The organism is Streptomyces sp. NPDC104307 (assembly GCF_055584045.1).
This window is the reverse complement of record NZ_JBVJMU010000006.1, coordinates 1-57671: the sequence shown is the minus strand read 5'-3', so window position 1 is coordinate 57671 and position 57671 is coordinate 1. Positions and strand designations below refer to the sequence as shown.

Here is a 57671-nt window from a genome sequence, read left to right as displayed (position 1 = left end):
AGGTGCAGAAGGTGATCGCCAGGGAGGCGAAGAAGCGTCGCGAGGCGGCCGAGGCCTTCTCGCAGGGCGGCCGGACCGAGCAGGCCGAGCGGGAGAAGAGGGAGGGCGAGCTGCTCGACGCCTACCTCCCGCAGCAGCTGAGCGACGACGAGCTGGCCGCGATCGTGGCGTCCGCAGTCGATGAGGCGAAGGCGGGCGGCGCCGAGGGGCCGCGTGCGATGGGCGCCGTCATGAAGATCGTGAACCCGAAGGTCGCGGGGCGTGCGGAGGGCGGCCGGGTGGCCGCTCAGGTCAAGAAGCTCCTCGCGGGCTGAGCCCACGGCCAGCAGGTGTCGTCGGCAGGCATTGCCGGCAGGTGTCGTCCGCAGGTGTCGTCGGCAGGTAATGGCCTGCAGGCGGATGTGAAGGAGGGGCGCTCCCGGCCGGGGGCGCCCCTCCTTCACATCTACGGCAGCGGCAGCTCAGGGACCGTTCGACCCGCCGTCCTGCTGACCACGGCCGTGGCCGTTGCCGTCGTTGCCGCCGATCAGGTCCGGCGGAATGCTGATGCCGGGGAAGGGGCTGCCGCCGCCGGGCTTGTTGTCGCCGTTGCCCGGCTTCTTCTTGTCCTTGTCCTTCTTGCCCTTGTCTTCCTTCGGCTTCGCCCGCGGTACGTCGACCGCGTTGAAGGCCGGCGTCTCGGAGGCGTTCAGGGAGCCGGTCATCGCGGTCTTCCAGATCGGACCGGGCAGACAGCCACCGCAGACGTCGTCGTAGTACTGGCCGCCGATGGTGATGTTGCTCATCGGGATCTGCTTGGCACCGTCACTGCCGACCCACACCGCCGTGGACAGGTTCGGCGTGTAGCCGACGAACCAGGCGTTCTTGCGCTCGTCGGTGGTACCGGTCTTGCCCGCGTTGTCACGGTCGCTGAGACCGGCCTGCTGTCCGGTGCCGTCCGCCACGACGCCCTTGAGCATCTGGTTGATGGTGTCCGCGGTGTGCTCGCTCATGGCCTGCGTGCACTTCGACTTCGGAACGTCGAGCTGCTTGCCGTTCGGGCTGGTCACCGAGAGGATCGCGATCGGGGAGCAGTACTTGCCGCGGTTGGCGAAGGTGGCGTACACCGAGGCCATCGCCAGCGGCGTCGACTCCTGGCCGCCGAGGGTGGTGGAGGCGACCGGCTGCAGCGGCTTGTTGTTGCCGCGGATGTAGCCGACCTTGTCCGCCATCGAGAGGGTCTCGCAGAGACCGGCCTTCTGCTCCAGCTTCGCGAAGTAGGTGTTGATCGACTTGCCCAGCGCGCTGGTCATGTCGAAGGTGCCCTTCTCCGTCTCCAGCTCGTTCGACACCTCCCAGGGGCGGTTGTCCGCAGGCCGGTTCTCGCAGGTACGGAAGCTCTCGCCGGGCAGTGAGATCTGGTGGTCGGAGGTGAAGTCCTGCGCCGGACTGATCCCCTTCTCCAGGGCCGCCGCCGCGGTGATCGGCTTGAACGTCGAACCGACCTGGAAGCCGGCGTAGCTGCCGCCCATCTTGTGGTCGACGTTGAGGTTCAGCACGGTCTGGTGCTTGGACTGGTCCAGTCCGTACGGACGGGACTGGGCCATCGCCGTGATCTGGCCCGTACCCGGCTTCACCTGCACGACCGCGTCGGCGATCTTGTCGTCCTTGTTGACCCGGGAGGTCGCGGCCTCGTTGGAGGCGGCCTGCGAGCGCGGGTCGAGCGTCGTTTTGATCGTGAGACCGCCGGTCGCCCAGAGCTTGGCACGGTCCTTCGCGGTCTTCCCGAAGGCGGGGTCGCCCGTGACGATCTGCCGTACGTAGTCGCAGAAGAAGCCGGAGCCGCTGACCGCGGTGATGCAGCCGTTCTGCGGCCGCTTGACCTTCAGCTTGATCGGCGCCGCCTGGGCCTTGGCGGCCTCGGCCTTCGAGATGTCCCCGACGTCCGCCATCCGCTGGAGCACGGTGTTGCGACGCTTGGTCGCCTCCTCCGTGTCGTTCACGGGGTCGTAGCGGCTCGGCGACTGCACGATGCCGGCCAGCAGCGCCGCCTCCTCGACCTTCAGGTCCTTCGCGGACTTCGAGAAGTAGCGCTGCGAGGCCGCCTCGACCCCGTACGCCTGCTGCCCGAAGAAGGTGATGTTGAGGTAGTTCTCCAGGATCTTCTTCTTGCCGAGCTCTTCCTCGACCTGGATCGCGTACTTCAGCTCCTGGACCTTGCGGCCGAGCGTCTGCTGGGTGGCCTCCGCGACCTTGGCCGGGTCGTCGCCCGCCTCCTCGACGAAGACGTTCTTCACGTACTGCTGGGTGAGGGTCGACGCGCCCTGCGCGGTCCCGCCCGACTGAACGTTTCGGTTCATCGCGCGCAGGATGCCCTTGAGGTCGACCGCGCCGTGTTCGTAGAAGCGGGCGTCCTCGATCGCGATGATCGCCTTCTGCATGTACGGCGAGATGTCCTTCAGCGGCACAACGGTGCGGTCGCGGGAGTAGACCGTGGCGATCTGGCCGCCCTGGTTGTCCAGGATCGTGGTTCGCTGCATCAGCGGCGGAGTCTTCAGATTGGCCGGGATCTCGTCGAATCCGTCGACCGTCCCCTTGGCGGCGAGACCCAGTGCTCCGGCGGCCGGCAGCGCGATGCCCGCCAGGACCACTCCGGAGAGTGCGGCGACACCGAGGAACTTGGCGGCCTGCTGGGTCGTCGTGAGACCCCCGCCCGAGCGCTTCTTTGGCATGGGGGCAGCCTACGTTCTCATTCGCCGGACACACGTATATGCCTTGGCCTAAGCTGCTCTCAACTGTCACAGCAGTCCGGTTTCGTATCAACCCCCCTGCATGACCCTGTGGATGGCCCGACCGCGATTCAGGCGCTCCCGAAAACGCCTCGTGTGTCATCGAACGTCCGTTGTGTCTCAGATGGTCTGTCCCGATTCTCTCGGGATAGTCGCGGATGTCCTCACCTCACTCCCCTGGGTGATCTGCCGCATACGCATAGTCCGTTCGGGCCATTCAAGATTGGGCCCGAAGGGGGTGTTGTGCTGTCGCCACCTTCCGTAACGTCCTCAACTGGCAGCGGTGAATATGCCGCTGTCGCCGTGGGGGAGCCTCGATTCGGGAGAGGACGGCGCCGGGATGGGCTGGGTAACCGACTGGAGTGCGCAGGCAGCCTGCCGCACTACCGATCCGGATGAACTGTTCGTACAAGGGGCAGCGCAGAACAGGGCCAAGGCGGTGTGCACCGGATGTCCGGTGCGGACCGAGTGCCTGGCCGATGCGCTGGACAATCGCGTCGAGTTCGGCGTGTGGGGCGGGATGACCGAGCGGGAGCGCCGCGCACTGCTGCGCAGGCGTCCGACCGTCACGTCCTGGCGCCGGCTGCTGGAGACCGCACGCAGCGAGTACGAGCGGTCCACGGGCATCCTGCCCGTGGCGATCGGGCTGGAGGACGACGAGCTGCACGAGACGCTCGCCGCCGTGGGGTAAACCCCGGGACGGTGGGTGAGCGGTCCGGCCCCGTGGTGCGGACCACGTGGTGCGGGCGGGTTCCTGACGCGCACGAGGGTTCCTTACGCGCGCGACGGATCCTGACGCGCACGACGGATTACGGCACGACGGACTACGGGGTGGCTAGGCAGCCCCGGCCGGAGCGGAACCGGTCGCGAGCCGGTCCCCGATGGCTCGCAGCCCTGCGAGGTCATGGACATCTCCGGGCAGCGCGGCCACCGCCGTCACGGCCACCTCGGGATGCTGCGCGGTGAAACGGTCGCGTGTGTGCTGTTCGCGCGCGACCACCTGCATCCTTTCGGCGTGCAGATGCAGCAGACCGGCTGTCAGCTGCTCGACGGAGACAGCCGGGGCAGCGGAGATATCCGCGTCTGTGTCTGTGTCTGTCTCCGCGTCTGCGTCGGCTTCTGGTGTGGCCTCTGGTACGTCGGTGGGCTCGTGCTCATGGTTGTGCTCGTGCTCGTGCTCGGACAGGTCGGGGGTGACGGCTCCAGCGGTGTCCGTGGTCTGTGCGGTCCCGGCCGCGGGGGAGTCGGCGGGCTCACGAAGTCCAGCCTTCCCGGCCCCCTGATCCACAATGCCGGCCGCATCAAGATTTTCTGCGGCGGCCAGCGCCTGCCCGGCCGAGAGCCGCGCGGCCTCGCTGTCGTGCACCCGGTTGAGGACCAGCCCCGCCAGCGGCATGTCTTCCGCGGCCAGCCGCTCCACGAAGTACGCCGCCTCGCGGAGCGCGTCCCGCTCCGGCGTCGCGACGACGAGGAACGCCGTGCCGGGTGCCTGGAGCAGCTTGAACGTGGCGTCGGCTCGGGTGCGGAACCCGCCGAACATGGTGTCCATCGCGGCGACGAAGGTCTGTACGTCCCTCAGGAACTGGCCACCGAGCAGCTTCCCCAGCGTCCCGGTCATCATCGACATGCCCACATTGAGGAACTTCATCCCGGCCCGGCCGCCCATTTTGGCCGGGGCCATCAGCAGCTTGATGAACTTCCCGTCCAGGAACGAGCCGAGCCGCTTCGGCGCGTCCAGGAAATCAAGCGCGGAACGCGACGGCGGGGTGTCGACGACGATCAGGTCCCACTCCTCGCGCGCCCTGAGCTGACCGAGCTTCTCCATCGCCATGTACTCCTGCGTGCCCGCGAAGCCGGCCGACAGGGACTGGTAGAAGGGGTTCTCCAGAATCGCGCGGGCCCGCTCGCCGTCCGCGTGCGCCTCGACGATCTCGTCGAAGGTCCGCTTCATGTCGAGCATCATGGCGTGCAGTTCACCGGAGCCCCGTGTCTCGATGCCCTTTACCTGGCGGGGGACGTTGTCCAGCGAGTCGATGCCCATGGACTGGGCGAGCCTGCGGGCCGGGTCGATGGTGAGGACGACGACCTTGCGGCCGCGCTCGGCCGCGCGTACGCCGAGCGCCGCGGCGGTCGTGGTCTTGCCGACTCCGCCCGAGCCGCAGCACACGATGATCCGGATGTCCGGATCGTCGAGGAGGGCGTCGGTGTCCAGGGCGGGGGCCGGCGCGGGCGCGGACGCGGGCGCCGCTGAGGGACCGTCGTGGTTGCCGCTCCCGTCGTGGTTGTCGCCCCCGTCGTGGTTCCTGTCCGATGTCATGAACCCACTCCTTGTCCCGCCGCCCCTGCGCCCACGCCTTGCTTACGGAGCTCCGTCGCAAGTTCGTACAGTCCGGCCGGGTCCACACCCTCGCCGATCAGCGGGAGTTCGTAACCCGGAAGTCCGAGGCCTGCCAGAACCGCGCGCTGTTCACGCTCCAGCCCGACCCGCTGGGCATGCTCGGCGGCCTGCGCGAGCAGCGGGCGCACGAGGGCCGCGGAGCCGGTCACGCCGGCCCGGGTGAGCGTTTTGGCGATCTCCTTGCGGCGGCCGCCCGCGGCGGTGCGCAGCGCGTCCTCGTCCAGCAGATGCGGGCGCACCATGTTCACGATGACCCGGCCCACCGGCAGCTCGGCCGCCTGGAGCTCGGCGATGCCGTCGGCGGTCTCCTGGACCGGCATCTCCTCCAGGAGGGTCACCAGATGGACCGCGGTCTCCGGGGACTTCAGCACCCTCATCACGGCCTGGGCCTGATTGTGTATCGGGCCTATCCGGGCCAGCCCCGCCACCTCGTCGTTCACGTTGAGGAAGCGGGTGATGCGGCCGGTCGGCGGGGCGTCCATGATCACGTAGTCGTAGACGAACCGGTTCTGCTTGTCCTTGCGGCGGACCGCCTCGCAGGCCTTGCCGGTCAGCAGGACGTCCCGGACGCCGGGCGCGATCGTGGTGGCGAAGTCGATCGCGCCGAGTTTCTTGAGCGCCCGGCCCGCGCTGCCGAGCTTGTAGAACATCTGGAGGTAGTCGAGGAGGGCGCGCTCGGCGTCGATCGCGAGGGCGTGCACCTCCCCGCCGCCCGGTGCGACGGCGATCTTGCGCTCCTCGTAGGGGAGGGAGTCCGCCTCGAAGAGCTGGGCGATGCCCTGTCTGCCCTCGACCTCGACGAGGAGGGTGCGCTTGCCCTCGGTCGCGAGGGCAAGCGCGAGGGCGGCGGCGACCGTGGTCTTACCGGTACCGCCCTTGCCGCTGACGACCTGGAACCTGCTCACGTATTCGAGCCTAACCAGTCGTACCGCAGGCTACGCACGAGGCTGCGCGTCTCGTGGATTGCACAGGCATTACAGTCGGGCCATGACCAAGTGGGAATACGCGACCGTGCCCCTTCTCGTGCACGCGACCAAGCAGATTCTGGACACCTGGGGCGAGGACGGCTGGGAGCTGGTCCAGGTCGTTCCCGGCCCGAACAACCCCGAGCAGCTCGTGGCCTACATGAAGCGGGAGAAGCAGTAGTGGCGGGCGTCGTCGAGGCGAAGCTCGCCGAGCTCGGACTGCCCCTGCCGGCCGTCGTGCCGCCGCTGGCCTCGTACCAGCCGGCCGTGCAGTCCGGGGTGTACGTGTACACCTCGGGCCAGCTGCCGATGGTGGACGGCAAGCTCGCCGTCACCGGCAAGGTCGGCGCGGAGGTCACGCCCGACGAGGCCAAGGAGCTGGCGAAGACCTGCGCCCTCAACGCGCTCGCCGCGGTGAAGTCGGTCGCGGGCGACCTGGACCGGATCGCGCGTGTCGTGAAGGTCGTCGGCTTCGTCGCCTCTGCCACCGACTTCACCGGGCAGCCCGCCGTGATCAACGGCGCGAGCGAACTGCTCGGTGCCGTCCTCGGAGACAAGGGCGTGCACGCGCGCAGCGCCGTGGGCGTCGCGGTGCTGCCGCTGGACGCACCGGTCGAGGTCGAGATCCAGGTCGAACTGACCGGGGTCTGAGCCGGCCGGTCTCCAGCCACGGCACTCGCCGACTTCCTCCGATCCCGCCCGGTCACGACGACCGGGCGGGATCTTCTGCGTGCGGGAGCGGATCGTCGGTGCGCCGGGGGAACTTCTGCGTGCGGGAACCGATCAGCTGTGTGCCGGTGGCGATCATCTGTGCTGTGTACGGGGCATGTACGGATCTCGGCCCCCCTCGAACATCCTCGCGGTTCCGGATAGCCTCCGGCCATGTCCAATGGTCAGTGGTACCCACCGGAATGGCCCGACCGGATCCGGGCCCTCGCCACCGGCGAACTGACGGCCGCCACCCCCCGGCGGGCCGCCACCGTGATGCTGCTCCGGGACGCCGTCGCCGGTACCGGGGGCGGGCCCACTGTCCACATGCTGCGCCGGCGCACGTCGATGGCCTTTGCCGGAGGGGCGTACGCCTATCCGGGTGGCGGGGTCGACCCGCGCGACGACGACCGGCTCGTCGGCTGGGCCGGGCCCGCGCCGGAGAGCTGGGCGCGGCGGCTCGGGGTCGGCACCCCCGCCGAGGCGCAGGCGATCCTCTGCGCGGCGGTCCGGGAGACGTACGAGGAGGCGGGCGTCCTGCTCGCGGGCCCGACCGCGGACACCGTCGTCTCGGACACCACCGGCGAGGACTGGGAGGCCGATCGCGAGGCGCTGGTCGCACGGGAGCTGTCGTTCGCGGAGTTCCTGGAGCGCCGCGGACTGGTCCTGCGCTCGGATCTGCTCGGCGCGTGGGCGCGCTGGATCACTCCGGAGTTCGAACCGCGCCGCTACGACACCTGGTTCTTCGTGGCCGCGCTCCCGGCCGGCCAGCTCACCCGCAACGCCTCCACGGAGGCCGACCGCACGGTGTGGATCGGTCCGGGGGAGGCGGCCGACGGCTACGACCGCGGCGAACTGCTGATGATGCCGCCGACGGTCTCGACGCTGCGCGGGCTCAGGGCCCACGCCACCGCCGCTCAGGCGCTGGAGGCGTCCTCGGCCCAGGACCTCGCTCCCGTACTCGCACAGGCGCGCCTGGAGGGCGACGAGCTGGTGCTGAGCTGGCCGGGGCACGCGGAGTTCACCAAACACATCCCGGCGGCCGGCAGGGGCAGCGCGGGCGAGGCCGACGTCACGGGCGGTGGGGCGGCATGAGCGACGCGGCAGCGCTGCCCGGACAGCCGCGCGGCGGGGTGCTCTCCGGCCCCGCCACCACCCGTGCGGTCAACGTCCTCGCGCCCAACGCGTCTCCGATGACGCTGGACGGCACCAACACCTGGATCGTCGCCGAGCCCGACTCGGACCTCGCGGTGGCCATCGATCCGGGCCCGCTGGACGACGTCCACCTGCGGGCCGTCATCGACACCGCAGAGCGCTCGGGCCGCCGGATCGGGCTCACACTCCTCACCCACGGCCACCCCGACCACGCGGAGGGCGCGGCGCGGTTCGCGGAGCTGACCCGTACGAAGGTGCGCGCGCTCGACCCCGGGCTGCGGCTCGGGGACGAGGGCCTGGGCACGGGTGACGTGATCACGACCGGCGGGCTGGAGATGTACGTGGTGCCGACCCCTGGCCACACCGCGGACTCGCTCTCGTTCCATCTGCCCGCCGACCGCGCGGTGCTGACGGGGGACACGATCCTCGGCCGCGGGACGACGCTGGTGGCGCACCCCGACGGGCGTCTCGGGGACTACCTCGACTCGCTGCGGCGGCTGCGTTCGCTGACGGTCGACGACGGGGTGCACACGGTGCTGCCGGGGCACGGGCCGGTGCTGGACGACGCGCAGGGCGCGGTCGAGTTCTACCTGGCGCACCGCGCGAACCGGCTGGCCCAGGTGGAGACGGCGGTGGAGGCCGGGTACCGGACATCGTCGGAGGTGGTGGCGCACGTGTACGCGGACGTGGACCCGTCGCTGTGGCCTGCGGCGGAGCTCTCGGTGCGGGCGCAGCTGGAGTATCTGCGGGAGCACGGGCTGATCTGACGGGCCCTGGAAACCGCCGGCGTACGGAGGGGCCCCGCCAGTTCTGACGGGCCCTGCCCTGTGACGTACGCGAGGGGCCCTGCCGGTGTCGGCGGGGCCCCTCGGGCGTTGCGTACGACGACGGGTCAGCGGGACCGCTTGGCCAGCCGCTCCACGTCGAGCAGGATCACCGCGCGGGCCTCCAGCCGCAGCCAGCCGCGGCCGGCGAAGTCGGCCAGGGCCTTGTTGACCGTCTCGCGGGAGGCACCGACCAGCTGGGCCAGCTCCTCCTGCGTCAGGTCGTGCACGACGTGGATGCCTTCCTCGGACTGGACGCCGAAGCGGCGCGACAGGTCGAGGAGCGCACGGGCGACACGGCCGGGCACGTCGGAGAAGACCAGGTCGGACATCTGGTCGTTGGTCTTGCGCAGGCGCCGTGCGACAGCGCGCAGCAGGGCCGTGGCCACCTCGGGGCGCACGTTCAGCCAGGGCTGGAGGTCGCCGTGGCCGAGGCCGAGGAGCTTCACCTCGGTCAGCGCGGTCGCGGTGGCGGTGCGCGGGCCCGGGTCGAAGAGCGACAGCTCACCGATCAGCTCGCCGGGGCCGAGGACAGCGAGCATGTTCTCGCGGCCGTCGGGCGAGGTGCGGTGGAGCTTCACCTTGCCGTCGGTGACCACATAGAGGCGGTCACCCGGGTCACCCTCATGGAACAGCGCGTCGCCGCGCGCGAGGGTCACCTCACTCATCGAGGCGCGGAGCTCCGCGGCCTGCTCGTCATCGAGCGCCGCGAAAAGCGGGGCGCGCCGCAGAACGTCGTCCACGAGTTCTCTCCTTGTCGGCCTGTTCAGGGAACCGTGGTCCCCATCATGCCGGACGGTAAAACAGTGCGATCAATCACAAACCAGTTTGACGCACGCGCGTGCCGAGACGTACGGCAGGGGGCCGATTGGGGGTGGATCATCGGTGACCGGGGCGGATGTCAGTGCCTGGCTCTAGGCTGGCCGGGTGTCCGGAAAGCCGGTGAGAGCGCAGGCCAAGGGGGCTGATGGGGTGTCGGAGGGCCACGATTCCGCTGTGGGCGAACAGGCCGCGAGTGGAGCGAAAAATGCGACAAAAAGCCCGGCTGGACGGATGAAGCAGGTGGGAACGGCGGAACCGGTGAGGACGGCGAAACGGGTGGGATCAAAGAGTGGGACGGGCTCGATGCCGGGGCGGGGGCGGGGGCGGGGGCGGGAGCTGGAGTCGAAGCCCGGTTCGGAGCCGGAGTCGAAGGCCACCCCGAAGTCGAAGCCAACCGCCAAGCCGAAGCCAACCGCCAAGCCGAAGGCGAACGCCAAGCCGAAGCCAACCGCCAAGCCGAAGGCGAACGCCAAGCCCAATCCCAAGCCCAAGCCGAACGCCAAGCCGGAATCGCACCTGGCCATGGTGCGCAGGGCCCGCCGGATCAACCGTGAGCTGGCCGAGCTCTATCCGTACGCCCACCCGGAGCTGGACTTCCGGAACGCCTTCGAGCTCCTCGTCGCCACGGTCCTCTCCGCTCAGACGACCGATCTGAGGGTCAACCAGACCACCCCCGCGCTCTTCGCCGCCTACCCCACCCCCGAGGACATGGCCGCGGCGGTCCCGGAGGAAATGGAAGAGCTCATTCGGCCGACCGGCTTCTTCCGCGCCAAGACCAAGTCGCTGATGGGCCTCTCCACCGCCCTCCGGGACAACTTCGACGGCGAGGTGCCCGGCCGTCTGGAGGACCTCGTCACGTTGCCGGGCGTCGGCCGCAAGACCGCCAACGTCGTACTGGGGAACGCCTTCGGAGTGCCTGGGATCACTGTCGACACCCACTTCGGACGGCTGGTGCGCCGCTGGAAGTGGACCGACCAGGAGGATCCGGTGAAGGTCGAGGCCGATGTGGCGGCGATCTTCCCCAAGAGCGAGTGGACGATGCTCTCGCACCGCGTCGTCTTCCACGGGCGCCGCATCTGCCACGCCCGCAAGCCCGCCTGCGGTGCCTGCCCGATCGCCCCGCTCTGTCCTTCGTACGGAGAGGGCGAGACGGATCCCGAGAAGGCCCGGAAGCTTCTGAAGTACGAGATGGGGGGCCGCCCCGGGCAACGGCTGAGCCCGCCGCCCGACTACCCGGGCGCACCCGCCCCCGCCCTGGGCGCCGAATGATCCGAGGCGCCGCTGCGGAACGAAATGCGTGACGACAGGCGTTGTGAGACGAGGGGTGCCCATGAGGACGCATGAACACAGCACGGACGCGTCGGCCGACGCGGTGGCAGCCGCCGCGTCGCCCGCGCCTGGGTCCGGTGGAGAGGCCTCGATCACCGTCACCACCGAGGGCCTGCCCCGCTGGCTGGACCCCGTCGCCCGTGCCGCGCGCACCGTCGAACCGAGGCAGCTCAGCCGGTTCCTGCCGCCCGAGAGCGGGGCGGGTCGGCAGTCGGCCGTCCTCGTCCTGTTCGGCGAGGGTGCGCGGGGGCCCGAACTGCTCCTGATGGAGCGCGCGGGAAGCCTGCGCTCGCACCCCGGGCAGCCCTCCTTCCCCGGCGGCTCCCTGGACCCGGAGGACGGCGACCAGTCGACGACGGGGCCGCTCAGGGCTGCGCTGCGGGAGGCCCAGGAGGAGACGGGCCTCGATCCGCACGGCGTGCAGCTGTTCGGCGTGCTGCCCCGGCTCTACATTCCGGTGAGCAGCTTCGTCGTGACGCCGGTCCTCGGCTGGTGGCGTGCGCCCAGCCCGGTGGGGGTCGTCGACCCGGGGGAGACCGCGCGGGTCTTCACCGTCCCCGTGGCAGATCTCACGGACCCGGCCAACCGGGCCACGGCCGTCCACCCGAGCGGTCACCAAGGCCCGGCGTTTCTGGTCGAATCCGCACTCGTATGGGGGTTCACGGCCGGTGTGATCGATCGGATTCTGCACTTCGCGGGCTGGGAGCGCCCCTGGGACAGAGCCAAGCAGGTGCCGCTCGACTGGCGCGCATGACAGGCTGACTCCCCGTGCTCCACTGCTCCGGGCCGCCCGCCCGGACCCGGAGAGACGTACGGGCCCGGTGACGAATCTGTGAGGCTATAGACGGTGAACGTGCTGGACATCCTGCTGCTGGCCGGCGCCGTGTGGTTCGCGGTCATCGGATACCGCCAGGGGTTCGTCGTCGGCATCCTGTCGGTGATCGGGTTCCTGGGCGGCGGTCTCGTCGCCGTCTATCTGCTGCCGGTCCTGTGGGATCAGCTGACGGACGGCTCCGAGGTCTCGTCCACGGCCGCCGTGGTCGCGGTCGTCATCGTGATCGTGTGCGCCTCGGTGGGGCAGGCCTTCACCACCCACCTGGGGAACAAGCTCCGCCGGTACATCACGTGGTCGCCCGCGCGCGCCGTCGACGCGACGGGCGGCGCACTGGTCAACGTCGTGGCGATGCTCCTGGTGTCGTGGCTGATCGGCTCCGCCCTGGCCGGCACCTCGCTGCCGACCCTGGGCAAGGAGGTACGCAGCTCCTCCGTGCTGCTCGGCATCTCCCGGGTGATGCCGCCCCAGGCCTCCACCTGGTTCACGGACTTCTCCTCGGTCCTCGCGCAGAACGGCTTCCCGCAGGTCTTCAGCCCGTTCGCCAATGAGCCGATCACCGAAGTCAGGGCCCCCGACCCGGCGCTCGCGGGCAGCCCGGTCGCCGCCCGCGCCAAGAAATCCATCGTCAAGGTCGTCGGTACCGCCCCGAGCTGCGGCAAGGTCCTCGAAGGGACCGGTTTCGTCTTCTCCGACCGCCGGGTGATGACCAACGCCCATGTCGTCGGCGGCGTCGACGAGCCGACCGTCCAGATCGGCGGCCAGGGACGGCTGTACGACGCGAAGGTCGTCCTGTACGACTGGCGGCGCGACATCGCCGTACTCGACGTCCCGGACCTGGACGCGAAGCCGCTCGGCTTCACCGACACCGACCACGACGCCTCGACCGGCAACAGCGCGATCGTCGCGGGCTTCCCGGAGAACGGCGCGTACGACGTACGGTCCGCGCGCGTCCGCGCCCGCATCGACGCCAACGGCCCGGACATCTACCACCGGGGCACCGTCCGCCGTGACGTGTACTCGCTCTTCACGACGGTCCGCCAGGGGAACTCCGGCGGACCGCTGCTGACCCCGGAAGGCAAGGTGTACGGAGTCGTCTTCGCCAAGTCGCTCGACGACCCGAACACCGGTTACGCGCTGACGGCCGACGAGATCCGCGACGACATCGAGCAGGGACGAACCGCCAACCAGCAGGTCGACAGCCAGGCGTGCGCCCTCTAGACCGTGCCCTCTGGACCGTGCCCTCTGGGCCGTGCCCCCTCTGGGCCGTGTCCGCTAGACCGTGTCCGCGAGAGGGAACGTCTCCCGGAAGCCGGGTACGGGAAGCCCCGTCAGGTCCCGCCGCCGGGCGATGCGCTCAGAGCCCGCCGGTGGGGGACCGGCAGGTCGTCCGCGGCGGCCGCGAGGCCGTCCGGGGAGGCGGGGAGGTCATCCGCGCGGGTGGCGCAGCCGTGCCGAGACCCAGCGGGCCCTGCGGCGGAGGATGCGCGGAATGCCGAGCCGGGGATCATGCAGAACATGCATAGCGTGCACTCGGCCCTGGTGGCCGCCCCCCTCATGAATGCCCGGAGCCGCCGTGGCGGTCGAGCGGCGATTGCGTGCTGCGTCACTGAAGTCGTGCGTCCAGCCCATACCTCGACGTCTGCCCGTGGGACATGGTCGGTAACCGCCCATCCGTCAGCCAATTGGCGTATGCGCCAGGCACGTGGCTGTTCGTCGTACGGGCGTGCCCGTGGGCTAGCGGTCGGGCTCGGAATCCTTGAGCCAGCTGATGAGTTCGGCCGAGAATCCGTCCGGATCCTCCTCGTGGGGGAAGTGCCCCAGACCGTCGAAAAGTCGCCAACGGTACGGTGCCTCGACGTACTCGCCGGACCCCGCCGAACTCCGGGTGCGCACCGCCGGATCGAGTGAACCGTGCAGGTGCAGCGTGGGCACCCGCACCGGCCGTTTCATGCGCCGGTAGAACTGGATGCCGTCGGGGCGGGCCAGCGAGCGCACCATCCAACGGTAGGGCTCGACCGAGCAGTGAGCCGTCGACGGGATGGACATCGCGCGCCGGTACACGTCCACCGTCGCGTCGTCGGGGAACTCCGCGGTCCGCGGCCCCGCCCAGTCGTGGATCAGCCGCCCCACCAACGCGGCGTCGTCCGCCACGAGCTGACGCTCAGGCACCCACGGCCGCTGGAAGCCCCAGATGTACGAGCCCGCGCGTGACTGCGCGAAGTCGGAGAGCATCGAGGAGCGCCACCGGCGCGGATGCGGCATCGAGGAGACGACCAGCCGGCGCACCAGCTTCGGCCGCATCACCGCCGCCGTCCAGGCGAGGTAGCCGCCCATGTCGTGGCCGACCAGCGCCGCATCGGGCTCGCCGAGCGAGCGGATCACGCCGGTGATGTCCAGCGCCAGGTTGGCCGGGTCGTAGCCCCGCGGCGTACGGTCGCTGCCGCCCACTCCGCGCAGGTCCATCGCCACCGCCCGGAACCCCGCCTCCGCGAGTGCGGGCAGCTGGTGGCGCCAGGTCCACCAGAACTGCGGGAAGCCGTGCAGGAGCAGGACCAGCGGCCCTTCACCCATTTCAGCGATGTGGAAGCGGGCGCCGTTCGCCGCGACATCCCGGTGCGTCCAGGGGCCGTCCAGGCGGACAGGCCCGCCGGACCCGGCCGCCGGACCCAGCGGGCCGGTGAACGGCACCGAGGCCCGGGGGGACGGTGTGGCGGAAGGGATTGCCGGTGGGCCGTCCGGCCCTGCGTGGCCCGCCCGGTCGTCCGGGCCTACTGGGCCGAATGCGCTGGAATCGGGGACCGTCATGTAGATGAGCGTGCCACAGCCGGTGCCTTGTCCTGGACAGGACTGTTCTCGATGGCCTTGTCCGCAAGTGTGCTGCCGCCCACCGGAAGGATCGCGTCCGCCGCGATGCCCGGACGGGGGTGCGGCTTGACGCCCTGGAGGACGGCGGCGGTCTGCTTCGCCGACGCGATGGACTTCTCCGGCGGCTTGACCTTCTTGAACTTGGCGTAGCCGAAGAGCGCGAGCAGGATCCCGAGCAGGATGAACGCGCCACCCACGATCAGGAACGACCAGGCGAGCCCCAGCCCCAGGTTGTGGATCCCGTACGCGGCCGCGAAGCTCAGCACCGGGATCGCGAAGAGGATCAGCACACCCGTGACGATGAACGCCACGCTGCCGATGACGCCACGCTTGACGTCCTGTCGCACCTCGGCCTTGGCCAGGGCAATCTCGTCGTGTACCAGCGCCGACAGTTCGGCCGTCGCCGAGGCGACCAGCTGGCCGAGACTGCGGTCGGCGCTGCCCGCGTAATTGCCGGGGTCGCTCATGCCTGACTCCCTCTCCTGTTCAACACGTCCGATGTCAGATCATGCCGGACTGTCCGGCTTGTTGCTCGCTGCCCCCGCCAGTTGGGCAAGGCGGCGGTGCTCCGCCGCCTTCTTCTCGTGGATCGCGGCCATCCGCAGGTGGTACTCCGGATCACCCTGTTCATAGACGTCCGGTACCCCGGATTCGTCCTCATCGAGCTCCTCCGCGTCCGTGAGCGCCCGGTATCTGCGTACCCGGAGTTTGAGCAGTACACCGGAGAGTACGGCGGCGATCAGGGAGCCGAGCAGGACCGACGCCTTGATCTCGTTGACCATGTCGGCGTCGGTGAAGGCCAGCTCGCCGATCAGCAGCGAGACGGTGAAGCCGATTCCGGCGAGCGAGGCGACCGCGAAGACATCGGCCCAGGCCAGTTCTTTGTTCAGCTCCGCCCTGGTGAACCGGGTGGCGAGCCACGTACCGCCGAAGATACCGACCGTCTTGCCGACGACGAGCCCCAGCACGACACCCAGCGTCTCGGGCCGGGTGAACACGCCGGCCACCGCGCCGCCCGAGAGCGAGACCCCGGCCGAGAAGAGCGCGAACAGCGGTACGGCGAAACCCGCCGACAGCGGGCGGATCAGATGCTCGATCCGCTCACCGGGGGAACGCTCCTCGCCGTCGCGCCTGGTGCAGCGCAGCATCAGGCCCATAGCGACCCCGGCGATGGTGGCGTGGATGCCGCTGTTGTACATCAGCCCCCAGATGACCAGGGCGAGCGGCACGTAGACGTACCAGCCGCGGACGTTCAGCCGCAGCAGCAGGTAGAAGACGGCCAGCCCGGCGAAGGCACCGATGAGGGCGACGAAGTTGATGTTCTCGGTGAAGAACACCGCGATGATCAGGATCGCGAACAGGTCGTCGACGACGGCGAGCGTCAGCAGGAACGCACGGAGCGCGGACGGCAGCGAGGTGCCGATGACCGCGAGGACGGCGAGCGCGAAGGCGATGTCAGTGGCTGTGGGGACGGCCCAGCCGCTGGTGGAGCCGGAGCCGAGCACCGTCACCAGCGTGTAGACGATCGCGGGCACGGCCATGCCGCAGAGCGCGGCGACGACCGGGAGGGCGGCTGCCTTCGGGTCGCGCAGTTCACCCGCGACGAGTTCGCGCTTGAGCTCGACCCCCGCGACGAAGAAGAAGATCGCGAGCAGTCCGTCGGCCGCCCAGTGCGCCACGGACAGGTGCAGACCGAGCGCGCCGGGCCCGAAGTGGAAGTGGCTGACGGTCGTGTAGCTCGATCCGAAGGTGTTCGCCCAGATCAGCGCGGCCACTGCGGCGAGCAGCAGGATGACTCCGCCGACGGTTTCGGTACGCAGCGCGTCGGCGAGGTAGTTCCGCTCCGGGAGCGACTGGCGTCCCAGGAAGGTGCGGCGGGGGGAGGGGGGTGCGGGGGTGGGCGCGGCCACGAGAGAGGACCTCCGGGTCGGTACGGCAGCGACGGCATGGCTGATGCACTTGCCGACCAGACTTCCCGGCACACCCTTTGGAGATTGTTCCTGTCATGTTGTTGACCAGCTGCCACTGTACCCGGGGCGTGCGGGGCTGTGAGCGGTGATCTTCACCCTAAATGTCCGAAGGGCATCCGGCGCGCTGCCGGATGCCCTTCGGTGAGCTCAGTTCCTGGAGGAGTTCTAGTCCTCGGAGGAGGACGAGGGGAGCTGGGTCTGGATGAGGTCCATGACCGATGAGTCGGTCAGGGTGGTGACGTCTCCGAGCTCCCTGTTCTCCGCGACGTCGCGGAGAAGGCGGCGCATGATCTTGCCGGAGCGGGTCTTCGGCAGCTCGGCGACCGGCAGGACCCGCTTGGGCTTGGCGATCGGGCCGAGCGTGGTGCCGACGTGGTTACGCAGCTCCGCCACCAGTTCTTCGGAGGCGGTCGCGGTGCCGCGCAGGATCACGAACGCGACGATGGACTGGCCGGTCGTCTCGTCGGCGGCACCGACCACGGCGGCCTCGGCGACCGCCGGATGCGACACGAGGGCGGATTCGACCTCGGTGGTGGAGATGTTGTGCCCGGACACCAGCATGACGTCGTCGACGCGGCCGAGGAGCCAGATGTCGCCGTCCTCGTCCTTCTTGGCACCGTCGCCCGCGAAGTACCTGCCCTCGAAGCGCGACCAGTAGGTGTCGAGGAACCGCTGGTCGTCGCCCCAGATGGTGCGGAGCATCGACGGCCACGGCTCGGTCAGGACGAGATAGCCGCCCCCACCGTCCGGCACCTCACGGGCCTCGTCGTCCACGACGGTCGCGGAGATGCCCGGCAGTGCGCGCTGGGCGCTGCCCGGCTTGGTCGCGGTGACCCCGGGAAGCGGCGAGATCATCATCGCGCCGGTCTCGGTCTGCCACCAGGTGTCCACGATCGGGCAGGTGTCGGCACCGATGTGCTTGCGGTACCACATCCACGCCTCGGGGTTGATCGGCTCACCGACCGAACCCAGGACCCGGAGACTGCTCAGGTCGAACTTGGCGGGGATGTCGTCACCCCACTTCATGAACGTCCGGATCGCGGTCGGCGCCGTGTAGAGGATGCTCACGCCGTACTTCTGGACGATCTCCCAGAAGCGCCCCTGGTGCGGGGTGTCGGGCGTGCCCTCGTACATGACCTGCGTCGCACCGTTGGCCAGCGGGCCGTAGACGATGTAGGAGTGTCCGGTCACCCAGCCGATGTCGGCGGTGCACCAGTAGACATCGGTCTCCGGCTTGAGGTCGAAGACCGCGTGGTGGGTGTACGCCGCCTGCGTGAGGTAGCCACCGGAGGTGTGCAGGATGCCCTTCGGCTTCCCCGTCGTGCCCGAGGTGTAGAGGATGAACAGCGGCTGCTCGGCCTCGAACGCCTCGGGGGTGTGCTCGGCGGACTGCCGTGCGGTGATCTCGTGCCACCACACGTCGCGGCCCTCGGTCCACGCGGTGTCCTGGCCGGTGCGCCGGACGACGAGGACGTGCTCGACGCTCTCGATCCGGGACACGGCCTCGTCGACCGCCGGCTTGAGGGCGGACGGCTTGCCACGCCGGTAGCCGCCGTCGGAGGTGATGACGACCTTCGCGTCCGCGTCCTGGATACGGGTCGCGATCGCGTCGGCGGAGAAACCACCGAACACCACCGAGTGCGCTGCGCCGATGCGGGCGCAGGCCAGCATCGCGACGGCGGCCTCGGGGATCATCGGCAGGTAGACGGCGACGCGGTCGCCCTTGCCGACGCCGAGCTCGGTCAGCGCGTTGGCGGCGCGGGAGACCTCGTCCTTCAGCTCCGCGTAGGTGATGGCACGGCTGTCGCCGGGTTCGCCCTCGAAGTGGATGGCGACGCGGTCGCCGTTGCCCGCCTCGACGTGGCGGTCGACGCAGTTGTACGCGACGTTGAGCTTGCCGTCCGCGAACCACTTCGCGAAGGGCGGGTTGCTCCAGTCGAGCGTCTCGGTCGGCTCCGTGGCCCAGGTCAGGCGGCGGGCCTGCTCGGCCCAGAAGCCCAGCCGGTCCGCATCGGCCTGTTCGTACGCCTCGGCTGTGACGTTGGCGTTCGCGGCCAGCTCGGCAGGCGGAGCGAACTTCCGCTCTTCCCGCAGCAGGTTGGCCAGGCTCTCGTTGCTCACGACTTCTCCCAGTCCCAGGGTGTCCGTTGTGTCCCGGGGCATAGCTCATCAGGCCAAAGGCCGGGTGACAAGTGTCTGCCAGGAATTGGTTTAGACCTGTGTTTCGTGTATGGAGGCACGGTCCCGCCCCCGCGGCGGGGTGGAGCAGAATGCCGTGGTGCCGTGCGGTGGCGCAGGGTGCACGGCGCTGCGGAGGCGGGACCCACACGGTCTCACGGACCCGAGGTGTACCCGGTTCAGGCGCCGGTACGTGCCAACTCGGCCGGTTCATACGGATCGTACGGGGCGGAGGGCCCGACCCGGTCGAAGACCTCGTCGAGCCCGTGGCCCGCGCCGATTCCCTCGGTCAGCAGATACGACTGGGCCTCAGCCACGTGGAAGTACATGCCGTGCAGCTGGAGCGTGCCTTCCGCGAGACGCCGGGCCACCGATCCATGGGCCCGCAGATGGTCCAGTTGCTGGACGACATTGGTGAGGCAGAGCTGTTCCATCTCATCGGCGGGCAGCCGGCCGGAGATCCGGGCCCAGGCGTGCCGTTTGGAGGCCATCCGCTTCAGGCTGGGCACGCCGTGCCGCAGCCAGCGCCACAGAGGCGTGTTCGGGGTGTCGGGCCCGGCACCGAGCAGCGCGTTCATCGCGCCGCAGCCGGAGTGCCCGCAGATGGTGATGGAATCCACGCCCAGCACATCCACCGCGTACTCGATCGCCGCACCCACCGAGTCGTCACCTTCCTCGGAATGCGGCGGCGGCACCAGATTTCCGATGTTCCTCACGGTGAACAGGTCACCCGGACCACTTGCCGTGATCATGCTCGTCACCAGGCGGGAGTCCGCACAGGTGATGAACAGCTGCGAGGGGCGCTGGCCCTCTCTGGCCAGCCTTGCCAGCTCCTCACGAACCAGGGGTGCGGTATTGCGCTGGAACGAGCTGAGGCCGCTGACCAGCCTTTGCCCGCCGGTCCGGCGCGCTGGAGCAGCGTCGTGATCGGGTGTGTAGTCGGCCGGAAGAGCGGGTGGCGGCGGCCGGGTGCCTGTGTGCTGGGTGCCTGCGGGGGGCAGCCCGCCGGGGGCGGTGCCGATGGTGTCCGTGCCGCCCGTGCTGTCGGCGTCGCCCGTGCTGTTCTTGCTGCCCTTGCTGCCCTTGCTGCCCTTGCTGCCCTTGCTGCCCTTGCTGTCCGACGGGGGTGGGGTGGGACTGGGGCCGGGGTGGACCGGTGCCGAGTGGAGCGGTGCCTGGCCGTCCGTCGCGCTTGGGGCGGAGGCGGGGGCGGTGATCGTTCCGGTCGGTTCGGCTGGTCCGGCTGGTCCGGCGGGCGAGGTGAGCCCGGCGAGATCGTGCCGGTCGTGGCAGTGGTGGTTGCGCCACGGTGTCCAGGGGCGGCAGCAGGAGTGCGCCGCGGAGGGGGGCTCGGCGATCCGGCCGCCGGACCTGCCGGAGAAGACGACCCGGCCGCCGTGGGCGGCGTGGGCATTGCTCCAGTCCTGGATCATCTCGTACGCCGCGTGATCGATGAAGAAGCCGTCCAGTTCGACGAGCACATCCGCGTCCTGGGGCAGCTGACCCAGGGTCCGGTTGAGCCGCGGCACCGCGAGGAACGTCAACTGCCCGCGTACGACGACCAGATGCCGGCCGTCCTGCTCGGTCACGGTGATCCTGGTACGCGCCAGTCGGTGCAGGGCGACCGCCACCGCCACCGCGATCCCGATGGCCACGCCCTTGAGGACGCCGAAGAGCAGCACCCCGCTGATCGTCGCCCCGTACACCAGGAATTCGCGGTGCCTGTGGACGTTACGGATGTGCGCGAAGTTCACCATCTGGACGCCGACCACCATCACGAGCGCGCCGAGGGCGGCCAGCGGGATCCACTCCAGCGCGGTGACCAGCAGACCGGTGGCGAGCAGCACCCAGACACCGTGCAGCACGGTGGAGGCACGGCTGGTTGCCCCGGCCCGCACGTTCGCCGAACTGCGCACCGCGCCGCCGGAGACCGCCAGGCCGCCCAGTAGCCCCGACACCGCGTTGGCGATGCCTTGTGCGCGTAGTTCCCGGTCGAGGTCGGAGCGCTTCAAAGGGGGCGGGGCCGTCGGGCCCGAGCCGGACTCGGGAAGATCGGCCGGCCGCTCGCTGTTTCGGTCCGCGGCCAGTTTGTCCACGGCGACGGCGGCGAGCATGGATTCCAGGCTCGCCACCAGCATCATGGTGAACACGGCTGTGGCCAGGCCGAGTACAGGACCCTGTGGCATTTCGGGCAGGACGTGCGAACGCCAGGACGGCAGATCGACCCGCGCGATGGACGGTGCCGCGAAGGCCGCCACAGCGGTGGCGACGGCCACGGACACCAGAGCTGCCGGGACCCGTCGCATGATGCGGCCGGGCCGCCCCGGCATCCGGGGCCACAGCACCAGAATCACCACGGTCAGACCGCCGATCAGCGGTGCGGCCGGGACCACCTGTTCCAATCGGGCCGGCAGCGTGAGTGCGTTGGAGACGGCCGAGCTCTCCGGCGAACCGCCCAGCACGATGTGGAGCTGAGCGAGCGCGATGGCCACGCCGATGCCGGCGAGCGTGCCGTGCACGATGGCCGGGCTGACGGCGAGCGCACTGCGGGCGGCACGCAGCGAACCGAGCAGGATCTGCAGCAGACCCGCGCCGATGGTGATCGCGCAGGTGGTGCGCCAGCCGTAGATCTGGATCAACTCGGCGGTCACCACGGTCAGTCCGGCGGACGGCCCGGAGACCTGGAGCGGGGTGCCCCCGAGCAGACCGGCGACGATTCCGCCGACTGCGGCGGAGATGAGGCCGGCTTCCAGCGGGGCATCCATGGCGACGGCCAGGCCGAGCGACATGGGGACGGCGAGAAGGAAGACAGTGATCGATGCGGACACGTCGGCGCCCGCGATACGGAATCGTCCGCCGCGATGCGGCGGTGGCGGGCTGTGAGGTCGCTTGATCCCCGATGACCGGGGAGGTCGCGAGCTGCGGGATGAGTGGTCATGACGAGTGGGGACGCAGGCAGACATGTTTCCCGTCTCCTCCGGGGCAGCGCGGTCGCGGAAATGTGGGACGCGGCCGTGGGTCACGGCGTGCAGCGGCGGGATATCTCAACTCTCGGTAAACAGATCGTAATGGAGAGTAAAGATCTGTGTCCATGATTGAGGGCAAATGGTCCATCTAACCACCCATTCCAGTGAATAAGCAGCTTTTCATTCGGCCTGTCACACGGATTTGTGTGCGAAGCGTGCGAGTTTGACCGCGCCAGTCGGCACTTCAGCGCAATCAAACCTGCACGGAAGAGAAGGAAGAGGGTGGGCGGATGATGGCCGCCACGAAGAGGATCGCTTTGGGCGCCATGGCCGTTGCGCTGGTCGCGGGAGTGGCCGGCTGCTCCGGGCCGACCCACGGTTCGGGCGGGTCCGGGCCCGGCGCGGCGAACGCGGCGGCAGGCGGCGCCGCTGCCGCCGGTTCCGCGAACGGTGCGGCCGGGGCGGAGAAGAAGGCTGGAGCTCCCAAGAGCGTGTTCCGGCTCATCGGCGACGGTTCCACGTCCTTCACCGGCGCCCAGCCGAAGCAGCCCGCCGCGCAGCGGTTGGCCCCCGGTCAAAAGCCGCCGCAGTTCGTGGTGTTCTCGTGGGACGGAGCGGGAGAGGACAGCCAGCAGCTCTTCTCGCACTTCCGGGATGTGGGCAAGAAGTACGACGCGACCATGTCGTACTTCCTCAGCGGCGTGTACCTGCTGCCGGAGGCGAAGCGGAAGCTCTACGACCCGCCCAAGCACAACGCCGGCAGCTCCGACATCGGCTTCAACGACACCAAGGGAATCCGGGACACCCTCACTCAGGTCCGCGGCGCCTGGCTGGACGGCAACGAGATCGGCACTCACTTCAACGGCCACTTCTGCGGCAAGGACGGTGGCGTCGGCACCTGGTCCGTTGCCGAGTGGAAGAGTGAGATCAACCAGGCGAAGTCCTTCGTGAAGGGCTGGAAGTCGAACGATCCTGAGCTCAAGGGCATGAAGCCGCTGCCCTTCGACTACGACAAGGAGCTCATCGGCGGTCGCACTCCCTGCCTGGAGGGGCAGAAGAACATGGTGGCGGCCGCCCGCTCGATGGGCTTCCGCTACGACTCCAGTGGTGTCAACGACCAGGTCTGGCCGAAGAAGAAGAGCGGTATCTGGGACCTCTCGATGCAGCTCGTCCCGGTGCCGGGGCGTGAGTTCGAGACCCTGTCGATGGACTACAACTTCATGTTCAACCAGTCCGGTACGACGCAGGGCGACCCGGACCAGCACGAGTACTGGGGCAACCAGATGCGGGACGGTCTGCTCCAGGCCTTCGACCGCTCGTACGACGGAAACCGTGCTCCGCTGATCATTGGCAACCACTTCGAATCCTGGAACGGTGGCACGTACATGCGTGCCATCGAGGAGACGATCAAGACCGTCTGCACCAAGGAGGGCGTCCGCTGCGTGTCCTTCAAGCAGCTGGCGGACTGGCTGGACGCGCAGGATCCGGCGATGCTCGCGAAGCTCGGAACGCTGAAGGTCGGCGAGGCGCCCACGAAGAGCTGGACGTCCTTCCTCGGCGGGGCCGCGAGCCCGGCCAAGGACAAGGCCGCCGCGAAGGCGTCCGCCGGGCACTGACGAACGAGGCCTGCTGGTGCCGGACGGACCGGAATCTGCCCGTCCGGCACTGGCAGGCCATTTCTGGGGGCGTCGGTGCCAGTGCCGGTATCGGTCAGGGCGCCGTCCGATCAGACGGGCTGGGCCGCCCCGGCCCGGACGTGGTGCTCGGCGAGCACGAATGCGGGGTCCACCTGGGCGGCCAGGTCGGCCCCCGTCTTCTCGTTGCCCCAGTTCTCCGCGTTCTTCAGATGGAAGTGCACCATCTGTCGCGTGTAGCGCTCCCAGTCGCGTTGTCCGTACGAGTCCTCCGCGGCGTTCTGCAGGGCCTGCAGGGCCATCCGGTTGTCCGCCTCCAGCAGCTCGAAACGGGCGGGGCGGCCCTTCTCCATGGACCGCACCCAGTCGGAATGGCCGACAGCGACCAGCAGATCGTCGCCGACCTCGGCCCGCAGGAACTCCAGGTCGTCCTCGCCCTGCACCTTGTTGCCGACGACTTTCAGTGCGACCCCGAAATCACGCGCGTACTCCTTGTACTGCCGGTAGACCGAGACTCCCTTGAGCGTCGGCTCCGCGATCAGGAACGTCATGTCGAAGCGGGTGAACATCCCCGAGGCGAAGGAGTCTGAGCCGGCGGTCATGTCGACGACGACGTACTCCTCGGGGCCGTCGACGAGATGGTTGAGGCAGAGCTCGACCGCGCCGACCTTGGAGTGGTAACAAGCCACACCCAGATCCGATTCGGTGAACGGCCCGGTGGCCATCAGCCGGATGTCCCCGTCGTCGAGCCCGACCGTACGGGCGCACGCGTCGTAGATCGGGTTGTCCTCGTTCACGCGGAGCAGCCGTGAGCCCTCGCCGGGCGGCGTGGTCTTGATCATCGTCTCGACGGAAGCGATGCGGGGATTGCTGCCGCGCAGATACTCCTTGATCAGAGGCAGCTGCGCTCCCATGGCGGGCAGTGCTGCGGCCTCCTCCTCGTCGAGGCCGAGCGCGGCCCCGAGGTGCTGGTTGATGTCGGCGTCCACCGCGACGACGTGGGCCTCATTGGCGGCAAGGTGGCGGATGAAGAGCGAGGACAGCGTGGTCTTGCCGCTGCCGCCCTTCCCTACGAAAGCGATCTTCATGTTCACCTAGGGTAGTGGCTCGATTGCTATCTGTTCTCACACTTCGTGAAGAAGGCCACTCCGGGGCGGCAGGTGCGCAGTGGGCGCGTAGCCTCGCTACTTATGAGTACGACTTCCTCGGACCCGCTCGCCACCCTGGCCACGCTGCCGGGCGTGACGGACGCGGTGGACTCCGTACGCAAGGCTGTCGACCGCGTTTACGGCCACCGCGTCATGCGGCGCCGCAGCAACGAGGTCACCTCGGAGGCGGCCCTGCGGGGTGCCCGCGGGTCGGCTGCGCTCTCCGGCGCCGACTGGAACCTGGAAGAGGTGCGCCGGCGCACCGACTTCACCGGGGACAGTGAAGCGCGTGTGGTCGGAGCGGCTCTGCGGTTGACCGCCGAGGCGGGGCAGCTGCTCTCCATCTGGCGGCAGTCGCCGTTGCGTGTGCTTGCGAGGCTGCATCTGGTGGCGGCCGGCGGCGCGACACCTGAGGATGCCGTCGGTCGGCCCCGGCTGGCGGGCGAGCCGGTGGACGAGCCGCTGATCGAAGCGCCGCTGCCCGATGCTGATGAGGTGGCGGGCCGGCTGGAAGGGCTCAGCGGGCTCATTCTTTCGGGGAGTGAAGCACCTGCGCTGGTGACGGCCGCGGTCGTGCACGGTGAGCTGCTGGCGCTGCGCCCCTTCGGTTCGTACAACGGTCTGGTCGCGCGGACCGCCGAGCGGATCGTGCTGATCGGGAGCGGGCTCGACCCCAAGTCGATCTGTCCGGCAGAGGTCGGTCACGCCGAGCAGGGGCGGGCGGCCTACGTAGCGGCTTTCGAGGGGTACCTGTCCGGAACACCGGAAGGTATGGCGTCCTGGATCGCGCACTGCGGGCGCGCGGCGGAACTGGGCGTCAGGGAGTCGACGGCGGTCTGTGAGGCACTCCAGCGCGGCGCCGCGTAAGGAGCCGTGTGGGCGGCCGCGTGAGCGGTGGGGTGCCTGGAGGTTCCCGTCGGCTCCGCTGCCCGGCTCGCCCGGCGGCGTCCGGCCGAATGGGGATGCCCGGCGGGGCCCTGTGAAGAGGGTTGCGGCGGTACCGTCCTAGGTACCGCCGCTGGCATGTCCACCCGGTTACCAAGCGTCCTCGATATATGCCCATCAGGCCGGGTACTTTGCCCGTCCCTGGTGCGGCTGGCCCGTAATCGACGGGTCGACGTCGCGTGGGTGCCCGGTTTTCATGCGCGGTCCGTGGGGCCTTGTCTGCGTTACGGGTCATCCTCACGGATGTCCTTGGTCTCGCGGGCCGTTGAGTCCTTTGTACTCCTGGGGCCGGGTGAGCGGTAGTGGTGGCGGCACTTCTTTACTTTTGGGTTCAATTACGGACGAGTTGGTTCAATTAGGCGTGCGACTTATTCGCGGGCGGGCCGCATCACGCGGACGCCGCAGCGGTGCGCCGGCGGGCGGTGTACCAGACGACTCCGGCGGTGAGGGCGGCCGCACCCACTGCGGCCGCCGCCAGGAGCGCCGGGCGTGGCGGCAGCGAGAAAGCGGGCAGTCGCTGTTTGAGGCGGACGGGGCGGTCGAAGACGAGAATCGGCCACTCGCGGAGGGTCGCCTCGCGGCGCAGGGTGCGGTCGGGATTCACCGCGTGCGGATGGCCGACCGACTCCAGCATCGGCACATCGGTCGCGGAGTCGCTGTAGGCGTAGCAGCGCGCGAGGTCGTAGCCCTCGGAGAGGGCGAGGGCCCTGATGGCCTCCGCCTTCGTCGGCCCGTACGCGTAGTACTCGACCTCGCCCGTGAAGCACCCGTCGTCACCGACGACCATGCGCGTGGCGACAACTCGATCGGCGCCGAGCAGCTCACCGATCGGTTCGACGACTTCGGCGCCGGAGGTCGAGACGATCACCACGTCGCGTCCTGCGGTGTGGTGTTCCTCGATCAGCGTCGCCGCTTCGTCGTAGATGATCGGGTCGATCAGATCGTGCAGGGTCTCGGCGACAATTTCCTTCACCTGCTGGACGTTCCAGCCTTTGCAGAGCGCTGACAGATACTCGCGCATCCGCTCCATCTGGTCGTGATCTGCGCCCCCGGCAAGGAACACGAACTGTGCGTACGCAGTGCGCAGTACGGCACGGCGGTTGATCAGCCCGCCTTGGTAGAAGGACTTACTGAAGGTCAGTGTCGAAGACTTCGCAATGACCGTCTTGTCCAGGTCAAAGAAGGCTGCTGTGCGCGGCAAGAAGCAGTTTTCCACAAGGCAGAGCATAGGGGCCCGCCATTCGGCGTAAACTCCGGCGCGTGGGTTTGCCTGAGAAGGTGCTCGGGTACACCATGGAAGTCACGGATCGTTCGCGACCGTGCTAACCCGGTCCGGCTCCTCCCCCCCCGAGTCGGCCGTGGGGACGACCCCCGCTCTCCCCCCCCGGCGGGGGTCGTCGCATGTCCGGACGCATTTCTGCCGCTCGGGATCACGCATTTCTCCTCCTTCTCGGCCGTTGTGGCCAGCCATCGCGTTGAACTCCCATCATCATGCGTCGTCACGGTGCGTGATGGAAGGGCTGCTCTCCGGAAGTCGCCGGTTCGAGCGACGGGGATATTCACAACGGCAGAGTTGTCCACAGTTTTTGAGCAAGATCCACACGATTTCCTGAAGCGCTGCACCGTGATTCCACCCGTGAAGTCCGCGGGTTCCGGAATCACCGTTCTCGGAACATGCCGAGATCGCCGCGAACCGCGGTGAAGGTGAGTGAAGAAGGGGGCTGGGAGCGTGGCTGAATCCAGCGCACGGGATCGTTTGAAGGCCGTCGGTCCGAGGCGCGGCGGACCGCTGATCGTGACCGAGGATGTGGATCTGCTCGACGATCTGCTGAGGCTGTGTGCGGCCGCAGGCGCGGAGCCCGAGGTCCACCACACATTGCCGGACCGGCGCGGGGGCTGGGAGCGGGCCCCCATGGTTCTCGTCGGTGACGACGCGGCGCAGCGCTGCCTGGGAGCGGCTCGCAGGCGGGGCGTGATGCTGGTCGGCCGCGACCGGGACGCGCCCGATGTCTGGCGCCGAGCCGTGGAGATCGGGGCCGAGTACGTGCTGCGGCTGCCCGATTCGGAGAACTGGCTGGTCGATCAGATCGCCAACGCGACAGAAGGCGTCGGCAGGCCGGCGCTCACCGTCGGAGTGATCGGCGGCCGGGGCGGCGCCGGTGCGTCCACGCTGGCCTGCGCGCTGGCGGTGACCGCGGCGAGGAGCGGGCGGCGGACCATGCTGATCGACGGTGATCCGCTGGGCGGCGGCATCGACGTCCTGCTCGGCGGCGAACGGGCAGAGGGTATGAGGTGGCCTGATTTCGCCCATTCCAAGGGCCGGGTCGGCGGCGGCGCCCTGGAGGAGTCGCTGCCCGCGTTGCACGGTCTGCGGGTGCTCAGCTGGGGCCGCGACGACTGGGTGGTCATTCCGCCGCAGGCGATGCAGGCGGTCCTGGCCGCAGCGCGGAGGCTCGGTGGAGTGGTGGTCGTCGATCTGCCGCGCCGTGTCGACGAGGCGGTGGCCGAGGCTCTTGCGCAACTGGATCTCGGGCTTGTGGTGGTACCGGGGGAGCTGCGGGCGGTCGCGGCGGCGAAACGCGTGGCATCGATGGCGGGGATGGTGCTCGACGACCTCCGGGTGGTGGCGCGCGGGCCGTACGCGTCCGGCCTCGACGAACAGTGGGTGGCGCATGCCATGGGGTTGCCGCTTGCCGGTGAACTCCCCATAGAGCAAGGGCTGCTGGCGGAACAGGATGCGGGGGAGCCGCCCGGCGGGAACGCCCGCGGACCGCTTGCCAGGTTCTGCTCGGCCTTCTGGGACCGGGCCCTCGCCGGTGAGGGTGCCGTGGGCCCGGCCGCTGGCGGTGCCTCATGACCGAGGCCCTGCTCGATGCCGTCCGGCAGCGGCTGGCGCGGAGCGGAGCGGCGCCGACCCCGGCCGGGGTCGCGGCCGCGTTGCGGGCGCAGGGGCGGCTGCTCGGCGACACCGAAGTGCTCTGTGCAGCCGATGAGTTGCGAGGCGAGCTGGTCGGGACCGGGGTCCTGGAGCCGCTCCTCGCGGATCCGGCGGTCACCGACGTACTGGTGTCCGCGCCCGACAGGGTGTGGGTGGACCGGGGACGCGGGCTCGAACTGACCGGGGTGACCTTCACCGACGCGGCGGCGGTGCGCCGGCTCGCGCAGCGGCTCGCCGCCGTGGCCGGGAGGCGGCTGGACGATGCCAGGCCGTGGGTGGACGCGCGGCTTCCGGACGGGACCCGGATGCACGCCGTGCTGCCGCCGGTGTCGGTCGGATCGACCTGTCTGTCGTTGCGGGTGGTCCGGCCCAAGGCCTTCTCGCTGGGCGAGCTGGTCGCGGCGGGGACGGTTCCTCCGGGGGGTGACCGGGTGTTGCGGGCCCTGGTGGAGGCCCGGGTCTCCTACCTCATCAGCGGGGGAACGGGGGCGGGGAAGACGACGCTCCTCGCGAGCCTGCTGGGTGTGGTGGGTGAGCGGGAGCGGATTGTGCTCGCAGAGGACTCCGCCGAGTTGCGTCCGGACCATCCTCATGTCGTTCGGCTGGAATCGCGTCCTGCGAACCAGGAGGGCGCCGGGCGGGTGACGCTTCGGGACCTGGTGCGGCAGGCCCTGCGCATGCGGCCCGACCGGCTGGTCGTCGGGGAGGTGCGGGGTGCGGAGGTCACGGAGTTGCTGGCTGCGCTGAATACCGGCCATGAGGGTGGCTCAGGGACGCTTCACGCGAACGCGGCCGAGCATGTCCCGGCCCGGCTGGAGGCCTTGGGGACGGCGGCGGGGCTGGACCGGACAGCGCTTCACAGTCAGTTGGCGGCGGCGTTGTCCGTGGTGGTTCATCTCGTACGGGACCGGGCCGGGCGGCGCCGGATCGCCGAGATTCAGGTGCTTGAGCGCGATCCGGCGGGGCTGGTGGTGACCGTGCCGGCACTGCGGTGGGGCGCTGCCGGGTTCGAACGGGAGCGGGGCTGGGAGCGGTTGCGGTCGTTGATCGGGGGTGCGCTGTGACCGGGGGCACGGAGTTGGGGATTCCGGAGGTGGGGATGCCGGCGGCGGTGCACGCGGCGGCGCTGTGCGCGGGAGCGGCGGCCTGGCTGATGGTGGCCGGCCGGGAACAAGGAAGGAGGAGGGCAAGGGCGTTGCTGGCCGTTGGGGCTGGCGACTCGCACCTCTCGGAGCGCTGGGAGAGCGGCCGGAGGCGGCTCCAGATGTGGCTGGGTGGGCGGCGCGAGTTGCTGTGCCTGCCGGTGGCTCTGGTTCTGGGGATCCTCGGTGAGTCGGCGCTGCCAATGGCCGCTGGGGCGGTCGCGGTGCCGTTGGTGCGGCGATGGCTGCGGAGGAGGGAGTCGCGCAAGGAGCGGGAGCGCCGGGCCGACGGGGTGGTGACGCTGTGCGGTGCGGTGGTGGGCGAGCTGAGGGCCGGCCGGGAACCGGGGCAGGCGCTGCTCGTCGCGGTCCGCGGAACGGGTGTGATGGGCGAGGCCGAGGCGAGGGTGTCGGCTGCGGCTCAGTTCGGGGGCGATGTCCCGGGAGCGCTGGGGCAGGCGGCGGGCGAACCGGGCCTGGACGGGCTCGCCGGAGTGGCCGCGTGCTGGCGGGTGGCGGTGGACGGCGGGGCCGGACTCGCAGCCGGTCTGGACCGGCTGGAGGGCTCGTTGCGGGCCGAGCGGCGTCGCAGGGAGGAGCTGCGGGCACAACTGGCCGGAGCCTGGTCGACGGTCGTGGTGCTGGCTGTGTTGCCCGTGCTGGGCATGGGGCTCGGAGCCGCTCTCGGCGCGGATCCGTTGAAGGTGCTGCTGCACAGTACGGCCGGGATGGTGTGCCTGGTGCTGGGCGGTTTGCTGGAAGCGGCCGGTCTGCTCTGGTCCGGCCGGATCGTCCGGGCGGGAGAAGCACTGTGAGCGCCGGGTTCGGTGGCGCCGTCCACCAGATGTGGGTCGTCGGGGTGGCGGCCTGGGCGTGTACCCAGTTGGCGCTTGCCCTGACCCGTCGGCGGACCGGGCGGCGGGTGCGGCGCCGGGGAGCGGCGATTCTGGCGGTGGATGAGCGGGGGCCGGTGCGCCCTCGCGTTGGAACCGGCGCTGTCTGCCGGGTGCCGCGGTGGCTCGGCCGACGGGTGGCGGGTGTACCGGCCGGGCAGAGGGCGGCGCTGCTGGCCGTCGTGCCGGCGGGCTGGATTCTGGTGGGCGGCCTGTTGGGCTGGGCCGTTGGCCTGGCCGCTGGGTACGGCGTCTGGCGGTGGCAGCGGGCTCGTGCGGGAAAGGTACCGCGTGCCCAGGAGACGGTGAATGCCGCAGAGGTCGTACGCCGGCTTCCGCTGGCCGCCGACCTGTTGGCGGCCTGCATCTCCGTCGGGGCCGGTCCGCGAGAGGCGGCAGAGGCGGTGGGGGAGTCGCTGGGCGGGCCGGTCGGTGAGCAACTCGCGCGTACGGCGGCCGAGATCCGGCTCGGAGGGGACCCCGCCGTCGCGTGGGGGAGGTTCGGGGAGATACCGGGTGCCGCCGCGCTGGCCCGTTGTCTGGACCGGGCGGCCGAGACCGGCGCTCCGGCGGCGGAGCCGGTTTCCAGGCTGGCCGAAGCGATGCGGGCCGAGCGGTCGAGTGCTGCGGTGGCGCGTGCCCAGAGGGCCGGCGTCCTGATCACCGCGCCCGTCGGGCTCTGCTTCCTTCCCGCCTTTCTCATGGTGGGGGTGGCGCCTGTGGTGATCGGTCTGGCGACGGGGCTGCTGAATCACTGAAGCGCCAGAAGCGGCTAATGAGATTAATAGGTCAATTCGGGTAGAAAGCTATCTCGTGGGGGTTGAAATGAAGCAGAAACTGATGGTTTGGGTACGGAGTCTGGTGCGCGCGACCCGTACTGACAGGGGTATGACCACGTCCGAATACGCGGTGGGGACGATCGCCGCCTGTGCGTTCGCCGCGGTGCTCTACAAGGTGGTCACCAGCGCACCGGTCATGGCGCAGTTGCAGTCACTGCTGAAGGACGCCCTTGATGCGAAGTTCTGAGAGCGGCGCGGCGGTGTTGGCGCGGCCTCGGGAGCGATCCGGGAAGCAATTCGGTCCGGCGGAGCCGTGGAGTGACAGGGGAGCGGTGACGGCGGAGGCCGCCATGGCGATTCCGGTGCTGGTGGTGTTCACCCTTGCCCTGGTGTGGGCCCTGATGGCGGCATCGGCTCAGATCCGGTGCGTGGACGCGGCAAGGGCCGGTGCGCGGGCGGCGGCCCGCTCGGAGCCGGAGGCGCGGGTGCGGGAGGCCGCCCTCTCGGCGGCGCCGGACCGGGCTGGGGTCGAGGTGCGACGGGACGGGGAGCTGTGGCGGGTCAGGGTGACCGCGCCGACCCCCGGCCCCGGGCGGCTGGCCGTCACGCTGGGAGCGGAGGCTGTGGCGTCGGCCGAGGACATGGTGGGGGTGACTCCGTGATCCGGACGGGGCGGCGGTGGGTGCCGGGCGAGTGGTTGCGGGGGCTGTGCGGGCGCTACAGGCGTTGCGGGCGGCGGGACCGGGGGCTGGCCACAGTGTGGGCGGCGGTGGCCACGGTGACGCTGTGCACGGTGTTCGCCGTGGTGCTGGCGCTCGGGCAGGTGGTGGTGGCCCGGCACCGGGCCGGAGGCGCGGCCGACCTGGCGGCCCTGGCAGCTGCGGACCGGGCCTTGGACGGAGAGGCCGAGGCGTGCCGGGCCGCTCGGCAGGTCGCCGGGGCGCAGGGGGCGGAAGTGGTGCGGTGCGCCGTGCAGGGGGAGATCGCGGATGTGGCGGCCCGGGTGCGCGTCGGGCCCTATGCGCCGGAGGTCAGGTCCCGGGCAGGGCCGGCGACGGCGCCACCTGTGGCTACCGGCCCGGCGGCGGCTCGGGCGGCTCAGGCTGGTCCGGCGGCGCGGGCGGGTCCGGCGGCTCCGGGGAGCCCGGCGGCTCCTGGGAGTCCAGCGAGTCCGGCAAGTCCGACGGCTCCGGTGATTGCTGTGGCTCCGGGGAGCCCGGAGGGGCATGAGGCTCGGGCTGCTCCGGAGGCGCGGATCGGAGGAGTTCGGTGAGCAGGCGCACGGCGCCGCGCTTGTGCAGCGGGTCGTTGCCGTTGCCGCACTTCGGGGACTGGATGCAGGACGGGCAGCCCGCGTCGCATTCGCAGGAGGCGATGGCCTGCCGCGTGGCCGTCAGCCAGCCGCGCGCGGTGTGGAAGGCCCGCTCGGCGAACCCGGCGCCTCCTGGGTGCCCGTCGTACACGAAGACCGTCGGCAGCAGGGTGTCCGGATGCAGCGGTACGGATACGCCGCCGATGTCCCAGCGGTCGCAGGTGGCGAAGAGCGGCAGCATCCCGATCGACGCGTGCTCGGCGGCGTGCAGCGCGCCGCCCAGGATCTCCGGGTTGATCCGGGCGGCGTCGAGCTGGTCCTGGGTGACCGTCCACCACACGGCGCGGGTGCGCAGGGTGCGGGGCGGAAGGTCCAGTTTGGTCTCGCCCAGCACCTCTCCGCTGATCAGTCTGCAGCGCAGGAAGGAGACGACCTGGTTGGTGACTTCCACGGAGCCGTAGCAGAGGCGCCCGTCGCCCCACGGGATCTCGGTGTCGGTCTCCAGGACCGCGATGGCGGTGGTGTCGCGCGCGGTCGTCGAGTACGGCGGGTTCGCCTCCTCGACCAGTGCCGCCGAGTCGTCGAGGTCCAGCTTCCGGACCAGGTAGGTGCGGCCCTGGTGGAGGTGGACGGCGCCCTCGTGGACGGCGGCGTGGGCGGCGGACTCGTCGACGGTGCCCAGCAGCCGTCCGGTGCCCTCCTCGACGATCTGGACGGGGCGGCCGCCCTCCCCCCGGATGTCGGTGAGGTCCGCGGCCCGTTCGCGCCGGGTCCAGTGCCAGCCCGAGGACCGCTTGCGGAGCAGCTTCGCGGCTTCCAGCTGTGGGAGCAGGTCGGTGGCGGCGGGGCCGAAGAGTGCCAGATCGGCCTCCGTGAGGGGCAGCTCCGCGGCGGCGGCGCACAGATGGGGGGCCAGGACGTACGGGTTGTCCGGATCGAGGACGGTCGACTCCACGGGCTGCTGGAACAGCGCCTCCGGGTGGTGGACGAGGAAGGTGTCCAGCGGGTCGTCGCGCGCCACCAGGATGGCGAGGGCGCCCTGACCCGCGCGCCCCGCGCGGCCGGCCTGCTGCCACAGCGAAGCCCTCGTACCCGGGTAGCCCGCGATGATGACGGCGTCCAGGCCGGAGACGTCGATACCGAGTTCGAGGGCGGTCGTGGCGGCCAGGCCGAGCAGCTGACCGGAGTGCAGAGCGCGTTCCAGGGCGCGGCGTTCCTCGGGGAGATACCCCCCGCGGTAGGCGGCGACGCGGGCGGGAAGGGAACGGTCGACCTCCGCGAGGCGTTCCTTGGCGATGACGGAGATGAGCTCGGCGCCGCGCCGGGAGCGTACGAAGGCGACCGAGCGCACCCCCTGCACGGTCAGGTCGGTGAGCAGGTCCGCGGTCTCCGCCGTGGCGGTGCGGCGTACGGGAGCGCCCTTCTCGCCGTGCAGCTCGGTCAGGGGCGGCTCCCACAGGGCGAAGACCAGTTCGCCGCGCGGGGAGGCGTCATCGGCGACCTCGACGACCCGGAGGCCGGTGAGGCGCCCCGCCGAGGCCGAGGGCTCCGCCGCGGTGGCGGAGGCCAGCAGGAACACGGGATCGGCGCCGTAGCGGGCGCACAGGCGGCGTAGCCGGCGCACCACCTGGGCGACGTGCGAGCCGAAGACACCTCGGTAGGTGTGGCACTCATCGATGACGACATACCGCAGGGCGCGCAGGAAGGAGGACCAGCGGGGATGGGACGGGAGTATCCCGCGGTGCAGCATGTCGGGGTTGGTGAGGACGTAGTTGGCGTACTGGCGTACCCATTCGCGTTCCTCGACGGGGGTGTCGCCGTCGTAGACCGCGGGACGGATTCCGTTGCCCAGCGGAGCCGCGAGTTCCTTCACGGAGCGCCTCTGGTCGGCGGCCAGGGCTTTGGTGGGGGCGAGGTAGAGAGCGGTCGCACCACGGCCGTTGGGAGCCTCTGAGCCGTCCAGGAGGGCGCTGAGGACGGGGGCGAGGTAAGCCAGCGACTTGCCGGAGGCGGTACCGGTGGCGATGACGACCGACTCGCCGTCCAGCGCGTGCTCCGCAGCGGCCGCCTGATGGGCCCAGGGATGATCGATTCCGGCCCGCTGGATGGCGGCGATCACTTCTGGACGGATGCGATCGGGCCAGATGGCATGGGTTCCCGTACGCGGGGGCAGGTGCTCCGTATGAGTGATGCGCGCGGCCCGGCCCGCCCCTGCGGCGAGCCGGTCGAGGACCACGTCCGGAGAGGGGCGGAAGCCCCCGCTCTCGGGCGGTCGACTGGGGCGGTGTTTCTTGGCCATCGGCACCGAGTGTGTCACTGGCAAGGCGGACAATGGTCCCAAGGCGTCGTGCATGGCAGCTGGTAAGTGATTGAATGCCATCGCGGCTGGCGATCCGTCCCCTGGCTCCGCCGGGGAGACTGAGGGGCGACCGCTCGATAGCAAGGTGCTGGAGGATCCGTGGACCTGTCCTTGTCGACTCGCAATGTGTCCGGCCCTGGTGGCGACCGTACGGTCGTCGAGGTCGGTGGCGAGATTGATGTGTATACCGCGCCCAAGCTGCGCGAGCAGTTGGTCGAGTTGGTGAATGACGGCAGCTACCACTTGGTTGTCGACATGGAAGGCGTCGACTTTCTCGACTCCACCGGCCTCGGCGTGCTCGTGGGCGGCTTGAAGCGTGTGCGGGCCCATGAGGGCTCGTTGCGCCTGGTCTGTAACCAGGAGCGCATTCTCAAGATTTTCAGGATCACCGGTCTCACCAAGGTGTTCCCGATTCACAACACGGTCGACGAGGCCGTCGAGGCAACCGACTGACGGCAGGCTCGCGGTCGGACCGGCTCAAGGGCCGGTCCGGCGGTAGCGGGCGTAGCCGTGGTGACAGGTGCCGTCGATGGCTCCGGAGGGAGACAGCCGGGGCCATGGCGGCCGCTTGGCCGGCTTGTCGGCAGTCGATGATTCGGCTGTCCGGCATCGGTACCGACATCGGTCCGGCATCGGTACGAGGTCGGTCTGTCACCCGTTCGGCGGTCGTCGGCTGATCTAATTTTCCGGTCTGTTCGCCGGTCCGGTTGCTGACCGGTCGCTCACGCGATCGGACCAGCCGTCGGTCGGCGGATCAGTGCCGGTTGCCGGGTCAGTCATCGGCTGCCGGATCAGCCGTCAGCCGTGAGCTGTTCGGACCGGCTGTCGGCTGTGAGCTGTCAGGGAAGTGGTTGAACTCTGGCCGTACAACATCCGGCGTGCGGTAGTCCGGTGGATGCCGGGCAGCTGCGCCGGCGGTGAGCCGGAGAGAAGAGCCAGGAGCGCCGGGCCATCCGCCCGGTTCCTGGATGCACACACGTACGTTCGAGGGGGATCGCATGGCCACCGTTGAACTCCGCTTCAGCGCCCAGCCCGAACACGTCAGAACGGCCCGCCTCGTGGCGGCTGCCGTGGCGCGCCGGGCCGGGGTCGACGAGGCCGTGCTCGACGAGGTCAGGCTCGCCGTGGGAGAGGCCTGCAGCCGCGCGGTCGGGCTGCACCGCAGCCACGGCATCACCGCTCCTGTCACGGTCGTCCTGACCGAGGAGGAGAAGTCCTTCTCCATCGAGGTCGGCGACGAGGTGCCGGGGCCGGGTAGCGACGGTTCCGTACCCGGCACGTCCGGACGGGGCGGCGCCGTGTCCGGCGTGGGGCCGGACGAGCCGGAACCCGATCCTGAGGGCGACGGCGAGGACGAGATGGGTCTCGCCGTCATCAGCGGCCTGGTCGACGACGTGGAAGTCAGATCCGGCGCGGACGGCGGAGTCATCCGGATGAGCTGGCCGAAGACGCCGGCGACCGTACTTCCCTGAGACCGGCGACCGTACTTCCCTGAGAGGGGCGCGTCCCGGGCCGGTCCGGCCGGGCCGGTGGCGCGCGAGTTCGCCGCTCATCGCTTTTCGAGGCCCTGCTGAGCAGGGCCTTTTTCTTTTCACGCGACTGTTCCTGCTTGATCAGTGATCTACAGACAATGCGTCTGCCCCATTACTGCATTCGGTCCAGTCCGCGAAGGTGATCAATTGCCGTTCGGTGGATGAAGGTCAATTACATTTACCGCGCACTGTTTTGATCGTGTTCCGCTACCTACAATCCGTCCACGTCTTGAGCGCTGAGCGTCAAGGAGGACGTATGGCGGGGTTCGGCACCACACCACTGGCAGAACTGACGCAGTTTTCCGCACTTTCCGACCCACCCACCACTCTCGCTGCAGCGGTGCTCACCGATGACAACCGAGTCATCGTGATCGTCGTCGCGGTCGTCGCCCTCGCGGCACTGCTGGTCGCCTGGCTGCTGGCCCGGCAGGTGCTGGCGGCCGGTGAGGGCACCGATCGTATGAAGGAGATCGCGGCGGCCGTCCAGGAAGGCGCGAATGCCTATCTGGCCCGGCAGTTGCGAACCGTAGGCATCTTCGCCGTCGTCGTCTTCTTCCTGCTTCTCCTGCTTCCGGCCGACAACTGGTCGCAGCGCGCGGGGCGTTCGGTGTTCTTCCTGGTCGGTGCGCTTTTCTCGGCGGCCACCGGATACATCGGTATGCGGCTCGCCGTACGGAGCAATGTCCGGGTGGCCGCCGCCGCGCGTGAGGCGACTCCCGCAGAAGGCGAACCGGAAAAGGATCTCACCGCCGTCTCGCACAAAGCAATGAAGATCGCATTCCGTACCGGGGGTGTGGTCGGCATGATCACCGTGGGCCTCGGGCTCCTGGGCGCCTCCTGTGTGGTGCTCGGGTACGCCGCTGACGCGCCCAAGGTGCTGGAGGGCTTCGGGCTCGGAGCGGCACTGATCGCGATGTTCATGAGGGTCGGCGGCGGCATCTTCACCAAGGCGGCCGACGTCGGCGCGGACCTGGTCGGCAAGGTGGAACAGGGCATTCCGGAGGATGATCCGCGCAACGCCGCCACCATCGCGGACAACGTGGGCGACAACGTCGGGGACTGCGCGGGCATGGCGGCCGACCTCTTCGAGTCGTACGCCGTGACGCTGGTCGCCGCGCTCATCCTCGGCAAGGCCGCGTTCGGCGACGCGGGACTGGCCTTCCCGCTCATCGTGCCGGCGATCGGCGTGATCACCGCGATGATCGGCGTCTTCGCGGTCGCACCACGCCGCAGCGACCGCAGCGGGATGACCGCGATCAACCGCGGGTTCTTCATCTCGGCGGTGATCTCGCTCGTTCTGGTGGCCGTGGCGGTCTTCGTCTATCTGCCGTCCACCTACGCGGATCTGGACGGTGTCACCGATGAGTCCATCACCTCGCACGGCGGGGACCCGCGGGTGTTCGCGCTGGTCGCCGTTGCCATCGGCATCGTGCTGGCAGCCCTGATCCAGCAGCTCACCGGCTATTTCACCGAGACCAACCGGCGCCCGGTCCGGGACATCGGCAAGTCCTCGCTGACCGGACCGGCCACCGTCGTACTCGCCGGTATTTCCATCGGTCTGGAGTCGGCCGTCTACACCGCGCTGCTGATCGGGCTCGGCGTCTACGGGGCGTTCCTGCTCGGCGGTACGTCGATCATGCTGGCGCTCTTCGCGGTGGCACTGGCCGGTACCGGACTGCTCACCACCGTCGGGGTCATCGTCGCCATGGACACCTTCGGCCCGGTCTCCGACAACGCCCAGGGCATCGCTGAGATGTCCGGTGATGTGACCGGCGCCGGCGCCCAGGTCCTCACCGACCTGGACGCCGTCGGCAACACCACCAAGGCCATCACCAAGGGCATCGCCATCGCGACCGCCGTGCTGGCGGCGGCGGCGCTCTTCGGCTCCTACCGCGACGCGATCGCCACGGCGGTCGACGATGTCGGAGCCTCGGCGGGGGAGATGGGGCTGAGCCTGGACATCTCGCAGCCGAACAACCTGGTGGGCCTGATCCTCGGCGCCGCGGTCGTCTTCCTCTTCTCCGGACTGGCCATCAACGCCGTGTCCCGGTCCGCCGGAGCCGTCGTCTACGAGGTGCGGCGGCAGTTCCGCGAGCACCCCGGGATCATGGACTACACCGAGAAGCCGGAGTACGGGCGCGTTGTCGACATCTGCACCAAGGACGCGCTGCGCGAGCTGGCCACGCCCGGTCTGCTGGCGGTGCTGGCGCCGATCGCGGTCGGATTCAGCTTCGGGGTGGGGGCGCTCGGCTCGTATCTCGCCGGTGCGATCGGCACCGGGACGCTGATGGCGGTCTTCCTCGCCAACTCCGGCGGTGCGTGGGACAACGCCAAGAAGCTCGTCGAGGACGGTCACCACGGCGGCAAGGGGAGCGACGCCCATGCCGCGACCGTCATCGGTGACACGGTCGGTGACCCGTTCAAGGACACGGCCGGGCCGGCGATCAACCCCTTGCTCAAGGTGATGAACCTGGTGGCGCTGCTCATCGCGCCCGCGGTGGTGAAGTTCAGCTACGGCGAGGACGCGAGCGCCGGGGTGCGCGCGGTGGTCGCGGTGCTCGCCATCGTCGTCATCATCGGTGCGGTCTACGTCTCCAAGCGGCGCGGGATCGCCGTGGGGGACGACGGCGACTCCGGTGGAGAGGGCGGAGGCAGCTCGGCCCGGCCGTCCGATCCGGCGGCCGTTCAGTGAGCCGGCCGTCACAGGGTGGGCGCGTCGGCAGCGCTGCGGGCGGCCGGAGCGCGTAGCCGACGCACGGTCAGGAAGCGGGCGGGTGGGGCATTCTGATGCTCCACCCGTCCGTCGGCCGACAGGGCCCTTGTTCGATCAGACGTTCCCGTGTGCCGGGGCCGAGCGGGTGAGTTGTATCTCCCTCATTTCGCTTGGTGCAAATGGCTGCAAAAGCTCACCCATCGGACTCCGGGCGCCCAAATGCAGGGCGCTCGACGTGTAAGTTCCGGGGCCGAGAGCCTTGGAAGGGACCAATCCGGTGAACAAGAAGCTTGCGGCCGCGCTGTCCGGCGGTGCGGTACTGGTACTTACGCTGTCGGGCTGCAGCGACGACAGCGACAACAAGGTGAACGACTGGGCCAAGAAGGTCTGTGACCAGGTCCAGCCCCAGCTGCAGAAGATCGCGAACGCCAACGCCTCCATCCAGCAGCAGACCGCCGACAACAGCAAGCCCGCCGACGTCCAGAAGACCGACTCGGCCGCCTTCCAGCAGATCTCCCAGGCCTACAAGGCGCTGGGCTCGGCAGTCGACTCGGCGGGCCCGCCGCCGGTCGACGACGGCGAGACCACGCAGAAGGAAGCCGTGAAGGAGCTCAACGCCTCCTCCGTGGCCTACGCGAATCTGCGGAAGAAGGTCGATGACCTCAACACGAAGGACCAGGCGAAGTTCGCCGACGGCCTCAAGGACATCGCTGACGAGCTGAACAAGATCAGCACCAACGGTGACCAGGCGCTGAAGAAGCTTCAGTCCGGCGAGGTCGGCAGCGCGATGGCCAAGCAGAAGGGCTGCCAGAAGCCGACGGCCCCCGCATCGCCGTCGGCCGGCACCTCGAAGTCGGCTTCGCCCTCGAAGGACTCCAAGGACTCCAAGGACTCCAAGGACTCTGAGGACTCTGAGGACTCGAAGGACTCGAAGGACTCCAAGGAGGCTTCTTCTTCCGCCTCGCCCAGCGAGAAGTCGTAACCGGACGGCTCCCCGGCACGGCTGCCCGCACAACCCGGACGAGCAGCTGTACGACACCCCGGCGGCGGCCGTACGACCGGCCCGTTGGCCCGATGGGCCGACGGGCCGCTGCCGTTGTCAGTGGGAGCCGTCACAATGGGTCACGTGAGTAAGACCAGCCTTCCCGCACCCGACCATGCGACCCGGCTTCGCGAAGCCCTGCTCGCCGCCGCCTTCACCGCCGACGGGCTCCTCGACCTGCTCGGCGCACCCGCCTACGCCGCGCTCGCGCGCAGTGAGACCGTCCCCGCGCTGCGTGCCACCCGGGGCGACGCGCCGCTCGACACGCTCGTGCGGCTCTTCCTCCTCCAGCGCCCGGTCCCCGCCGGGCGGGCGGCGGCCGTGCTGCCGCTGCCGGAATGCGTGGCGGACGGCTGGCTGACCGAGTCGGACGGCGAGGTGCGCGCGACCGTCGACGTACGCCCCTACGGCGGACCGGACGGCCAGGACTGGTTCATCGTCTCCGACCTGGGCTGCGCCGTCGGCGGCGCGGGCGGCATCGGCTCGCACGAGGAGGGCGTCGTCCTCGGGATCGGCGGCGCCTCCACCACTCTCGCCGGCATCACCGTCCGCAGGCCCGTCGCCACCGCCCTCGACATCGGCACGGGCTCCGGCATCCAGGCACTGCACGCCTCGCAGCACGCCACCCGGGTCACCGCCACCGACCTCAACCCGCGCGCGCTCGGCTTCACCCGGCTCACCCTCGCCCTGTCCGGCGCGGCCCCGGCCGATCTGCGCGAGGGCTCCCTCTACGAACCGGTCGCCGGGGAGACGTACGACCTGATCGTCTCCAACCCGCCCTTCGTCATCTCGCCCGGCGCCCGGCTCACCTACCGCGACGGCGGCATGGCGGGCGACGATCTGTGCCGGACCCTGGTGCAGCAGACCGGCGAGCGGCTGAACGACGGCGGGTACGCCCATTTCCTGGCCAACTGGCAGCACACGGAGGACGAGGAGTGGCAGGACCGGCTGCGTTCCTGGGTGCCGCAGGGCTGTGACGCCTGGATCGTGCAGCGCGAGGTCCAGGACGTCACGCAGTACGCGGAGCTGTGGCTGCGCGACAGCGGCGACCACCGCACGGAGCCCGCGGAGTACGCGGCGCGGTACGACGCCTGGCTGGACGAGTTCGAGGCCAGTGGGACCAAGGGTGTCGGCTTCGGCTGGATCACGCTGCGGAAGTCCGCCGCAGCCGCCGCCGGGGATGCGTCGATCGTGGTCGAGGAGTGGCCGCACGCGGTGGAGCAGCCGCTCGGTCCGGCCATCGAGGCGCACTTCGCCCGTCAGGACTACCTGCGGGAGCAGGACGACGCGGCGTTGCTGACCGGCCATTTCACCCTGGCGGCCGAGGTGGTGCAGGAGCAGGTCGGGCTGCCGGGCGCGGAGGACCCCGAGCACGTGGTGCTCCGTCAGAACCGCGGTATGCGGCGCGCGACGAAGGTCGACGCGGTCGGAGCGGGGTTCGCGGGTGTGTGCGACGGATCGCTGCCCGCGGGCCGGATCCTCGACGCCATCGCCCAGCTGATGAACGAGGACCCGGTGCTGCTGCGTGACCGCACCCCGCAGGCCATCCGGCTGCTGGTCGAGGAGGGTTTCCTTGAGCCGGTGCCCCCGGCAGGGCGGACGGCAGCCGGATGATCCGGATCGAGCTGGACGAGCCCTCGCTCGGCGCGACGCGGATCGCGATCAGCCCGCTGTGGGACGCCTTCTGCAGCCTCCATCTCGCGCTGCCGCACCGCGCCCCCTCCCGGCCGTACCAGGAATGGGTGGTGCGTGCCCGGGAGGTGCTGAGGGAGGACGACCGGACGCACGCGCTGCGGCTGCTGACCGACGGTCTGCTGAGTTTTCCGGACTTCCTGCTGCCCCGGCCGGTGGGGGCCACGTCCATCGACGCGGAGCTGGAGACGGTCCGGACGACCCCGGCCGATGTCGTACGGGCCGGGGTCGCCGAGCATTACGCGGGGTTTGAGGACCACCCGCAGATCCGCCCGTACCTGGCTGATCCCGAGGCGGCCTGTGCGGCGCTCGCCGAGGCGTACTCGGCTTACTGGGAAGGCGCGTTGGCGGCGCACTGGCCCACGATGCGCCGGCTCGTCGAGGACGAAGTCCTCATCCGTGCAAGGACCTTCGCCACCGAAGGCGTCGACGCGCTCTTCGCCGGGCTGGAGAGCCGTGCCAGATGGACGCCTCCCGTCCTTGAGCTGACCAAGCACATCGACGCGGAGTACCGGGCGGGCGAACGGCGGCTCCTGCTCGTGCCGGTCGTCTTCGCGGAGGGTTGCCGGCTCTACTCCACCGATGACCCCGAGGTGCTGGCGGTCTCCTTCCAGGCCCGTGGCGCGGCCGCGCTGCGTGAGCCGCGATCGGATCCGGCCGATACCGGTGACCGGCTCGGACTCCTGCTCGGGCGGGGCCGGGCCTCGGTCCTGCGGCAGCTCGGCGGGCCGCTCACCACGGCCGGGATATCCGACCGGCTGGGGCTCGCGCCGAGCACGGTCTCGGAGCACCTGTCGGTGCTCGCGGAGGCGGACGTCGTCACCCGGCACCGGATCGGCCGCAGCGTGTACTACCAGCTCACGGACACCGGCCGGGCCCTGCTCGCGCTGCTGTCCGGGGAGGACGTACTGCGCGCGGTGTCCTGAGCGGGCAGGTCTGTGGGGCGGCGGTTCGGTGGGGCCGGGGGCCGGGGGCCGGGGGCCGGATTCGGCGGGGCCGGGGACGATTCGGCGGCTCCCGAATTGATGGCGGGTGCGGTACGGCCCGTCCTAGCGTGCCCGCCATGCTTGCGATCGAGGCGGAGAACCTACGCCGCACCTACACCAGCCGGACCGGCTTCCTGCGTCCGCGCCGCACCGAGACCCAGGCCGTGCGGGGGGTCACCTTCGACGTGGCACGCGGCGAGCTCTTCGGCCTCCTCGGCCCCAACGGCGCGGGCAAGACGACCACCATCAAGATGCTCAACACCCTGCTGCTGCCCACCTCCGGCACGGCCCGGGTGCTGGGGCACGACGTGGCGTCGGAGCCCGTCGCCGTCCGGCGCAGGATCGGATACGTCTTCGGCGGCGACCGAGGTCTGTACGACCGGCTCTCAGCCCTCGACAATCTGCGCTACTTCGCCGAGCTGTACGCCGTCGAACCGCGCGACCAGAAGCGACGGATCGCTGAACTGCTCGACCTGGTCGGCCTCACCGGCCGCGAGAGGGAACACGTCGAGGGGTACTCGCGTGGGATGCGGCAGCGGCTGCACATCGCACGGGGCCTGTTGCACCGGCCGGACGTCCTGTTCCTCGACGAACCGTCCATCGGCGTCGACCCGGTGGCGGCGAGAGATCTGCGCCGCACCATCGCTGATCTGCGGTCCGGCGGTACGACCGTTCTGCTGACCACGCACTACATGGCCGAGGCCGATGAGCTGTGCGACCGGATCGCGGTCATCGCGGGTGGCACCATCCAGGCGCTCGGCACCCCGGACCGGCTCAAGGCGCGGGTCCAGGAGCGCGGCATCCTGGAGATCGAGGCCCACGGAGCGGGTGACGAACACCTCGACCGCATCCGGCACCTGGCGGGCGTGCTCGGGGTGGCCGCAGAGGACCGGGGCAGCAGGCAGGCCGTCATCGTGCAGACGGAACGCGGAGTGGAACTGCACGCACAGGTGCTCGCGGCGCTCCACGGGGTCCGGGTCGGACGGGTCGTCACACGTGAACCCTCCCTGGAGGACGCCTACATCGCGATCGTCGAGGAGGCGGAAGCGGAGGCGGCGGGAACGGAGGCAGGAGCGACGACAGGAGCGGAGGCGGAACCGGAACCGGAGAGGGGAACGAAGACAGGAGCGGAGACGGAAGCCGAGACGGAAGCCGAGACGGAGACGGCAAAGGAGGCGACGGCATGAGCCGCCGTGGCACGACTCCCGCCAGGGCCCTGCGCCTGATCGCCGTCGGAGTGCGCACGCACGTCTCGTACATGAGCCGCTCACCGATCGAGATCACCTTCGCCGTACTCGTACCCCTGGTGTACGCGACCCTCGCCGTCTACCTCTTCCGCGCGTCCGACGACCCCGACCGGCTGCTCACGGCGGCCGTCGGGGCGGGCCTCATGGGCATCTGGTCCTCGGTGCTCTTCGGGTCGGGCGGAGCCGTGCAGAACCAGCGCTGGCTCGGCACGCTGGAGACCCTGGTCGCCTCGCCCACACCGCTCTCCCTCGTCCTGCTGCCGATCACCCTGGCCACCGCGGTCATCGGCACGTATGCCATGGGGGCGACGGTGATCTGGGGCGCGGTGCTGTTCGACGTGCCGCTCGACTTCGGTCATCCGCTGCTCTTCCTGATCGCCGTACCCGTGTGCGTCATGTCGCTCGGGATGATGGGGCTGCTGCTCGCCGCCACGTTCGTGCTGCTGCGCAACGCCAACGCACTCGCCAACCCGCTGGACGCGCCCGTGTGGATGCTGTCCGGGATGCTCGTGCCCGTCACCGTGCTGCCGGAATGGACCCGTCCCGTTTCCTGGGCGCTGCCCACCACATGGGGTTCGCGGGCGGTCCACGCAGCGACCTCGGGAGGCACAGGGGCCGGTGAGGTGCTGGTCCCGATGGCGGCGGCGCTCGCCCTCGGCGCGCTGTACGCGCTGGTCGCCGTCCTGGTCCTGGGCCGCGTCGAACAGCGCGCGCGGGCCGCCGCCACCCTCTCCCTGACCTGAGCACCTGAGCACCTGAACCAGGAGTTGTCCCGTATGCCTGTCAACACACCGGATCCGGCCGTCACGAAGCGAAGCCACGCAGGCGGGACGGCCACCGCCGCTCTGCGGCTCGTCGTGACCGGGGGCGCCCTGTCCTACCGGGCGCTCTTCAACTGGACGACGCCCCCGATGTTCATCGGCACCCTGCTGGTCGGCCCGCTGCTGCAACTGCTCTTCTTCGTCTTCCTGGGACGCCAGCTCCAGGTCGCCGACGACCGCTTCTACCTCCTCGGCAACGCCGTCGTCGCCTCCTCCACCGCCTGCGTTTACGGCGGCACGATGGCCATCGCCAACGAACGCCGTTACGGGACGCTCGGCGCGGTACTGCTCAGCCCCCGGCACCGGGCTCCGCTCTGGTTCGGCCGCGCGCTGCCCTACGTACTGAACGGCCTTCTCATCAGCGCCTTCACGCTCACCGCTGCCTGCCTGCTGCTCGGTCTGCGGATTCCGGTTGGCGCCCTTCCCGGGCTGGCCGCCGTTCTGCTCGCCGCCGCGGCGGGATGCTCCGCCTTCGGCCTCGCGCTCGGGGCGCTGGGGCTGCGCTTCCGCGATGTCTTCCTGATCTCGAACGTGGCGAGTTCCGCGCTCCTGCTGCTGACCGGTGCGAACGTGCCCCGGGAGGATCTTCCGGAGTGGATGCGTGCCGTCGGAGCCGTACTGCCACTGACCCACGCGGCCGGAGCGGCACGTGAGTTGTCCGCAGGCGCCGGCCTGGACGTCCGGGCCCTCGCTGCCGAACTCGGGACGGGCGCCGGGTACGCGCTGCTCGCCGTCGTGCTGCTGGCGGTGTTCGAACGTGGGAGCAGGCGACGGGCGACCCTCGATGTGATGTGAGCGCAGCGTCATGTGAGTACGGCCCGGTCCCGCTGTTCACCCGGGGTTCGCGTCGTCGACGCCCCGTGGTGCGAGCCTCCCCCGGAACGGCGCGAAACGAAGCCGTACGGCGCGGTACGACCGAGGGCACTCCCGCCCCGGTCCGCTCCGGTCCGCGCCGGGGACAGAGAGGCGTACGGGTATGGAGAGCGGACCTGCGGTCTTCGCCGGAACGGCATTCGCACTGTTCGGTGCCGCGCTGCTGCTGTGGACGGGGGCGCGCGTACTGCATCGCGCGCCGGTGGCGTACCGGGTGAGCCCCGTTGCCTCGACCGTACTCGCCACTGTGTTCGGCGTAGTTTTCCTCGTCCTCGGGGTGTGGTGCTTCACACGCGTCTGAGCACGCGCCCGAACGCATATCTGAACGCGTATCTGAACACGCGTCCGAACCCGTCGCGAGCCACTCGCCGACCGGAGCAGGCCCGGAGCAGGGCCGGAGCAGGCCCGCAACCGGCCCGGAACACGCCCGGACTGTGCGCACCCCGCCGCCGGCACTCGCGGTGCGGCCACAGCGCCGCCGAAACCCGCAGGCAGCGGCCCCGCGCACGGCGGACTGAGCGGGCCGGGCGGCAGGAAAGGCGGAAGTCGGGTTACCGTTCGAGTGGCCGTTGCGGGCTTTTGCCGTTTGACACGGGGGCGGGTTGTACCGTCACACTCCGCAGCGACAGCACTGTCGGCAGCGCGATCGCGCTGCCCTGATGCCCACCGAGCGTCGACCGGAGAGAAGAGCGAAGTTGTCCCCGACCAGCGAGACCGCACAGGGCGGCCGCCGACTCGTCATCGTCGAGTCGCCTGCCAAGGCGAAGACGATCAAGGGCTATCTCGGCCCCGGATACGTCGTCGAGGCGAGCGTCGGGCACATCCGCGACCTCCCGAACGGCGCGGCGGAGGTGCCGGACGAGTACACCGGCGAGGTGCGCCGGCTCGGCGTGGACGTCGAGAACGACTTCCAGCCCATCTACGTCGTCAATGCCGATAAAAAGGCCCAGGTCAGGAAGCTCAAGCAGCTCCTGGCCGAGTCGGACGAACTCTTCCTCGCCACCGATGAGGACCGCGAGGGCGAAGCCATCGCGTGGCACCTGCAGGAAGTCCTCAAGCCCAAGGTCCCGGTCCACCGGATGGTCTTCCACGAGATCACCAAGGACGCGATCCGGGCGGCCGTGGCCAACCCGCGCGAGCTGAACCAGCGCATGGTCGACGCGCAGGAGACCCGCCGCATCCTCGACCGCCTCTACGGCTACGAGGTCTCGCCGGTCCTGTGGAAGAAGGTCATGCCGCGCCTGTCGGCGGGCCGTGTCCAGTCCGTCGCCACCCGCCTCGTCGTCGAGCGGGAGCGCGAGCGCATCGCCTTCCGCTCCGCCGAGTACTGGGACCTGACCGGCACGTTCGCCACCGGCCGGACCGGTGACGCCTCCGACCCCTCGACGCTCACCGCCCGCCTCAGCGCGGTCGACGGGCGCCGCATCGCCCAGGGCCGCGACTTCGGTCCGGACGGTCAGCTGAAGGCCGCCTCCGGTCAGACGCTGCACCTGGACGAGACGAATGCCCGCGCCCTGGCCGCCGCGCTCGCCGACTCCTCGTTCGCCGTGCGGTCCGTCGAGTCGAAGCCGTACCGCCGTTCCCCGTACGCCCCCTTCCGTACGACGACCCTCCAGCAGGAGGCGAGCCGCAAGCTGGGCTTCGGGGCCAAGGCCACCATGCAGGTCGCGCAGAAGCTGTACGAGAACGGCTTCATCACCTATATGCGTACCGACTCCACGACCCTCTCGGACACCGCGATCTCCGCGGCCCGTGCCCAGGTCACGCAGCTCTACGGTGCCAATTACCTGCCGGACAAGCCGCGCACGTACGCCGGGAAGGTCAAGAACGCGCAGGAGGCGCACGAGGCGATCCGCCCCTCCGGCGACCGCTTCCGCACCCCTGCCGAGACGGGCCTCACCGGCGACCAGTTCCGGCTCTACGAGCTGATCTGGAAGCGGACCGTCGCCTCCCAGATGAAGGACGCGGTCGGCAACTCCGTCACCGTCAAGATCGGTGGCCGGGCGAGCGACGGCCGGGACGCCGAGTTCTCCGCGTCCGGCAAGACGATCACTTTCCACGGCTTCATGAAGGCGTACGTCGAAGGCGCCGACGACCCGAACGCCGAGCTGGACGACCGCGAGCGCCGGCTGCCGCAGGTCGCCGAGGGCGACGCGCTGTCGGCCGACGAGGTCACCGTCGACGGCCACGCGACGAAGCCGCCGGCCCGGTACACCGAGGCCTCGCTGGTCAAGGAGCTGGAAGAGCGCGAGATCGGCCGCCCGTCGACGTACGCCTCGATCATCGGCACGATCCTCGACCGCGGGTACGTGTTCAAGAAGGGCACGGCGCTCGTCCCGTCCTTCCTGTCGTTCGCCGTGGTCAACCTGCTGGAGAAGCACTTCGGCCGGCTCGTTGACTACGACTTCACCGCCCGCATGGAGGACGACCTCGACCGCATCGCCCGCGGTGAGGCCCAGTCCGTGCCGTGGCTGAAGCGGTTCTACTTCGGGACGACGGACGGCGACGACACGGCCGGAGCCGGAAAGGCCTCCGACGCGGGCAACGGCGACGGCGACCACCTCGGTGGGCTCAAGGAGCTCGTCACCGACCTCGGCGCGATCGACGCCCGGGAGATCTCCTCGTTCCCCGTCGGCAACGACATCAAGCTCCGGGTCGGCCGCTACGGTCCCTACATCGAGCGCGGCGAGAAGGACTCCGAGGGCCACCAGCGCGCGGACGTCCCCGAGGACCTGGCGCCCGACGAGCTGTCCGTCGAGTACGCGGAGGAGCTGCTGGCCAAGCCGAGCGGTGACTTCGAGCTCGGCGCCGACCCGGTCAGCGGGAACCAGATCATCGCCAAGGACGGGCGCTACGGCCCGTACGTCACCGAGGTGCTGCCCGAGGGCACGCCGAAGACCGGCAAGAACGCGGTGAAGCCGCGGACGGCTTCGCTCTTCAAGTCGATGTCGCTGGACACGGTGACGCTGGCCGACGCGCTGAAGCTGATGTCGCTGCCGCGCGTCGTCGGTGAGGACGCCGAGGGCGTCGAGATCACCGCGCAGAACGGCCGCTACGGCCCGTACCTCAAGAAGGGCACGGACTCGCGGTCGCTGACCTCCGAGGACCAGCTCTTCGACATCACCCTCGAAGAGGCCCTGGCGATCTACGCCCAGCCCAAGCAGCGCGGCCGGGCCGCGGCCAAGCCGCCGCTGAAGGAGCTGGGCACGGACCCGGTGAGCGGTGCTCCGGTCGTCGTGAAGGACGGGCGTTTCGGCGCGTACGTCACCGACGGCGAGACGAACGCGACGCTGCGGTCCGACGACAGCGTCGAGGAGATCACGCCGGAGCGCGGCTACGAGCTGCTCGCGGAGAAGCGGGCCAAGGGGCCGGCCAAGAAGAAGACGGCGAAGAAGGCCCCGGCCAAGAAGGCGACCGCGAAGAAGGCGCCGGCGAAGAAGGCGACCGCGGCGAAGAAGACTACGGCCAAGAAGACGGCTTCGACCGCGGCGAAGAAGACGACGACTGCGAAGACGACGACTGCGAAGACGACGACTGCGAAGACGACGTCTGCGGCGGCGAAGAAGTCTGCGTCTGCGTCTGCGTCTGCCTCGGCGTCGTCGGAGGAGTGACCTCGCGGAGTTTCTGAACGCCGGGTGGGCTGGAGATGTTTCTCCAGCGCACCCGGCGTTTGTGCTGTTGGGGGTGGAGGCGGGGGCGCCTGCGGCGGGCTGGGGTGGGTGTCCTGTGGTCGTATGTTCGGACGCGGCCCCCGGGCACCGGTTCGCTCCCGATAGGCTGGGCGGATGACGCGAGCCGAGCAGCCAACGGTCGTGAGCCCCACCTCCGACACACTTGCCGCAGACTCACGCGAGCGCGCCGTACGAGCCCTGTTGCGCATTCCCCCGCTCAAGCGGTTGTGGAGCGCCCAGCTCGTCGGTGGTATCGGCGATGCACTCGCCCTTCTCGTGCTGGTGCTGCTGTCGCTGCAAGCGGCGGTCCTTGAGGGCTCATTCGGAGCCGGATACCGCGGGGCGGCCTTTGCCGTCGCCGCCGTGTTCGGTGCCCGGATTATTTCCACCTTGCTCTTCGGAGCCGTACTTCTGGGGCCGTTGACGACCCTGACGGCGCCGGGCGGGCCGATCGACCGGCGGTGGCTGATGATCGGGGCGGACGGGCTGCGGCTCGCGCTGCTGGTCGTCGCACCGCTGTGGATCGACTGGACGCCCGACCGGGCGCTCATGATGATCCTGATCACCGTTTTCGTCACCGGCGTAGGCGAACGCCTGTGGCGCATCGCCAAGGAGAGCGCCGCTCCCGCGCTGCTGCCCGCCCCGCCCATCGAGGGCGCCGCCGTGCGCCCGCTGCCCGACCACCTCGAACCGATGCGCCGGCTCTTCCTGCGCACCGACTTCGCCGCCGTCCCCGCCGCCGCGGCCGTGCTGCTGGTGGCCACGCTGATCGGGAACCTGCTGGGCTCGGGCCTGGACTGGTTCTCCTTCCACCAGGCGGCCCTCGGCTCGTACGTCGCGGCCGGGCTGTTCTCCGCCTCCATCTCCATCGTGTACTTCCTGGAACTGCCCGGTACGCCCACGCCCCGGCCGCGCTCCCCGCTCGAAGGGCTGCGCCGGCCGTCCGCAGGGCAGGGACCGGACAAGGGTCGCACCGGCGCGATGCCGCTGATCGTCGGGACCTGCGCCGCCGTCGCCGGAGCCATCGCGGCAGCGGGCGCTGTCGCCGTACTGCACGCCACCGACCTGGGCGGCGGCCCCGCCACCCTCGCGCTGCTGGTCCTCGCCCTCACCGGCGGTACGGGCGCCGGTATCCGCACGGCCGGCAAGGTGCTGCCGATGCTGTCGCGGCGGCGGCTGCTGTCGCTGGCCACCGCCGTGACCGGCGTCGCGCTGCTGGTCATGGGCCTGGTCCCGGACACCGCGACCGTCATCCTGATCGCCGTGCTCGCCGGATACGCGGCGGGCGTCGCCGCGAACACCGGCCATGTCCTCGTCGACCAGGAGACCGAGGAATCCCGCCGGGTCCGGACCACCGAACACCTCCAGGCCGTCGTCCGGGTCCTGATCGCGCTCGGCGCGCTCTGCGGTCCGCTGGTCGCCGCCGCCATCGGCACGCACCGGCTGACAGCCGGGGACTTCGTCTTCGCGCACGGCGGCGCCGCGTTCACCCTGATGCTGATCGGTGCCCTGCTGCTGCCGGTCGCCGCGGTTGTGCTCGCCAAGACGGACGACCGTTCCGGAGTGCCGCTCCGCCGCGATCTGCGTGAGGCGCTGCGCGGCGGCGAACCGGCCGTCGCACCCGCCGCGACCGGGTTCTTCCTCGCCCTGGAGGGCGGCGACGGCGCCGGAAAGTCCACCCAGGTCGAGGCGCTCGCCGAGTGGATCCGGGCCAAGGGCCACGAGGTCGTCGTCACCCGGGAGCCCGGCGCCACCCCCGTCGGCAAGCGGCTGCGGTCGATCCTGCTCGACGTGTCCTCGGCCGGGCTCTCCAACCGCGCGGAGGCCCTGCTCTACGCCGCCGACCGCGCCGAGCACATCGACTCGGTCGTGCGCCCGGCCCTTGAGCGCGGCGCGATCGTCATCTCCGACCGCTACATCGACTCGTCGGTCGCCTACCAGGGCGCGGGCCGCGACCTCGCGCCGACCGAGATCGCCCGGATCTCCCGGTGGGCGACGAGCGGGCTCGTACCGCATCTGACGGTGCTCCTGGACGTCGACCCGGAGACCGCGCGGGAACGGTTCACCGAGGCTCCCGACCGGCTGGAGTCCGAGCCGCCCGAGTTCCACGCCCGCGTGCGCTCCGGCTTCCTGACGCTGGCCGCGGCCGACCCGACGCGCTACCTGGTGGTGGACGCCGGCCAGGGCCCGGAGTCGATCACCACCGTCGTACGGCACCGGCTCGACCAGCTCCTTCCGCTCTCCGAGGCCGAGATCAAGGCTCTGGAGGAAGCGCGCAAGGCTGCCGAGGAGGAGGCCAGGCGCCTCGCCGAGGAAGAGGCCGCGCGCAAGGCGGAGGAAGAGCGCCTGGAGCGTGAGCGGCAGGAGCAGCTCGCCCGGCTCCGCGCCGAAGAGGAGGAGCGCAAGCGGCAGGAGCTGGAGGAAGCCCGCCGCCGCGAGGCGGAGCGCCAGGCCGAGGAGGCCCGGCAGCGCGCCGAGGAGGCCCGCCGGGTCGCGGAGGAGGAGCGCAAGCGGCAGGAGGCCGAGGAAGCGGCCCGCGAGGTCGAGCAGGCGCGACTGCGCCGGCAGGCCGAGGAGGAGGCGCGGCTGCGCAAGGAGGCGGAGGCGCTGCGCCTTGAGAAGCAGCGCAAGGCCGAGGAGTCGCTGCTGAGGGCCGAGGCGGCACGCCGTCAGGCCGAGGCCGAGGCTGCCGCCGCGGCCGAGACCGCGCGTGCGGAGGCCGCCGCGGCGGAGGCGGAAGCCGCGGAGGCGGCTGCCCAGGCGGACGCGGCCGCGCGGGAGCGCCGGGAGTCGCAGGAGCGCCGGGAGGCCCAGGAGGGTTGGCAGTCCCAGGAGTCCCAGCAGTCTCGGTCGTCCGGGTCGTCCGGGTCGTCCGGGTCGTCCGGGTCGTCCGGGTCGTCCGGGTCGTCCGTTCCGGACAATGAGCTGACGGTGCCGACTCCGATCGTCAACCCGAACGAGATCACCCAGCCGGTCCCGTCCCCGGTGGATCCGTCCTCCGGATCCACCCGTTCCGCCTCCCGGTCCTCTTCCCGGTCCTCGTCCGACACTTGGCCCGCCGACGAGGCCGAGACGACGATGATCCCGAAGTTCACCGACCCGGACGAGCGCTCCGACGGCCGGGACGCGGCAGGCGCGACGGACGACACGGCGGTCCTTCCGCCGGTACGGGACACCGGCCGCAGGTCCGCGAGGGACGCCGATCCGGCCGACCGGGTACCGCGCGGCATCTTCCGGGACGAGCACCCGGGGGACTCCGTACCGGAGCGCGAGAACGAGCGCACCCGCGAGCTCCCGCAGATCACCGACCCGAACGCACCCCAGCAGCCGGCCCCGGACCAGCAGGAGCGCTCCGGCCGGGCGTCCCGGCGGCCCCGCCCCGACTGGGCGGAGGAGACCCCGCTGGACGATCTGCCGACGCTGGCGGACGAACTGCTCGGCGACCACGACGACGAGGGCCCCGACTCCCGGGGCCGTGGACGGCGCCCGCGCCGCTGATTCGATACCTGATCAGGTACCGGATCCGGTACCGATCCGCCGGTACGTGATCACCTACGCACGGGAGCCCCGGATGACCGGGGCTTCCGTGCTTCCGGGGATCCCCCGTCCCGGGCGGGTGCCGGGATTGTCAGACCCGTCCCTCACAATGGGAAGCCGGATCGACGCCTGACGCACACCGCGTCCGGCCGCTGATCAGCGAGAGCCACGACCACCACCGGAAGGGCGGGACCCATGTCCGTATGGGACGACCTGGTCGGCCAGGACCGGGTGCAGGAGCAGCTCGGCGCCGCCGCCCGGGACGCCGACGTGCTGGTCTCCGCCATCTCGGCCGGAGAACCGGTGCCGCCCAGCTCGAAGATGACCCACGCGTGGCTGTTCACCGGACCGCCCGGCTCCGGGCGGTCCACCGCCGCCAGGGCCTTCGCGGCGGCTCTGCAGTGCACCAGTCCGGACCGCGCGCTGGGCGGGGCGCCGGGCTGTGGTTTCTGCGACGGCTGTCACACCAGCCTCATCGGTACGCACGCCGATGTCGACGTGATCCGTACCGACCTGCTCTCCATCGGCGTGAAGGAGACCCGGGAGCTGGTCCGCCGTGCCCAGCTCTCGCCGGCCGTCGGGCGCTGGCAGGTCATCGTCATGGAGGACGCCGACCGCCTCACGGAAGGCGCGGGCAACGTACTGCTGAAGGCGATCGAAGAGCCCGCGCCGCGCACCGTGTGGCTGCTCTGCGCACCCTCGCTCGAAGACGTACTGCCCACGATCCGGTCCCGCTGCCGCCACCTCAACCTGCGCACCCCGTCGGTCGACGCGGTCGCCGATGTCCTGATCCGGCGGGACGGCATCGACCCGGAGCGGGCCGCGTCCGCCGCCCGTGCCACTCAGGGTCACATCGGCAGGGCCCGCCGCCTCGCCACGGACGAGCGGGCGCGGTCCCGCCGCGCGGCGGTCCTCAAGCTGCCGCTGCGCGTCGAGGACATCGGCGGCTGCCTCAAGGCCGCGCAGGAGCTGATCGACACCGCCACCGACGACGCGAAGCAGGTCGCGGAAGATGTGGACGTCAAGGAGACGGAGGACATGAAGGCCGCGCTCGGCGCGGCCGCCGGAGGCCGGATGCCGCGCGGCACCGCCGGGGTGATGAAGGACCTGGAGGACAAGCAGAAGCGCCGCAGGACCCGTACGCAGCGCGACAGCCTCGATCTGGCGCTCACCGAGCTGACCGGCTTCTACCGCGATGTGCTCGCCCTCCAGCTGGGCTCGCGGATCGCCATCGCCAATGCCGACGCGCAGGACTCCCTCGACCGCGTCGTCCGCTCGTCCACGCCCGAGCGGACCCTGCGCCGGATCGAGGCGGTGACCGCCTGCCGCCGGGCGCTGGACCGCAACGTGGCCCCGCTGCTCGCGGTGGAGGCCATGACGATGGCGCTGCGGTCGGGCTGACCCCTACGGCCCGGCGGGGCTGACCTGGAAGTCGAGGCACGCCGAATCACCCGTATGAGGTGGGAATCGGGCGAGTCGTCACCCGGCGGCTACGCTCCGGATATGGACACCAGGCGCCCGCTCCGCACCCTCGCCATCGCGCTCGGCACTGCCGGCCTCCTCATCTCCGGCTGCAGCAGCGGAAGTTCGACGACGGACGCCTCGTCATCCACACCTGCGGCCACCGCCTCCCCCGTCCCGGCGGCGCTGAAGACGTACTACGCACAGCACCTGAGCTGGCGGGACTGCGGTGTCACCGGATTCCAGTGCACGACCATGAAGGCGCCGCTCGACTACGCGAAGCCGGACGCCGGTGAGATCAAGCTGGCGGTCTCCCGCAAGAAGGCCACCGGCCCCGGCAAGCGGATCGGCTCGCTGCTGGTGAATCCGGGCGGGCCCGGCGGTTCGGCCATCGAGTACCTCCAGGGCTACGCGGCGGTCGGCTACCCCGCCCAGGTGCGGGCCCGGTACGACATGGTGGCCATCGACCCCCGCGGGGTGGCGCGCAGCGAACCCGTCACCTGCCTCACCGGTCCGCAGATGGACGCCTACACGCAGGTCGACCAGACGCCGGACGACGCCGGGGAGGTCACCGCGCTGAGCGGTGCGTTCAAGAAATTCGCCACGGGCTGCGAGAAGCGCTCGGCGGAGATCCTGCCGCACGTCTCCACCGTGGAGACGGCGCGTGACATGGACGTCCTGCGGGCGCTGCTCGGCGACGACCGGCTGAACTACGTCGGGGCCTCGTACGGCACCTTCCTGGGCGCGACGTACGCCGAACTCTTCCCGGCACGGGCGGGCAGGCTCGTCCTCGACGGTGCGATGGACCCATCGCTCCCCTCGGCCGAGATGAACCGCGACCAGACCGCGGGGTTCGAGACGGCGTTCCAGTCCTTCGCCGGTGACTGCGTGAAGAAGTCGGGCTGCCCGCTCGGCACCACGTCCGCCTCCGACGCGGCGGACAGGCTGGAGCAGCTGTTCGCCCGCCTCGATGCCAAGCCGATCGCCACGGGTGACTCCCGCAAGCTCGGGGAGTCCCTGGCCACCACGGGGGTCATCGCCGCCATGTACGACGAGGCGGCCTGGCCCCAGCTGCGTGACGCGCTCACGGCCGCCAAGAAGGGCGACGGCTCCGGCCTGCTCTCGCTGGCGGACAGCTACTACGAGCGCGAGCCCAACGGCAGGTACGCGAACCTGATGTACGCCAACGCGGCCGTGAACTGCATCGACCTCCCGCCCGCCTTCACCACCTCCGCAGCGGTCACCAAGTCGCTCCCCACCTTCGAGAAGGCCTCCCCGGTCTTCGGCAAGGGCTTCGCCTGGGCCTCCCTGAACTGCGCCTACTGGCCGGTCCGCGCCACCGGCACCCCGCACCGCATCAAGGCCGAGGGCGCGGCCCCGATCGTGGTGGTCGGCACCACCCGGGACCCGGCGACCCCGTACAAATGGGCCAAGTCCCTGGCCGGCCAGCTCAGCTCCGGGACCCTCCTCACCTACCAGGGCGACGGCCACACGGCGTACGGCCGCGGCAGCGACTGCATCGACACGGCGATCAACACCTACCTCCTGGAGGGCACCCCGCCGAGCGACGGCAAGACCTGCTCCTGACCCCACCCGCCATCCCGCCCACCACACCGCTGACCTGCGCCTACGCCCCGACGCCAGGGCGGTACGGAGCACCCTCGGAAACTGTGTAGACTTGGGCCCGCTGCTGATCGCACCATGGTGTGACAGCGCGTGCCGCCTTAGCTCAGTTGGCCAGAGCAACGCACTCGTAATGCGTAGGTCTCGGGTTCGAATCCCGAAGGCGGCTCGGATCAGCCCCAGGACTCACTCGCCGTGACCTGGGGCTTTTTCATGTCCATTCCGCGAGTGAAGGGGCTCTATCCGACCCAGATCCGCCGGACAGGCCCTAGTGCGGGGCGTCAGAGAAGGGGTGGGCGGTCTCTCCCCAAGTGAACGCGAAATGGTTTCGTGCAGCTTCATACGTGACGGCAGCACCTGAACTCTCGATATCGAACTAAGGGCGGGTGCGTTGATGGAGACTCCGAAGGCCAACCAGGCGGCGTCTTTCCAGTGCAGTCCGGATGCGGGGAGGCCGAGCCAGACCTTCTTGTGGATCTGCATGCTGTTTGGTGGGATCCCGTATTCGGGCGCAGCGCTTTCTGCCCACAGGTTCGCTGCGAGTCCGCCCGTGCCCGCCGCGCCTCGATAACGGAGCTTGAATACTTGGGTCCCCATGCCCTTCATTCTCCGAAATCGAGACCGGTCCTTTGATGCTTCTGGTGTGATGAATTCCAGCGCGTTGCCGGTGAAGCGCTCAGGTAATTGCGGTGCAGCGGCCGGCCCTTGTAAGCGACCCTGTGCCGGGAATGGGCAGGGTCGCGGCGGTCTCACATGCCGGTGCCCCGCAGGCGACGGGCGATGTCGATGTCCCGTTGCAGCGCGCTGAACCGGGGCTCCTCCCGGCTCGCGTCGAGCACGACGACGTGCAGCCGGTCCCCGGGCCTGGGGGGCGCGCAGTTCTCGTCCCACCAGGAGGGGTGTTTCAGCTGGTCGATGAATCCGGTCTCGCCGTCGACCTCCACCCGCGAGCCCACCGGAGCGACCGCGGTCACGGTCACATCGAGTTCCTGATGATCCTGGAACATGATCAGGGTCCTCCGAATATCGAAATCCAACTACGTCTCTGTGTGAGCTCGGTGAACCGGTCCAGCTTCTCCACGGGAATCTCGAACTCCAGGCGCACTGCCCCATTGGGGCCGTTTCGGTCGATGACCTTCGCGTGCTCGCCGAACTCTTCCAGGAACGATGGGTGCATCTCGTACTTCACCATTCCCTTGGCGAAGTTGATGCCCGTCGGCCCAGCGTACTCGGCCGCGACGGACCGTTCGCCGAAGTAGATCTTCCCGTCGGAGATGATGCCTCCGCCGATGTCCACGCCCGGCTGGTGGTTGGCCGGATTCGGGCCGTGGTCGAGCTCGTACTGCGCGTGCGCGCCCTTGGGGGTCCGATAGATCGGGATGTAGTCCGGGGCCAGTCCCAGGCGGTCCGTCCAGCGGAGCGGGTTGTCCACGTACGTGACGGGGTTGGGGGCCGGGGCGAGGCCGAGGGGGTCGGGGGAGGCGTAGCGGCCGGTTTCGGGGTCGTAGTGGCGGAAGAGGTTGTAGTGGAGGCCGGTTTC

The 57671-nt window shown here is 70.1% G+C and carries 46 protein-coding genes, 1 tRNA gene and 1 pseudogene (1 of these 48 running past the window's edge); 33 read left to right on the top strand and 15 right to left on the bottom strand.

Annotation, left to right across the window (positions count from 1 at the left end; all coding sequences use genetic code 11):
* Positions 1–314 carry the 3' portion of a GatB/YqeY domain-containing protein gene (locus ACZ601_RS17520; RefSeq protein ID WP_469538615.1) on the top strand. Its footprint begins 151 nt before the window's first position, so the window shows 314 of its 465 coding nt (coding positions 152–465); its start codon lies beyond the left edge, outside the window; the stop codon is at positions 312–314.
* Positions 315–461: 147 nt separating this feature from the next.
* On the opposite strand, the gene ACZ601_RS17515 is transcribed toward ACZ601_RS17520, so the two are convergent.
* The gene (locus tag ACZ601_RS17515; RefSeq protein ID WP_469538612.1) at positions 462–2711 is read right to left on the bottom strand and encodes a transglycosylase domain-containing protein; all 2250 of its coding nucleotides are present in this window, start codon (positions 2709–2711) and stop codon (positions 462–464) included.
* A gap of 397 nt (positions 2712–3108) precedes the next feature.
* On the opposite strand from ACZ601_RS17515, the gene ACZ601_RS17510 reads away from it, so the two are divergent.
* Positions 3109–3459, top strand: coding sequence for a WhiB family transcriptional regulator (locus tag ACZ601_RS17510; RefSeq protein WP_185092287.1), 351 nt, complete (start codon positions 3109–3111; stop codon positions 3457–3459).
* A gap of 144 nt (positions 3460–3603) precedes the next feature.
* On the opposite strand, the gene bagB is transcribed toward ACZ601_RS17510, so the two are convergent.
* Together bagB and bagA are read right to left on the bottom strand one after the other, a co-directional pair.
* Positions 3604–5085 (bottom strand): ATPase BagB, encoded by a 1482-nt coding sequence (gene bagB / locus ACZ601_RS17505; RefSeq protein WP_469538609.1) that lies wholly within the window; start codon positions 5083–5085, stop codon positions 3604–3606.
* A complete protein-coding gene (bagA, locus tag ACZ601_RS17500; protein WP_469538606.1) occupies positions 5082–6071 on the bottom strand; it encodes an ATPase BagA in 990 nt (329 codons plus the stop codon). The genes bagB and bagA overlap by 4 nt, the downstream gene beginning before the upstream one ends.
* Before the next feature lie 82 nt (positions 6072–6153).
* Between bagA and ACZ601_RS17495 the strand changes: the two genes are divergently transcribed.
* The 4 genes from ACZ601_RS17495 to ACZ601_RS17480 all read left to right on the top strand — a co-directional run bounded on the left by ACZ601_RS17495 (position 6154) and on the right by ACZ601_RS17480 (position 8761).
* The gene (locus tag ACZ601_RS17495) at positions 6154–6312 is read left to right on the top strand and encodes a DUF4177 domain-containing protein (protein WP_132856578.1); all 159 of its coding nucleotides are present in this window, start codon (positions 6154–6156) and stop codon (positions 6310–6312) included.
* On the top strand, positions 6312–6782 hold the full coding sequence (locus ACZ601_RS17490) for a RidA family protein (RefSeq protein WP_390087895.1): 471 nt from the start codon (positions 6312–6314) through the stop codon (positions 6780–6782). Before ACZ601_RS17495 ends, ACZ601_RS17490 begins: the two co-directional genes overlap by 1 nt.
* A gap of 231 nt (positions 6783–7013) precedes the next feature.
* Complete coding sequence (locus ACZ601_RS17485) at positions 7014–7934, top strand: NUDIX hydrolase (RefSeq protein ID WP_469538602.1); 921 nt, start codon at positions 7014–7016, stop codon at positions 7932–7934.
* Positions 7931–8761, top strand: a complete 831-nt coding sequence (locus tag ACZ601_RS17480) for an MBL fold metallo-hydrolase (protein ID WP_469538600.1) — start codon at positions 7931–7933, stop codon at positions 8759–8761. The genes ACZ601_RS17485 and ACZ601_RS17480 overlap by 4 nt, the downstream gene beginning before the upstream one ends.
* Before the next feature lie 125 nt (positions 8762–8886).
* On the opposite strand, the gene ACZ601_RS17475 is transcribed toward ACZ601_RS17480, so the two are convergent.
* Complete coding sequence (locus ACZ601_RS17475; protein WP_024490688.1) at positions 8887–9561, bottom strand: Crp/Fnr family transcriptional regulator; 675 nt, start codon at positions 9559–9561, stop codon at positions 8887–8889.
* A 382-nt stretch (positions 9562–9943) separates the two neighbouring features.
* On the opposite strand from ACZ601_RS17475, the gene nth reads away from it, so the two are divergent.
* The 3 genes from nth to ACZ601_RS17460 all read left to right on the top strand — a co-directional run bounded on the left by nth (position 9944) and on the right by ACZ601_RS17460 (position 13022).
* Positions 9944–10909 (top strand): endonuclease III, encoded by a 966-nt coding sequence (nth, locus tag ACZ601_RS17470; protein ID WP_469539475.1) that lies wholly within the window; start codon positions 9944–9946, stop codon positions 10907–10909.
* A gap of 61 nt (positions 10910–10970) precedes the next feature.
* On the top strand, positions 10971–11723 hold the full coding sequence (locus tag ACZ601_RS17465) for an NUDIX hydrolase (RefSeq protein WP_469538597.1): 753 nt from the start codon (positions 10971–10973) through the stop codon (positions 11721–11723).
* Positions 11724–11816: 93 nt separating this feature from the next.
* Positions 11817–13022, top strand: coding sequence for a MarP family serine protease (locus ACZ601_RS17460; protein ID WP_311304767.1), 1206 nt, complete (start codon positions 11817–11819; stop codon positions 13020–13022).
* Between the two features lie 207 nt (positions 13023–13229).
* Here ACZ601_RS17460 and ACZ601_RS17455 read toward each other — a convergent pair whose 3' ends face one another.
* The 6 genes from ACZ601_RS17455 to ACZ601_RS17430 all read right to left on the bottom strand — a co-directional run bounded on the left by ACZ601_RS17455 (position 13230) and on the right by ACZ601_RS17430 (position 21645).
* Positions 13230–13433, bottom strand: a complete 204-nt coding sequence (locus ACZ601_RS17455; protein ID WP_440576619.1) for a hypothetical protein — start codon at positions 13431–13433, stop codon at positions 13230–13232.
* A gap of 105 nt (positions 13434–13538) precedes the next feature.
* The gene (locus ACZ601_RS17450; RefSeq protein ID WP_469538593.1) at positions 13539–14609 is read right to left on the bottom strand and encodes an alpha/beta fold hydrolase; all 1071 of its coding nucleotides are present in this window, start codon (positions 14607–14609) and stop codon (positions 13539–13541) included.
* Positions 14606–15136, bottom strand: coding sequence for a phage holin family protein (locus tag ACZ601_RS17445; RefSeq protein ID WP_440576621.1), 531 nt, complete (start codon positions 15134–15136; stop codon positions 14606–14608). The genes ACZ601_RS17450 and ACZ601_RS17445 overlap by 4 nt, the downstream gene beginning before the upstream one ends.
* A 39-nt stretch (positions 15137–15175) precedes the next feature.
* Entirely contained in the window at positions 15176–16579 is a 1404-nt protein-coding gene (gene nhaA, locus ACZ601_RS17440) for a Na+/H+ antiporter NhaA (protein WP_469538590.1), read from the bottom strand.
* A 225-nt stretch (positions 16580–16804) separates the two neighbouring features.
* Entirely contained in the window at positions 16805–18802 is a 1998-nt protein-coding gene (gene acs / locus ACZ601_RS17435) for an acetate--CoA ligase (protein ID WP_327337676.1), read from the bottom strand.
* Between the two features lie 194 nt (positions 18803–18996).
* Positions 18997–21645, bottom strand: coding sequence for a bifunctional SulP family inorganic anion transporter/carbonic anhydrase (locus ACZ601_RS17430; protein WP_469538589.1), 2649 nt, complete (start codon positions 21643–21645; stop codon positions 18997–18999).
* Between the two features lie 428 nt (positions 21646–22073).
* Here ACZ601_RS17430 and ACZ601_RS17425 point away from each other — a divergent pair, with 428 nt between their 5' ends.
* Positions 22074–23399, top strand: a complete 1326-nt coding sequence (locus ACZ601_RS17425) for a polysaccharide deacetylase family protein (RefSeq protein ID WP_469538586.1) — start codon at positions 22074–22076, stop codon at positions 23397–23399.
* Positions 23400–23509: 110 nt separating this feature from the next.
* On the opposite strand, the gene ACZ601_RS17420 is transcribed toward ACZ601_RS17425, so the two are convergent.
* A complete protein-coding gene (locus ACZ601_RS17420; RefSeq protein WP_469538584.1) occupies positions 23510–24505 on the bottom strand; it encodes an ATP-binding protein in 996 nt (331 codons plus the stop codon).
* A gap of 102 nt (positions 24506–24607) precedes the next feature.
* Between ACZ601_RS17420 and ACZ601_RS17415 the strand changes: the two genes are divergently transcribed.
* Positions 24608–25432, top strand: a complete 825-nt coding sequence (locus tag ACZ601_RS17415; protein WP_469538581.1) for a Fic family protein — start codon at positions 24608–24610, stop codon at positions 25430–25432.
* A 466-nt stretch (positions 25433–25898) separates the two neighbouring features.
* Here the strand turns inward: ACZ601_RS17415 and ACZ601_RS17410 are convergent, their stop codons facing one another.
* Positions 25899–26738 (bottom strand): HAD family hydrolase, encoded by an 840-nt coding sequence (locus ACZ601_RS17410; RefSeq protein ID WP_469538578.1) that lies wholly within the window; start codon positions 26736–26738, stop codon positions 25899–25901.
* 567 nt (positions 26739–27305) lie between these two features.
* Here ACZ601_RS17410 and ssd point away from each other — a divergent pair.
* The 7 genes and pseudogenes from ssd to ACZ601_RS17375 all read left to right on the top strand — a co-directional run.
* Positions 27306–28367 carry a septum site-determining protein Ssd gene (gene ssd / locus ACZ601_RS17405; RefSeq protein WP_440574388.1) on the top strand — a complete coding sequence of 354 codons (1062 nt, stop codon included), beginning with the start codon at positions 27306–27308 and terminating at the stop codon, positions 28365–28367.
* The gene (locus tag ACZ601_RS17400; RefSeq protein ID WP_469538577.1) at positions 28364–29512 is read left to right on the top strand and encodes a TadA family conjugal transfer-associated ATPase; all 1149 of its coding nucleotides are present in this window, start codon (positions 28364–28366) and stop codon (positions 29510–29512) included. The genes ssd and ACZ601_RS17400 overlap by 4 nt, the downstream gene beginning before the upstream one ends.
* A 35-nt stretch (positions 29513–29547) precedes the next feature.
* Positions 29548–30405, top strand: coding sequence for a type II secretion system F family protein (locus ACZ601_RS17395; RefSeq protein ID WP_469539471.1), 858 nt, complete (start codon positions 29548–29550; stop codon positions 30403–30405).
* Positions 30402–31241: a type II secretion system F family protein gene (locus ACZ601_RS17390; protein WP_469538575.1), complete on the top strand. Its 840-nt coding sequence runs from the start codon at positions 30402–30404 to the stop codon at positions 31239–31241. Before ACZ601_RS17395 ends, ACZ601_RS17390 begins: the two co-directional genes overlap by 4 nt.
* Before the next feature lie 67 nt (positions 31242–31308).
* Positions 31309–31509, top strand: coding sequence for a DUF4244 domain-containing protein (locus ACZ601_RS17385; RefSeq protein WP_024493795.1), 201 nt, complete (start codon positions 31309–31311; stop codon positions 31507–31509).
* An 85-nt stretch (positions 31510–31594) separates the two neighbouring features.
* On the top strand, positions 31595–31924 hold the full coding sequence (locus ACZ601_RS17380; RefSeq protein WP_440574372.1) for a TadE family type IV pilus minor pilin: 330 nt from the start codon (positions 31595–31597) through the stop codon (positions 31922–31924).
* Positions 31816–32262 (top strand): annotated as a pseudogene (locus ACZ601_RS17375) (Rv3654c family TadE-like protein); the annotation flags it as partial. The gene ACZ601_RS17380 and the pseudogene ACZ601_RS17375, both read left to right, overlap by 109 nt.
* 70 nt (positions 32263–32332) lie before the next feature.
* On the opposite strand, the gene ACZ601_RS17370 reads toward ACZ601_RS17375, so the two are convergent.
* Positions 32333–34954 carry a DEAD/DEAH box helicase gene (locus ACZ601_RS17370; RefSeq protein ID WP_469538571.1) on the bottom strand — a complete coding sequence of 874 codons (2622 nt, stop codon included), beginning with the start codon at positions 34952–34954 and terminating at the stop codon, positions 32333–32335.
* A gap of 78 nt (positions 34955–35032) precedes the next feature.
* On the opposite strand from ACZ601_RS17370, the gene ACZ601_RS17365 reads away from it, so the two are divergent.
* From ACZ601_RS17365 to ACZ601_RS17295, 15 genes are all read left to right on the top strand, one after another.
* Entirely contained in the window at positions 35033–35386 is a 354-nt protein-coding gene (locus ACZ601_RS17365) for an STAS domain-containing protein (RefSeq protein WP_024493792.1), read from the top strand.
* 545 nt (positions 35387–35931) lie between these two features.
* Entirely contained in the window at positions 35932–36405 is a 474-nt protein-coding gene (locus ACZ601_RS17360) for an ATP-binding protein (RefSeq protein ID WP_469538567.1), read from the top strand.
* Positions 36406–36721: 316 nt separating this feature from the next.
* Entirely contained in the window at positions 36722–39157 is a 2436-nt protein-coding gene (locus ACZ601_RS17355) for a sodium-translocating pyrophosphatase (protein ID WP_469538565.1), read from the top strand.
* Between the two features lie 298 nt (positions 39158–39455).
* The gene (locus tag ACZ601_RS17350; protein WP_469538562.1) at positions 39456–40160 is read left to right on the top strand and encodes a small secreted protein; all 705 of its coding nucleotides are present in this window, start codon (positions 39456–39458) and stop codon (positions 40158–40160) included.
* Positions 40161–40304: 144 nt separating this feature from the next.
* Complete coding sequence (locus ACZ601_RS17345) at positions 40305–41834, top strand: DUF7059 domain-containing protein (RefSeq protein WP_469538559.1); 1530 nt, start codon at positions 40305–40307, stop codon at positions 41832–41834.
* The gene (locus ACZ601_RS17340; protein ID WP_469538557.1) at positions 41831–42838 is read left to right on the top strand and encodes a helix-turn-helix domain-containing protein; all 1008 of its coding nucleotides are present in this window, start codon (positions 41831–41833) and stop codon (positions 42836–42838) included. Before ACZ601_RS17345 ends, ACZ601_RS17340 begins: the two co-directional genes overlap by 4 nt.
* A 137-nt stretch (positions 42839–42975) precedes the next feature.
* Entirely contained in the window at positions 42976–44085 is a 1110-nt protein-coding gene (locus ACZ601_RS17335) for an ABC transporter ATP-binding protein (RefSeq protein WP_469538554.1), read from the top strand.
* Entirely contained in the window at positions 44082–44888 is an 807-nt protein-coding gene (locus tag ACZ601_RS17330) for an ABC transporter permease (RefSeq protein WP_440574380.1), read from the top strand. Before ACZ601_RS17335 ends, ACZ601_RS17330 begins: the two co-directional genes overlap by 4 nt.
* 33 nt (positions 44889–44921) lie before the next feature.
* Positions 44922–45761, top strand: a complete 840-nt coding sequence (locus tag ACZ601_RS17325; RefSeq protein ID WP_469538552.1) for an ABC transporter permease — start codon at positions 44922–44924, stop codon at positions 45759–45761.
* A gap of 181 nt (positions 45762–45942) precedes the next feature.
* Positions 45943–46140: a hypothetical protein gene (locus ACZ601_RS17320; RefSeq protein ID WP_311304792.1), complete on the top strand. Its 198-nt coding sequence runs from the start codon at positions 45943–45945 to the stop codon at positions 46138–46140.
* A 394-nt stretch (positions 46141–46534) separates the two neighbouring features.
* Positions 46535–49450 carry a type I DNA topoisomerase gene (topA, locus tag ACZ601_RS17315; RefSeq protein ID WP_469538549.1) on the top strand — a complete coding sequence of 972 codons (2916 nt, stop codon included), beginning with the start codon at positions 46535–46537 and terminating at the stop codon, positions 49448–49450.
* A gap of 174 nt (positions 49451–49624) precedes the next feature.
* Positions 49625–53008 (top strand): dTMP kinase, encoded by a 3384-nt coding sequence (gene tmk, locus ACZ601_RS17310; protein WP_469538547.1) that lies wholly within the window; start codon positions 49625–49627, stop codon positions 53006–53008.
* 234 nt (positions 53009–53242) lie between these two features.
* Positions 53243–54448 carry a DNA polymerase III subunit delta' gene (locus ACZ601_RS17305; protein WP_469538544.1) on the top strand — a complete coding sequence of 402 codons (1206 nt, stop codon included), beginning with the start codon at positions 53243–53245 and terminating at the stop codon, positions 54446–54448.
* Between the two features lie 102 nt (positions 54449–54550).
* Positions 54551–56095 carry an alpha/beta hydrolase gene (locus tag ACZ601_RS17300; RefSeq protein ID WP_469538541.1) on the top strand — a complete coding sequence of 515 codons (1545 nt, stop codon included), beginning with the start codon at positions 54551–54553 and terminating at the stop codon, positions 56093–56095.
* 131 nt (positions 56096–56226) lie between these two features.
* Positions 56227–56300 (top strand) — tRNA-Thr (locus ACZ601_RS17295).
* A gap of 580 nt (positions 56301–56880) precedes the next feature.
* On the opposite strand, the gene ACZ601_RS17290 is transcribed toward ACZ601_RS17295, so the two are convergent.
* Positions 56881–57138, bottom strand: coding sequence for a hypothetical protein (locus ACZ601_RS17290; protein WP_440576375.1), 258 nt, complete (start codon positions 57136–57138; stop codon positions 56881–56883).
* Between the two features lie 2 nt (positions 57139–57140).
* Positions 57141–57671: RHS repeat-associated core domain-containing protein (locus ACZ601_RS17285; protein ID WP_469538538.1), on the bottom strand; the 531-nt coding region annotated here is incomplete at its 5' end.

What these genes read in the sequence shown, in the direction of transcription:
- ACZ601_RS17495 (WP_132856578.1), top strand. Translation starts at nt 6,154, where the DNA reads ATGACCAAGTGGGAATACGCGACCGTGCCCCTTCTCGTGCACGCGACC.
- ACZ601_RS17425 (WP_469538586.1), top strand. Translation starts at nt 22,074, where the DNA reads ATGATGGCCGCCACGAAGAGGATCGCTTTGGGCGCCATGGCCGTTGCG.
- ACZ601_RS17300 (WP_469538541.1), top strand. Translation starts at nt 54,551, where the DNA reads ATGGACACCAGGCGCCCGCTCCGCACCCTCGCCATCGCGCTCGGCACT.
- acs (WP_327337676.1), bottom strand. Translation starts at nt 18,802, where the DNA reads ATGCCCCGGGACACAACGGACACCCTGGGACTGGGAGAAGTCGTGAGC.
- ACZ601_RS17325 (WP_469538552.1), top strand. Translation starts at nt 44,922, where the DNA reads ATGCCTGTCAACACACCGGATCCGGCCGTCACGAAGCGAAGCCACGCA.
- ACZ601_RS17420 (WP_469538584.1), bottom strand. Translation starts at nt 24,505, where the DNA reads ATGAAGATCGCTTTCGTAGGGAAGGGCGGCAGCGGCAAGACCACGCTG.
- ACZ601_RS17360 (WP_469538567.1), top strand. Translation starts at nt 35,932, where the DNA reads ATGGCCACCGTTGAACTCCGCTTCAGCGCCCAGCCCGAACACGTCAGA.
- tmk (WP_469538547.1), top strand. Translation starts at nt 49,625, where the DNA reads ATGACGCGAGCCGAGCAGCCAACGGTCGTGAGCCCCACCTCCGACACA.
- ACZ601_RS17465 (WP_469538597.1), top strand. Translation starts at nt 10,971, where the DNA reads ATGAGGACGCATGAACACAGCACGGACGCGTCGGCCGACGCGGTGGCA.
- ACZ601_RS17410 (WP_469538578.1), bottom strand. Translation starts at nt 26,738, where the DNA reads ATGCTCTGCCTTGTGGAAAACTGCTTCTTGCCGCGCACAGCAGCCTTC.
- ACZ601_RS17340 (WP_469538557.1), top strand. Translation starts at nt 41,831, where the DNA reads ATGATCCGGATCGAGCTGGACGAGCCCTCGCTCGGCGCGACGCGGATC.
- ACZ601_RS17450 (WP_469538593.1), bottom strand. Translation starts at nt 14,609, where the DNA reads ATGACGGTCCCCGATTCCAGCGCATTCGGCCCAGTAGGCCCGGACGAC.
- ACZ601_RS17515 (WP_469538612.1), bottom strand. Translation starts at nt 2,711, where the DNA reads ATGCCAAAGAAGCGCTCGGGCGGGGGTCTCACGACGACCCAGCAGGCC.
- bagB (WP_469538609.1), bottom strand. Translation starts at nt 5,085, where the DNA reads ATGACATCGGACAGGAACCACGACGGGGGCGACAACCACGACGGGAGC.
- ACZ601_RS17510 (WP_185092287.1), top strand. Translation starts at nt 3,109, where the DNA reads ATGGGCTGGGTAACCGACTGGAGTGCGCAGGCAGCCTGCCGCACTACC.
- ACZ601_RS17415 (WP_469538581.1), top strand. Translation starts at nt 24,608, where the DNA reads ATGAGTACGACTTCCTCGGACCCGCTCGCCACCCTGGCCACGCTGCCG.
- ACZ601_RS17330 (WP_440574380.1), top strand. Translation starts at nt 44,082, where the DNA reads ATGAGCCGCCGTGGCACGACTCCCGCCAGGGCCCTGCGCCTGATCGCC.
- ACZ601_RS17455 (WP_440576619.1), bottom strand. Translation starts at nt 13,433, where the DNA reads ATGGGCTGGACGCACGACTTCAGTGACGCAGCACGCAATCGCCGCTCG.
- ACZ601_RS17445 (WP_440576621.1), bottom strand. Translation starts at nt 15,136, where the DNA reads ATGAGCGACCCCGGCAATTACGCGGGCAGCGCCGACCGCAGTCTCGGC.
- ACZ601_RS17395 (WP_469539471.1), top strand. Translation starts at nt 29,548, where the DNA reads ATGCCGGCGGCGGTGCACGCGGCGGCGCTGTGCGCGGGAGCGGCGGCC.
- ACZ601_RS17290 (WP_440576375.1), bottom strand. Translation starts at nt 57,138, where the DNA reads ATGTTCCAGGATCATCAGGAACTCGATGTGACCGTGACCGCGGTCGCT.
- nth (WP_469539475.1), top strand. Translation starts at nt 9,944, where the DNA reads ATGCCGGGGCGGGGGCGGGGGCGGGGGCGGGAGCTGGAGTCGAAGCCC.
- ACZ601_RS17385 (WP_024493795.1), top strand. Translation starts at nt 31,309, where the DNA reads ATGAAGCAGAAACTGATGGTTTGGGTACGGAGTCTGGTGCGCGCGACC.
- ACZ601_RS17480 (WP_469538600.1), top strand. Translation starts at nt 7,931, where the DNA reads ATGAGCGACGCGGCAGCGCTGCCCGGACAGCCGCGCGGCGGGGTGCTC.
- ACZ601_RS17370 (WP_469538571.1), bottom strand. Translation starts at nt 34,954, where the DNA reads ATGGCATTCAATCACTTACCAGCTGCCATGCACGACGCCTTGGGACCA.
- ACZ601_RS17400 (WP_469538577.1), top strand. Translation starts at nt 28,364, where the DNA reads ATGACCGAGGCCCTGCTCGATGCCGTCCGGCAGCGGCTGGCGCGGAGC.
- ACZ601_RS17305 (WP_469538544.1), top strand. Translation starts at nt 53,243, where the DNA reads ATGTCCGTATGGGACGACCTGGTCGGCCAGGACCGGGTGCAGGAGCAG.
- ACZ601_RS17355 (WP_469538565.1), top strand. Translation starts at nt 36,722, where the DNA reads ATGGCGGGGTTCGGCACCACACCACTGGCAGAACTGACGCAGTTTTCC.
- ACZ601_RS17320 (WP_311304792.1), top strand. Translation starts at nt 45,943, where the DNA reads ATGGAGAGCGGACCTGCGGTCTTCGCCGGAACGGCATTCGCACTGTTC.
- ACZ601_RS17485 (WP_469538602.1), top strand. Translation starts at nt 7,014, where the DNA reads ATGTCCAATGGTCAGTGGTACCCACCGGAATGGCCCGACCGGATCCGG.
- ACZ601_RS17335 (WP_469538554.1), top strand. Translation starts at nt 42,976, where the DNA reads ATGCTTGCGATCGAGGCGGAGAACCTACGCCGCACCTACACCAGCCGG.